General features: G+C 43.1%; 62 protein-coding genes (1 of these 62 running past the window's edge). 14 read left to right on the top strand and 48 right to left on the bottom strand.

The annotated features are described in order from the left end of the window. From LWH95_RS04265 to LWH95_RS04185, 17 genes are all read right to left on the bottom strand, one after another. Positions 1–114, bottom strand: partial view of a small basic family protein gene (locus LWH95_RS04265; protein ID WP_003238683.1) — the beginning only. The gene continues 252 nt to the left of window position 1, outside the view; only the first 114 of its 366 coding nucleotides appear in the window; its start codon is at positions 112–114; its stop codon lies beyond the left edge, outside the window. A gap of 17 nt (positions 115–131) precedes the next feature. Next, entirely contained in the window at positions 132–839 is a 708-nt protein-coding gene (locus LWH95_RS04260; RefSeq protein ID WP_019258340.1) for a DUF881 domain-containing protein, read from the bottom strand. A 22-nt stretch (positions 840–861) separates the two neighbouring features. Beyond that, the gene (locus tag LWH95_RS04255; protein WP_003238685.1) at positions 862–1,557 is read right to left on the bottom strand and encodes a DUF881 domain-containing protein; all 696 of its coding nucleotides are present in this window, start codon (positions 1,555–1,557) and stop codon (positions 862–864) included. Then, the gene (gene divIB, locus LWH95_RS04250; RefSeq protein WP_084992560.1) at positions 1,554–2,345 is read right to left on the bottom strand and encodes a cell division protein DivIB; all 792 of its coding nucleotides are present in this window, start codon (positions 2,343–2,345) and stop codon (positions 1,554–1,556) included. Before divIB ends, LWH95_RS04255 begins: the two co-directional genes overlap by 4 nt. Before the next feature lie 129 nt (positions 2,346–2,474). After that, positions 2,475–3,386 (bottom strand): UDP-N-acetylmuramate dehydrogenase, encoded by a 912-nt coding sequence (murB, locus tag LWH95_RS04245; RefSeq protein ID WP_232919034.1) that lies wholly within the window; start codon positions 3,384–3,386, stop codon positions 2,475–2,477. Positions 3,387–3,417: 31 nt separating this feature from the next. Next, positions 3,418–4,509: an undecaprenyldiphospho-muramoylpentapeptide beta-N-acetylglucosaminyltransferase gene (gene murG, locus LWH95_RS04240; protein WP_232919033.1), complete on the bottom strand. Its 1,092-nt coding sequence runs from the start codon at positions 4,507–4,509 to the stop codon at positions 3,418–3,420. A 121-nt stretch (positions 4,510–4,630) separates the two neighbouring features. Next, positions 4,631–5,731: a stage V sporulation protein E gene (gene spoVE / locus LWH95_RS04235; protein WP_019258336.1), complete on the bottom strand. Its 1,101-nt coding sequence runs from the start codon at positions 5,729–5,731 to the stop codon at positions 4,631–4,633. 60 nt (positions 5,732–5,791) lie between these two features. Then, positions 5,792–7,147 carry a UDP-N-acetylmuramoyl-L-alanine--D-glutamate ligase gene (gene murD, locus LWH95_RS04230; RefSeq protein WP_232919032.1) on the bottom strand — a complete coding sequence of 452 codons (1,356 nt, stop codon included), beginning with the start codon at positions 7,145–7,147 and terminating at the stop codon, positions 5,792–5,794. Then, complete coding sequence (gene mraY / locus LWH95_RS04225) at positions 7,148–8,122, bottom strand: phospho-N-acetylmuramoyl-pentapeptide-transferase (RefSeq protein ID WP_003238695.1); 975 nt, start codon at positions 8,120–8,122, stop codon at positions 7,148–7,150. Positions 8,123–8,232: 110 nt separating this feature from the next. Next, positions 8,233–9,717, bottom strand: coding sequence for a UDP-N-acetylmuramoyl-L-alanyl-D-glutamate--2,6-diaminopimelate ligase (locus LWH95_RS04220; RefSeq protein ID WP_100274745.1), 1,485 nt, complete (start codon positions 9,715–9,717; stop codon positions 8,233–8,235). A gap of 175 nt (positions 9,718–9,892) precedes the next feature. Further along, the gene (locus LWH95_RS04215) at positions 9,893–11,833 is read right to left on the bottom strand and encodes a stage V sporulation protein D (RefSeq protein WP_060398576.1); all 1,941 of its coding nucleotides are present in this window, start codon (positions 11,831–11,833) and stop codon (positions 9,893–9,895) included. A gap of 132 nt (positions 11,834–11,965) precedes the next feature. Next, positions 11,966–14,107, bottom strand: a complete 2,142-nt coding sequence (pbpB, locus tag LWH95_RS04210; RefSeq protein ID WP_442860837.1) for a penicillin-binding protein 2B — start codon at positions 14,105–14,107, stop codon at positions 11,966–11,968. A gap of 5 nt (positions 14,108–14,112) precedes the next feature. Then, positions 14,113–14,466: a cell division protein FtsL gene (ftsL, locus tag LWH95_RS04205; protein ID WP_003238704.1), complete on the bottom strand. Its 354-nt coding sequence runs from the start codon at positions 14,464–14,466 to the stop codon at positions 14,113–14,115. A gap of 39 nt (positions 14,467–14,505) precedes the next feature. After that, the gene (gene rsmH / locus LWH95_RS04200) at positions 14,506–15,441 is read right to left on the bottom strand and encodes a 16S rRNA (cytosine(1402)-N(4))-methyltransferase RsmH (RefSeq protein WP_232919030.1); all 936 of its coding nucleotides are present in this window, start codon (positions 15,439–15,441) and stop codon (positions 14,506–14,508) included. Positions 15,442–15,510: 69 nt separating this feature from the next. Beyond that, positions 15,511–15,942 (bottom strand): division/cell wall cluster transcriptional repressor MraZ, encoded by a 432-nt coding sequence (gene mraZ / locus LWH95_RS04195; protein ID WP_003221402.1) that lies wholly within the window; start codon positions 15,940–15,942, stop codon positions 15,511–15,513. Between the two features lie 125 nt (positions 15,943–16,067). Further along, complete coding sequence (gene bshC / locus LWH95_RS04190) at positions 16,068–17,687, bottom strand: bacillithiol biosynthesis cysteine-adding enzyme BshC (protein WP_232919029.1); 1,620 nt, start codon at positions 17,685–17,687, stop codon at positions 16,068–16,070. Between the two features lie 70 nt (positions 17,688–17,757). Continuing rightward, on the bottom strand, positions 17,758–18,654 hold the full coding sequence (locus LWH95_RS04185; protein ID WP_232919028.1) for a 2-dehydropantoate 2-reductase: 897 nt from the start codon (positions 18,652–18,654) through the stop codon (positions 17,758–17,760). Between the two features lie 159 nt (positions 18,655–18,813). On the opposite strand from LWH95_RS04185, the gene LWH95_RS04180 reads away from it, so the two are divergent. Beyond that, positions 18,814–19,296: an N-acetyltransferase gene (locus tag LWH95_RS04180; RefSeq protein WP_003238714.1), complete on the top strand. Its 483-nt coding sequence runs from the start codon at positions 18,814–18,816 to the stop codon at positions 19,294–19,296. A gap of 55 nt (positions 19,297–19,351) precedes the next feature. Here LWH95_RS04180 and gerR read toward each other — a convergent pair whose 3' ends face one another. From gerR to LWH95_RS04165, 3 genes are all read right to left on the bottom strand, one after another. Then, positions 19,352–19,933 carry a sporulation specific transcriptional regulator GerR gene (gene gerR / locus LWH95_RS04175; RefSeq protein ID WP_003238716.1) on the bottom strand — a complete coding sequence of 194 codons (582 nt, stop codon included), beginning with the start codon at positions 19,931–19,933 and terminating at the stop codon, positions 19,352–19,354. A gap of 146 nt (positions 19,934–20,079) precedes the next feature. Further along, complete coding sequence (rpmF, locus tag LWH95_RS04170; protein WP_003154457.1) at positions 20,080–20,259, bottom strand: 50S ribosomal protein L32; 180 nt, start codon at positions 20,257–20,259, stop codon at positions 20,080–20,082. A gap of 21 nt (positions 20,260–20,280) precedes the next feature. Beyond that, positions 20,281–20,799 (bottom strand): YceD family protein, encoded by a 519-nt coding sequence (locus LWH95_RS04165; RefSeq protein WP_003221388.1) that lies wholly within the window; start codon positions 20,797–20,799, stop codon positions 20,281–20,283. Between the two features lie 27 nt (positions 20,800–20,826). Here LWH95_RS04165 and LWH95_RS04160 point away from each other — a divergent pair, with 27 nt between their 5' ends. Together LWH95_RS04160 and LWH95_RS04155 are read left to right on the top strand one after the other, a co-directional pair. After that, positions 20,827–21,012 (top strand): hypothetical protein, encoded by a 186-nt coding sequence (locus tag LWH95_RS04160; protein ID WP_133487541.1) that lies wholly within the window; start codon positions 20,827–20,829, stop codon positions 21,010–21,012. Then, positions 21,009–22,256 carry a nucleotidyltransferase gene (locus LWH95_RS04155; protein ID WP_232919027.1) on the top strand — a complete coding sequence of 416 codons (1,248 nt, stop codon included), beginning with the start codon at positions 21,009–21,011 and terminating at the stop codon, positions 22,254–22,256. Before LWH95_RS04160 ends, LWH95_RS04155 begins: the two co-directional genes overlap by 4 nt. Positions 22,257–22,272: 16 nt before the next feature. Here LWH95_RS04155 and ddcP read toward each other — a convergent pair whose 3' ends face one another. Beyond that, positions 22,273–23,298 carry a protease DdcP gene (gene ddcP / locus LWH95_RS04150; protein WP_003238722.1) on the bottom strand — a complete coding sequence of 342 codons (1,026 nt, stop codon included), beginning with the start codon at positions 23,296–23,298 and terminating at the stop codon, positions 22,273–22,275. Between the two features lies 1 nt (position 23,299). Next, the gene (locus tag LWH95_RS04145; RefSeq protein WP_003238724.1) at positions 23,300–24,082 is read right to left on the bottom strand and encodes a patatin family protein; all 783 of its coding nucleotides are present in this window, start codon (positions 24,080–24,082) and stop codon (positions 23,300–23,302) included. Positions 24,083–24,262: 180 nt separating this feature from the next. On the opposite strand from LWH95_RS04145, the gene spoVV reads away from it, so the two are divergent. Continuing rightward, positions 24,263–25,489, top strand: a complete 1,227-nt coding sequence (gene spoVV / locus LWH95_RS04140; RefSeq protein WP_148981705.1) for a dipicolinic acid transporter SpoVV — start codon at positions 24,263–24,265, stop codon at positions 25,487–25,489. Positions 25,490–25,499: 10 nt separating this feature from the next. Here spoVV and coaD read toward each other — a convergent pair whose 3' ends face one another. The 8 genes from coaD to LWH95_RS04100 all read right to left on the bottom strand — a co-directional run bounded on the left by coaD (position 25,500) and on the right by LWH95_RS04100 (position 30,207). Further along, positions 25,500–25,985: a pantetheine-phosphate adenylyltransferase gene (gene coaD / locus LWH95_RS04135; protein WP_003238727.1), complete on the bottom strand. Its 486-nt coding sequence runs from the start codon at positions 25,983–25,985 to the stop codon at positions 25,500–25,502. 4 nt (positions 25,986–25,989) lie between these two features. Next, the gene (gene rsmD / locus LWH95_RS04130) at positions 25,990–26,544 is read right to left on the bottom strand and encodes a 16S rRNA (guanine(966)-N(2))-methyltransferase RsmD (RefSeq protein WP_019258325.1); all 555 of its coding nucleotides are present in this window, start codon (positions 26,542–26,544) and stop codon (positions 25,990–25,992) included. Between the two features lie 324 nt (positions 26,545–26,868). Next, positions 26,869–27,141 carry a YlbG family protein gene (locus LWH95_RS04125; RefSeq protein WP_009967171.1) on the bottom strand — a complete coding sequence of 91 codons (273 nt, stop codon included), beginning with the start codon at positions 27,139–27,141 and terminating at the stop codon, positions 26,869–26,871. A gap of 54 nt (positions 27,142–27,195) precedes the next feature. After that, entirely contained in the window at positions 27,196–27,645 is a 450-nt protein-coding gene (ricF, locus tag LWH95_RS04120; RefSeq protein ID WP_003221370.1) for a regulatory iron-sulfur-containing complex subunit RicF, read from the bottom strand. A gap of 104 nt (positions 27,646–27,749) precedes the next feature. After that, complete coding sequence (locus LWH95_RS04115; RefSeq protein ID WP_003238732.1) at positions 27,750–27,989, bottom strand: YlbE-like family protein; 240 nt, start codon at positions 27,987–27,989, stop codon at positions 27,750–27,752. A gap of 15 nt (positions 27,990–28,004) precedes the next feature. After that, positions 28,005–28,403: a YlbD family protein gene (locus LWH95_RS04110; RefSeq protein WP_232919026.1), complete on the bottom strand. Its 399-nt coding sequence runs from the start codon at positions 28,401–28,403 to the stop codon at positions 28,005–28,007. 232 nt (positions 28,404–28,635) lie between these two features. After that, positions 28,636–29,676, bottom strand: a complete 1,041-nt coding sequence (locus LWH95_RS04105) for a CAP domain-containing protein (RefSeq protein WP_232919025.1) — start codon at positions 29,674–29,676, stop codon at positions 28,636–28,638. An 84-nt stretch (positions 29,677–29,760) separates the two neighbouring features. After that, positions 29,761–30,207, bottom strand: coding sequence for a CBS domain-containing protein (locus LWH95_RS04100; RefSeq protein WP_133487555.1), 447 nt, complete (start codon positions 30,205–30,207; stop codon positions 29,761–29,763). A 139-nt stretch (positions 30,208–30,346) separates the two neighbouring features. Between LWH95_RS04100 and LWH95_RS04095 the strand changes: the two genes are divergently transcribed. Further along, entirely contained in the window at positions 30,347–30,709 is a 363-nt protein-coding gene (locus tag LWH95_RS04095) for a YugN family protein (RefSeq protein WP_133487556.1), read from the top strand. 31 nt (positions 30,710–30,740) lie between these two features. On the opposite strand, the gene ctaG is transcribed toward LWH95_RS04095, so the two are convergent. From ctaG to cyoE, 6 genes are all read right to left on the bottom strand, one after another. After that, complete coding sequence (gene ctaG, locus LWH95_RS04090; RefSeq protein WP_232919024.1) at positions 30,741–31,634, bottom strand: cytochrome c oxidase assembly factor CtaG; 894 nt, start codon at positions 31,632–31,634, stop codon at positions 30,741–30,743. A gap of 26 nt (positions 31,635–31,660) precedes the next feature. Next, complete coding sequence (gene ctaF / locus LWH95_RS04085) at positions 31,661–31,993, bottom strand: cytochrome c oxidase subunit IVB (RefSeq protein ID WP_003238744.1); 333 nt, start codon at positions 31,991–31,993, stop codon at positions 31,661–31,663. Positions 31,994–31,995: 2 nt separating this feature from the next. Next, complete coding sequence (gene ctaE, locus LWH95_RS04080; RefSeq protein WP_003221354.1) at positions 31,996–32,619, bottom strand: cytochrome c oxidase subunit III; 624 nt, start codon at positions 32,617–32,619, stop codon at positions 31,996–31,998. After that, positions 32,619–34,487 (bottom strand): cytochrome c oxidase subunit I, encoded by a 1,869-nt coding sequence (gene ctaD, locus LWH95_RS04075; protein WP_232919023.1) that lies wholly within the window; start codon positions 34,485–34,487, stop codon positions 32,619–32,621. Before ctaD ends, ctaE begins: the two co-directional genes overlap by 1 nt. A gap of 32 nt (positions 34,488–34,519) precedes the next feature. Beyond that, on the bottom strand, positions 34,520–35,590 hold the full coding sequence (coxB, locus tag LWH95_RS04070) for a cytochrome c oxidase subunit II (RefSeq protein WP_232919022.1): 1,071 nt from the start codon (positions 35,588–35,590) through the stop codon (positions 34,520–34,522). A gap of 240 nt (positions 35,591–35,830) precedes the next feature. Next, complete coding sequence (gene cyoE, locus LWH95_RS04065; protein ID WP_003238752.1) at positions 35,831–36,748, bottom strand: heme o synthase; 918 nt, start codon at positions 36,746–36,748, stop codon at positions 35,831–35,833. 354 nt (positions 36,749–37,102) lie between these two features. Between cyoE and ctaA the strand changes: the two genes are divergently transcribed. Beyond that, the gene (gene ctaA / locus LWH95_RS04060; protein WP_003238753.1) at positions 37,103–38,023 is read left to right on the top strand and encodes a heme A synthase CtaA; all 921 of its coding nucleotides are present in this window, start codon (positions 37,103–37,105) and stop codon (positions 38,021–38,023) included. Positions 38,024–38,041: 18 nt separating this feature from the next. On the opposite strand, the gene LWH95_RS04055 is transcribed toward ctaA, so the two are convergent. The 5 genes from LWH95_RS04055 to glsA form a co-directional block, all read right to left on the bottom strand. Then, positions 38,042–38,182: a hypothetical protein gene (locus LWH95_RS04055; RefSeq protein WP_232919021.1), complete on the bottom strand. Its 141-nt coding sequence runs from the start codon at positions 38,180–38,182 to the stop codon at positions 38,042–38,044. A gap of 299 nt (positions 38,183–38,481) precedes the next feature. Next, positions 38,482–41,928: a pyruvate carboxylase gene (pyc, locus tag LWH95_RS04050; RefSeq protein ID WP_019258317.1), complete on the bottom strand. Its 3,447-nt coding sequence runs from the start codon at positions 41,926–41,928 to the stop codon at positions 38,482–38,484. A 74-nt stretch (positions 41,929–42,002) separates the two neighbouring features. After that, the gene (gene ftsW / locus LWH95_RS04045) at positions 42,003–43,214 is read right to left on the bottom strand and encodes a cell division protein FtsW (RefSeq protein WP_003238755.1); all 1,212 of its coding nucleotides are present in this window, start codon (positions 43,212–43,214) and stop codon (positions 42,003–42,005) included. Positions 43,215–43,419: 205 nt separating this feature from the next. Continuing rightward, complete coding sequence (locus tag LWH95_RS04040; RefSeq protein ID WP_003221339.1) at positions 43,420–43,701, bottom strand: YlaN family protein; 282 nt, start codon at positions 43,699–43,701, stop codon at positions 43,420–43,422. Positions 43,702–43,798: 97 nt separating this feature from the next. Further along, on the bottom strand, positions 43,799–44,728 hold the full coding sequence (gene glsA, locus LWH95_RS04035; RefSeq protein WP_084992584.1) for a glutaminase A: 930 nt from the start codon (positions 44,726–44,728) through the stop codon (positions 43,799–43,801). Between the two features lie 102 nt (positions 44,729–44,830). On the opposite strand from glsA, the gene LWH95_RS04030 reads away from it, so the two are divergent. Continuing rightward, positions 44,831–45,316, top strand: coding sequence for a peptidyl-prolyl cis-trans isomerase (locus LWH95_RS04030; protein ID WP_232919020.1), 486 nt, complete (start codon positions 44,831–44,833; stop codon positions 45,314–45,316). A 2-nt stretch (positions 45,317–45,318) separates the two neighbouring features. Here the strand turns inward: LWH95_RS04030 and LWH95_RS04025 are convergent, their stop codons facing one another. Continuing rightward, entirely contained in the window at positions 45,319–46,647 is a 1,329-nt protein-coding gene (locus LWH95_RS04025; RefSeq protein ID WP_003238759.1) for a PhoH family protein, read from the bottom strand. Between the two features lie 154 nt (positions 46,648–46,801). Here LWH95_RS04025 and LWH95_RS04020 point away from each other — a divergent pair, with 154 nt between their 5' ends. Next, the gene (locus LWH95_RS04020; protein ID WP_060398559.1) at positions 46,802–47,431 is read left to right on the top strand and encodes a YhcN/YlaJ family sporulation lipoprotein; all 630 of its coding nucleotides are present in this window, start codon (positions 46,802–46,804) and stop codon (positions 47,429–47,431) included. An 82-nt stretch (positions 47,432–47,513) separates the two neighbouring features. Continuing rightward, positions 47,514–47,723 (top strand): YlaI family protein, encoded by a 210-nt coding sequence (locus LWH95_RS04015; RefSeq protein WP_003238763.1) that lies wholly within the window; start codon positions 47,514–47,516, stop codon positions 47,721–47,723. A 55-nt stretch (positions 47,724–47,778) separates the two neighbouring features. Here the strand turns inward: LWH95_RS04015 and LWH95_RS04010 are convergent, their stop codons facing one another. Beyond that, on the bottom strand, positions 47,779–48,096 hold the full coding sequence (locus LWH95_RS04010; RefSeq protein WP_003238765.1) for a YlaH-like family protein: 318 nt from the start codon (positions 48,094–48,096) through the stop codon (positions 47,779–47,781). 56 nt (positions 48,097–48,152) lie between these two features. Next, a complete protein-coding gene (gene typA / locus LWH95_RS04005; RefSeq protein WP_003232278.1) occupies positions 48,153–49,991 on the bottom strand; it encodes a translational GTPase TypA in 1,839 nt (612 codons plus the stop codon). 112 nt (positions 49,992–50,103) lie between these two features. Between typA and LWH95_RS04000 the strand changes: the two genes are divergently transcribed. Both LWH95_RS04000 and LWH95_RS03995 read left to right on the top strand, forming a co-directional pair. Next, complete coding sequence (locus tag LWH95_RS04000) at positions 50,104–50,292, top strand: YlaF family protein (RefSeq protein ID WP_003238768.1); 189 nt, start codon at positions 50,104–50,106, stop codon at positions 50,290–50,292. A gap of 271 nt (positions 50,293–50,563) precedes the next feature. Next, entirely contained in the window at positions 50,564–51,175 is a 612-nt protein-coding gene (locus tag LWH95_RS03995; RefSeq protein WP_019258310.1) for a hypothetical protein, read from the top strand. 41 nt (positions 51,176–51,216) lie between these two features. Here the strand turns inward: LWH95_RS03995 and LWH95_RS03990 are convergent, their stop codons facing one another. From LWH95_RS03990 to LWH95_RS03975, 4 genes are read right to left on the bottom strand one after another with little or no spacing between them, the layout of a single operon-like run. Next, positions 51,217–51,510, bottom strand: coding sequence for an anti-sigma factor family protein (locus tag LWH95_RS03990; protein WP_148981700.1), 294 nt, complete (start codon positions 51,508–51,510; stop codon positions 51,217–51,219). Continuing rightward, positions 51,507–52,028 carry a sigma-70 family RNA polymerase sigma factor gene (locus LWH95_RS03985; RefSeq protein ID WP_225515354.1) on the bottom strand — a complete coding sequence of 174 codons (522 nt, stop codon included), beginning with the start codon at positions 52,026–52,028 and terminating at the stop codon, positions 51,507–51,509. The genes LWH95_RS03990 and LWH95_RS03985 overlap by 4 nt, the downstream gene beginning before the upstream one ends. Beyond that, positions 52,028–52,297 (bottom strand): hypothetical protein, encoded by a 270-nt coding sequence (locus LWH95_RS03980; protein WP_133487574.1) that lies wholly within the window; start codon positions 52,295–52,297, stop codon positions 52,028–52,030. The genes LWH95_RS03985 and LWH95_RS03980 overlap by 1 nt, the downstream gene beginning before the upstream one ends. Next, positions 52,287–54,227: a hypothetical protein gene (locus tag LWH95_RS03975; protein ID WP_232919019.1), complete on the bottom strand. Its 1,941-nt coding sequence runs from the start codon at positions 54,225–54,227 to the stop codon at positions 52,287–52,289. Before LWH95_RS03975 ends, LWH95_RS03980 begins: the two co-directional genes overlap by 11 nt. Positions 54,228–54,517: 290 nt before the next feature. On the opposite strand from LWH95_RS03975, the gene nprE reads away from it, so the two are divergent. From nprE to LWH95_RS03960, 3 genes are all read left to right on the top strand, one after another. Beyond that, the gene (gene nprE, locus LWH95_RS03970) at positions 54,518–56,083 is read left to right on the top strand and encodes a neutral metalloprotease NprE (RefSeq protein ID WP_232919018.1); all 1,566 of its coding nucleotides are present in this window, start codon (positions 54,518–54,520) and stop codon (positions 56,081–56,083) included. A gap of 99 nt (positions 56,084–56,182) precedes the next feature. Beyond that, on the top strand, positions 56,183–56,617 hold the full coding sequence (locus LWH95_RS03965) for an Rrf2 family transcriptional regulator (RefSeq protein ID WP_232919017.1): 435 nt from the start codon (positions 56,183–56,185) through the stop codon (positions 56,615–56,617). A 204-nt stretch (positions 56,618–56,821) separates the two neighbouring features. After that, positions 56,822–57,595 (top strand): prolyl oligopeptidase family serine peptidase, encoded by a 774-nt coding sequence (locus LWH95_RS03960; protein ID WP_232919016.1) that lies wholly within the window; start codon positions 56,822–56,824, stop codon positions 57,593–57,595. Positions 57,596–57,671: the final 76 nt, after the last annotated feature.

The raw sequence follows: 57,671 nt of genomic DNA, 5'->3' as shown, positions 1-57,671 counted from the left end.
AAGTGCGGCGAGCACCGCAAGCGATAAATAGTTTGAATATTCACTCGGTATCGTTAAGTTTGTCATCAGTCCAATCGCTATTCCGAGCACCAGTCCCAGCACAGGCAGCCACATGACAATTCTCCTCCTTTTCAGTCTTTAAGCGGTTTCAGCTGTTGTACGTCCAATGGTCTGTCGTATGCTTTTAATGTCAGCTCGCTTTTAGATTTACCGGCTTTTAATGCTAAATTTTCAGATGCAAAAAGATCCTCAAGGCCCGACCCCTTCACTCTGCTGTACAGCATGTCCGGATCTTCGGCGAGCACTTTTACTGTTAAAGGATAATCGTCAAGGCCGTATCCGTCTATTTTTGTTGTGCCGTTTATATCCCTTATGACTGTATGATTCACAACTCTTCGCTCATTAATCGAGATATGCTCTGCACCGAAGGAGTTGAGTTCATTGATCAGCTTCTTCAGCAAATCCGGAGGCGGATTTTCGATCGGCTCTCCTGTTAAGCTTTCAGAAAAAAGTGGGGAAATGGTGATGACAATTCCGCTACCTGTTATATCGGTCATGCCGGCTGTTTTTTTTAAGGTTTGCAAGGTATTATTGAGCGCGGTTTCTTTTGTCATTTCTTTACTTTGCGAATAGCTATTCAGCAGTTTATCATATTTGTTTATTTCAGCCAGCAGCTTTTCCTGCTTCTTCTGCTCTGATGTCAGCTCTTCTCTTATATCCCACATGTCTCTCGTATCTCGGACTTTAGGATGCTTTAACGAGTTAAACTGAACAGATATCATGAGGCCGAAGATGACCATAAGCACACTGATGCTTATGAAGGAACGCTTTATTTTCAATCTGTTTCACCCGCTTTTTCAGTCATTCCTTCGTTTTCAGAATCGGTTTCATTTGTACGTTTTTCTCTTTTTCTGCGGTAACAGAAATATGATCCATTGACAGCTGATCGATCAGGCCTCCTGCTATATTTAACGAAGGCAGCAGAACATCAGGATCTCCAATAGCGGATATCGTAAACGGAGCCGGATGCTGCACCCCGTCTACCGTTACAACAGGACCGTTGCACTTGATATAGGAATCATGTGTCAAACGCTGGCCATTAACGGCGACGGCCGCCGCCCCCGAAATATACAGTTCGTTTACCACTTGAAAGATATGGCTTTCGTGAACGATGTAACTGTTCACATTCTCCCCTTCCGGTATGTACGACGCATCTTCCAAGGTCACCTCAACGCCCTCTCCCTGCACACCGACTTCCCCAATATACATTCGGTACTTTTCTGTATCTTCGAGGACGTTATAGTATTCCGTCTTTTCTTTCTTCAGCTTATTTTCCGCCTGACGGACTTTGTTTTGCTTTTGATACAATTCTTTTTCAAGATTCTTATTTTCTTTCTCCTGTTTCAGGAGTTCATCTCTCAGCGCATATTCTTTTTTCCACTCTTCCGTCTCAGCCGCGCTTTTGTTGTTTTCTTTTGTCATTTGAAAAGAAAATGAGATCAAAAAGCCTGCGATAAGCATAATCAAAGAAAGAAGGACTGCTGATTTGCCCCTCAATTTTCATCTTCCTTTTTAGCAGCTTTATTGTTTTTTCCAAACTCTTCAAAATAGGTGGCAACTTCTAAATGAATAATGCCTTTCTTATTGCTGCTAAGCTGTGAAATGATAGAAGGATACGTTTTCATTCGGTCTGCAAAGGTTTTAATAGACGCAGTGACAACATAACCGTCGTTCATATACAATTTAATACGGTTTTCATCCATTTTTACAGGCGTGTAATAAATTTCTGAAATTGACTGTTTTAAAGAATTTGACAAAGCATCGAGCTGCTTGGCCATTTGAGACCGCTTTTTCGCGTTTGTCCAATTGACCAAAATCGGTCCGGCATCCTCCGGCGTTACTTCGTTTGGCAGAACTGATCCGTTTTCAAGCACTTCATAGTACACATTGTCTTTTTCTAAATAAGCAATCGCTTTATACTCTTCGATCGCAATGTTGATTTTATTAGGAAGCGATTTGCTGATCTCCGCTTTTTTTACTAATTTATTTTGCTGAATCTTCTTTTCTGTTTTTTTCTTGTCCAAACTCCAAAACTCAGTATCTCCGCTGTTAATATCGGAAAGCTCGATAATTTCCTTTTTGGATACATTTTCATTCCCTGTAACAGAGATGGTTGATACTTTACTGATTGGCGTCTGCAGGTACACGATGATCAGCACCATAATAAAAAAGAGCATAATAAATGAAATGAGACGGCGGTTTGCCTTCTGTTTCCTCTGCTCTTTAATTTTTGGAATCCGTTCTTCAATGTTTACGATTTTTTCTCGGTCATGACCCGGGTTCATTGCCTGTTCACCTCATTCAAATGAAACAGCTGTTAAAAGTCTGTCTATTCCAAAACAAACGGCATACTACGATGCCGTTTGTCGTTTGCTTACAGTATATCATATGAACAGCTTCAGTCAGAACTTGAATCAGCGATTTTCGCCGATGATTTCAACCTCTGTGTGCATATCAATCTCGTATTTTTCACGGATTGTCTTTTTCACATGGTCAATGAGATCAAGCACATCTTTTGCTGATGCTCCGCCCGCATTGACGATGAAGTTTCCGTGCATCTCCGATATCTTTGCACCGCCGATTTGATATCCTTTCAAGCCTGCTTTTTCTACAAGGTTTCCGGCATGATTCGGAAGCGGATTTCTGAATATGCTTCCCGCACAAGGGCTTGAATACGGCTGTGTATTTTTTCTGTAATCTTTATTGCTTTGCATTTGCTGAACGATTGATTCCTTATCCTTCTGCTCCAGCTGCAGAACAGCTTCAAGGCAAACGCCCGGGCGCTTCTTTTGCAATACAGATGTTCTGTAGCTGAAATCCATCTGCTCATTTGTCAGCCACTCAATCGTGCCGTCTTCAAATAAAATATGTGCTCTGACGAGGATTTCGCTCATATCAGAACCGTGGGCGCCGGCATTCATATAAACCGCTCCGCCGACTGATCCTGGAATACCAGCAGCAAATTCCAGTCCGGACAGGCCTTTTTTACTCAATGATGTTGCAAGACGGACCACGGAATAACCGCCTCCGACTGTTACTTGTTCCCCGTCAAGCTCCAAATGGTCAAGGCCTGCGCCCAGCTTAATCACTACGCCTCTGATTCCCTCATCTAAAACAAGAAGATTTGATCCGCGGCCGATGACTGTCCACTTCACATCATATTTTTTAATAACGTCCATAATATCTTTGACAGCATCTACACTGCTTGGAATGACCAATACATCCGCAGGTCCGCCGATTTTCATCGTTGTATGATTCGCGAGCGGTTCATTTGCAAGAACCTTGCCGACTTCGCGTTCTTTTAATTCCTGTATCACTTTCTCCATCGTAAACCTCCGCATTCCATTTGCTTTTCTATTATTTTTTCAATTCTTCGAGTACGCTGTATAAACGGGCAGCCGCGTCAGGAACACCGAGTGACTTTGTCCGTTCGCTCATTTCCTTTAACGTTTTCTCATTCAGTACGATCCGGTCAAGCGCTTCAATCAGTTTTTCCCCGCTGAGCTCTGTTTCTTTCAGAACAATCGCCGCATCATGCTGGCCGAGAGATCTCGCATTGACCTCTTGGTGGTTCGCTGTTACATATGGGCTTGGAATCAGTACACTTGGAATTCCGAGAGCAGTAATTTCAGCAATCGTCGTCGCACCAGCTCTGGCCACAATGACATCAATGGCCTTCAAATACTCTGGCATTTGATGAAGAAACGGCTTTGTGACCATATTATCAGCTGCACCCTTGCTTTTCAGCTCATTCATCACTTTTTCATAGTGAACTTCACCGGTAATATACAGCACTTGGTAGTCTCTTGTTTTCAGCGCATCCTGCATGTCAATGACAGCACGGTTAATTGGTGCGGCGCCTCTGCTTCCGCCGAAGATTAAGACCGTTTTTTTCTCTTCAGAAAGCCCAAATTCAGCCATTGATCGGCCCGTCTCTATTGAGACGACTTCAGAGGCTCTCGGGTTTCCCGTAAATACAACTTTCTCGCTAGGAAAATGCGATTTTGCTTCTTCAAAACAAATTGCTACTTTATTAACATATTTTGAAAGAAACTTATTCGTGATGCCCGGCAGGCTGTTTTGTTCATGGACGATAGTCGGAATTCCCATCTTGGCAGCGGCATAGACAACTGGTCCGCATACGTAGCCGCCCGTTCCAATTACGGCATCAGGCTTAAATTCCGCTAAATACGATTTGCTCTTTTTTACGCCCTTCAGAAAACGCATCACAGTCTTGACGTTTTCAAATGACAGCTTTCTTTTAAACCCTGTAATTTCAATTGAACGAAACGGTATATTCTCCCGTTCCACAATTTTTTTCTCCAGCCCGTTTTCTGTTCCGATATATAAAAATTCCACATTAGGATGACGGCGCTGCACTTCTTTAATAAAGGCAAGAGCGGGATAAATGTGTCCCCCTGTACCGCCTCCGCTTATTGCAATTCGCATATCTCTTCCCCCAGTCTAAGTTTCTCTATAACATAGCGATAACCCTGTTTTGTTGGACAGGGTTATCACATCAATTGTTTCCCAGCTTCCTGTTTCACAGGGAGCTTTAGGCAAACATTCATTAATACCTCGAGTATCGGCTCACGTTCAGCAGCACACCGACGGCCATCAGCATCAGGGTCAATGAAGAACCTCCGTAGCTCAGAAACGGGAGCGTGATCCCTGTTACCGGAATAAGGCCCGTTACTACGCCGATATTAATCATGACTTGAATGGCAATCATTGAAATAATGCCGACTGCGACAAAGCTTCCGTACAGATCAGGTGCACCGAGTGCAATTCTGATTCCTCTCCACAGCAGGACGCTGAAGAGGAGCAAAATAAGTGTTCCCCCGATAAACCCAAGTTCCTCTGACAAGATGGCAAAAATAAAGTCTGTTTGCGGCTCAGGCAGATAAAAGAACTTCTGTCTGCTTTGTCCAAGTCCCATTCCGAACAATCCGCCGGGCCCCACTGCATAAAGCGATTGAATGATTTGAAAACCGCTGCCGAGCGGATCTTCCCACGGATTTAAATATGAAGTAATCCGCTTAATCCGATATGGAGCCGATAGTACGAGCCCAACAAATCCGCTGAGGCCGATCAGTCCGAGAAAGACGAAATGGGCGATTCGCGCGCCAGCTACAAAAATCATGACAATACAAGTTCCGACCATTACTGTCCCCGTTCCGAGGTCAGGCTGGCACATAATAATCAAAAATGCTGAAAATACAATGCCAAGTGCCGGGATGAATCCCCGTCTGAACGATGTTATGTTTTTTTGTTTTTCAGAGAGAAATTTAGCAAGGAATGCAATCATCGCAAGCTTCATAAACTCTGAAGGCTGTATGCTGAATGCCCCGACTCCGATCCAGCTTCTTGAGCCGTTCCGCACCATGCCGACGCCCGGTATCAAAACAAGAATCAAAAGAAAAAAACAGATAACCATCAGCAATTTGGACCATGTCCGCCATGTCCAATAATCAACATTCATGATAAAAAACATGGCTATGACGCCTATTCCCGCAAACAGCAGCTGCCGTTTCGCGAAAAAGAATGAGTCATCAAATTTATAATCCGCCCATACCGCACTCGCACTGTACACCATAATTAATCCGATTGTTAATAATAATAACGTAATGATGACCAATAACAAATCAGGCGATGTTTTTTTAGTAGTCAAAGCAATCGACACCCCAAGCTTAAAGTCATTAGGGCTGCCGATTTACTTCAAGACAAGCCCTTACTTAAGCATATGCACGGCATCTATAAACATGTCACCGCGTTCTTCAAATGTTTTGAATTGATCCCAGCTCGCACACGCAGGTGACAGCAAGATGACATCTCCTTCATTTGAGAGCGCAAACGCCGCAGATACTGCTTGTTCAACATTATCGACACGTTTGACATGTTGTATTCCCATCTCATTACCGAGCTTCTCGAGTTTCGGAGCAGTCTGGCCAAATGTCAGCACTGCTTTGACATGCTTCATATACGGTTTTAAGTCGTCAAAACCATTTCCGCGATCCAGTCCGCCCGCAAGCAGAATGACCGGTTTGTCAAAAGCTGAAAGCGCCTTGCTTGTCGCCAAAATGTTTGTTGCTTTACTGTCATTATAAAATTTGCGGTTTTTCACTGTTGTGACATATTGGAGACGGTGCTTCACGCCAGTAAAGCTTGTCAGCACCTTTTTGACTGCTTCGTTGGACGCTCCTGCCGTTTTCACAACTGCAATAGCAGCTAAAATGTTCTCCAGGTTATGAGCGCCGGGTAGCACAACCTCTTCCAGAGGAAGAATGACTTCGCCGTTGAACATAATCATACCGTCTTTTACATAAGCGCCCTGATCAAGCGTTTTGCTGACTGAAAATGGAACGATACCGGCTTTACCGGCTTCAGCCAGACGCATGACGGTTTCATCATCCTGGTTGACAATGGCTTTATCTGAAGCAGTCTGATGAAGATACACTTTCTGTTTCGCTTTTTCATAGTTTTCTCGCGTATGGTGATAATCCAAATGAGCGTCAAATATGTTTAAAACCAAGCTGATTTCCGGTCTGAAAGCGTGTGTTCCCATCAGCTGAAACGAAGACAATTCAGTAACGATCCACTCATCCCCATCAGCATGATAGGCAACTTCACTTGCGACTGTGCCGATATTTCCGGCAATCAGAGCTTTTTGCGAGTCAGCTTTGAGCATTTCATAAATCAGCGTTGTCGTGGTCGTTTTTCCGTTCGATCCGGTAATCCCGATAAACTTGGCGTTTGTCAGGTAATAAGCGAGCTCAATTTCCGTCCAAACCGGGATGCCTCTTTTTTCCGCTTCCTGAACCATAATATTTTCGTATGGAATTCCCGGGTTTTTGATCAGGACCGTGATTTGATGCTGATCAAACAGAGAAACTGGATGCTCTCCGCAAACAACCTCGAGTCCTTTTTTAGAAAGCTTTTGCGCTGGTTCGTTTTCTTCAAAAGGCTTTTGGTCGTTGACTGCAACATAAATGCCTTTTTCATGAAGAATGGATGCCGCCGCATACCCGCTTTTCGCGAGCCCAAGGATTAAAAAATGCTGATTCTGTAAAAATTGATCGTTTTCCACTTATAACCACACCTCGATGTAAATTCCTAAAACGGCAAGCAAAAGTCCCGCAGCCCAAAACGTCACGACTACTCTCCATTCAGACCAGCCGACAAGCTCATAATGGTGATGAAGCGGACTCATTTTAAAGATACGTTTACCTGTCGTTTTAAAGCTGATAACCTGCAGTATAACGGATAATGTCTCGATAACGAATACACCGCCGATGATAACCAGCAGGATCTCTAATTTCGTTAAAATGGCAATGGTAACGATGGCTCCTCCCAATGCAAGTGATCCGGTATCTCCCATAAAGACTTTGGCCGGATGAGCATTAAATACGAGGAAGCCCAGCACCGCACCCACAACGGCAACTGAGAAAATCGCTACGTCATATTGAGACTGATTCCATGCCAGGATGGCAAAAGCACCAAAAGCAATCGCCGCAGTACCGGATAATAAGCCGTCAAGACCGTCAGTTAGGTTAACCGCATTTGAACCGCCGACAAGCATAAAGAGCACCAGGATAAAGTAAGCCCAGCCAAGATCAAATGATAAGTCAGTTCCAGGCACGCGAATATCTGTCGCGAAATTGTAGTAATGGTACACGGCATAAAATACAACCGCAATGATAATTTGTCCGATCAGCTTTTGCTTTGACGTCAATCCCAGATTGCGCTTCATGACGACCTTGATGTAATCATCTAAAAAGCCAAGCAAACCGTAGCCGAGCGTAACAAACAGAAGCAGCACCATTTCCGGGCTTATTTCTGAAAATTTCTGTGTCATAACAATTGTTGTCACAATGATAGAAAGTATGATCATGACCCCGCCCATTGTCGGCGTCCCTGATTTTTTCTGATGTGATTTCGGTCCTTCTTCTCTAATACTCTGGCCGAATTTTAATCTTCTTAAAAACGGAATAAGAATCGGAGAGAGCAGAACACTAATTAAAAACCCCATTAAAATTGTAAACAGAATGACTTGCTCAAGCATTGTCCTTTTCTCCTCCTGTTTCTTTCAAACGACATACGTAGTTATCATATTCATGATTTTTTCTCATATGAAAATTCTTTTCAAGCTCCATATTCAATAACATCTCTTTCCTATGAATTCGTCTTATTCTTATTGAGTTCGACAATGGCTCTCGCCGCCACTTCAGCATCGTCAAAATCGAAGGTTTCGCTTCCGATCTGCTGATAGGTTTCATGCCCTTTTCCGGCAATGAGAACTACATCTCCTTTTTTGGCATTGGCAATCGCGAAAAAGATTGCCTGCTCGCGGTTTGCAATGCTGTGGTAGTATTCGTTCTCTACTCCGGCTTCCATATCTCTTAAAATCGCGCGAGGATCTTCGCTTCGCGGGTTATCTGAAGTGAAAATCGGCTCATCAGCCAGCTCTACAGCGATTTTAGCCATTTTTGGGCGTTTCGTCTTATCTCTGTCTCCCCCGCAGCCGACAACGACAAAGAGCTTTCCTACCGTCATGTCTCTGCATGTCTTCAGCACATTTTCAAGGCTGTCCGGTGTGTGCGCGTAATCTACAATAACCGGAAACTCCTGCTGCTGATTGACCAATTCAAAGCGGCCTCTTACGCCATGCAATTCTTCAACAGCTTCAGTGATGGTTTCAAACGGTATGCCTGCTGCAATACATGTTGCAACAGCTGCCAGCACATTATACACGTTAAATTGTCCGACGAGCGACATCGTGATATGTTTAGTGCCTTTGTTTGTCACAAGATCAAAGCTTGTGCCCTGTGCAGTGATCGTGATGTTCTTCGCCATCACATCAGCGTTGTTTTTAATTCCGTATGTAGAGATATGCGCTGCGGTCACCTTTTCAAAATAAGCGCTCGCCTCATCATCAGCGTTCAGTACGGCACGCTTTGGATGTTCATGGTTGAAAGCCCCGCCAAGCTGAGAAAAGAGCAGGCTTTTTGCCTGTCTGTACTCATCCATCGTTTTATGATAGTCCAGATGGTCCTGCGTTAAATTCGTAAACACGGCAATATCATAATCACAGCCATGAACACGCCCTAAAGATAAAGCGTGAGAAGAAACCTCCATGATAGCAGTGTCAACTTGCTTGTCATTCATTTTCTTAAACGTTTTCTGCAGCGTGACACTTTCCGGAGTCGTGTTTTTAACGGGAAGTGTTTCATCGCCGATTTTCATGTACATTGTGCCGATCAAGCCTGTACGTTTTCCCGCTTTTTTCAGAATCTCATCGACCATGTGGGTCGTTGATGTTTTGCCGTTTGTGCCTGTTATCCCGATCAGCTGAAGCTTCTTTGTCGGCTGTCCGTAAAACGCATCAGACAAAACGCTGAGCGCACGCAGTGACTGCCGGACAATAATGACGGGCACATCCACATCGAGCTCTCTTTCAGCCACAATAGCCGCTGCGCCGTTCTCTACTGCTTTTTGCGCAAAATCATGGCCATCTACCGTATACCCTTTTACACATACAAAAAGACTCCCTTTCTTTACTTCCCTGGAGTCCATCTCAATTGAAGTTATTTCAGGGTCTTGTGAGTCGTTTACAGAAGGTTCGGTTGTTAAGTATGTAAGCAGCTTTGTAAGTTTCATCGTATCAAACCTCTCAACATTCTAATTCGTTCTTTTTATCATTTGAAGTCACGTCAAATGATGTGATAATGATTTTAAGCATACAGTTCATATTTTAGCGTAAATAAAAGGATACATCCAGCTAATCTTGAAGATATGAGCATTTTTTCTGCAATAAAATAATAGGCAGCCCGAATTAATCGGCTGCCTCTTTTTCATCTTCTTCAGTCAAATAAACGCGTATCTTTGAGCCCTCTTTTACTTTCGTTCCGGCAGCTGGCGATTGTTTAACGATTTTGCTTCCTTTCCCGGAAGCATCCACATTGAGATTCACCAAAAGTGACTCAAGATCTGAGACAGACATCCCTACAACATTCGGAACTTCTATTGTTTTTGTGTCGTTCCATTGGTACTTTTTCTCGATTTGATTTTTCCTAGGCTTCACACCAATCTCCGGCAGGCTGTCTCTCATAATATTCCCGACAATAGGCGCTGCAACCGTTCCGCCAAACTGAATCGTGCCTTTCGGGTTATCCACCGCGACATAGACGACAAGACTCGGATCGTCAGCCGGCGCGAAACCGATAAATGATACAATATGGTTGTTTTCGAGGTATTTTCCATCCTTTACCTTTTGTGCGGTTCCCGTTTTTCCGCCGACACGATATCCTTCAACAAATGCGTTACGGCCGGTGCCTTCTGCGACGACGCTTTCTAAAGCATAGCGGATTTGTTTGGATGTCTCCTCAGAAATGACTTGTTTCTTTGCGATTGGTGATTGTTTTTTAACCGTTTTTTTCGTTACAGGGTCGATCCATTCCTTTGCAATATAAGGTGTGTAGAGCGTTCCTCCATTTACAGCGGCAGATACGGCTGCAACCTGCTGAATCGGCGTGACAGATACCCCCTGTCCAAAAGCCGTAGTCGCTTGCTCGACCGGACCTACTCTATCAAGCGGGAATAAGATCCCTGTCCCCTCGCCCTGCAGATCAATTCCCGTTTTTTGGCCGAAACCAAAGTCTTTAATATATTTGAAAAGCTTATTCTTCCCTAAGCGCTCGCCTAATTCAACAAATCCCGGGTTGCAGGAGTTTTGTACAACCTCTAGATACGTCTGCAGCCCGTGTCCGCCTCTTTTCCAGCACCGCAGTCTCGCCCCGTCCACTTCCGCATGCCCTTTATCATAAAATTGATCACGTTTCAAATTTACTTTTTGTTCTTCAAGAGCTGCTGCAAGTGTAATAATTTTAAAGGTGGATCCCGGCTCATACGTGCTCCATACCGGCAGATTCCGATTGTAGACGGACGGATCGACTGATTGATAATCAGCCGGGTCAAAGTCAGGCCTGCTAGCCATCCCCAATATTTCTCCGTTTTTCGGATTCATCGCTACAGCAATCATACCGTCAGGATGATATTTGGCCTCAGCGTTATCAAGCTCCCTCTCCATTATCGTCTGAACCTTCGAATCAACTGTCAGCTTCATATCAAGCCCGTCCTTAGGCGGTGTGTAGTCGTCCGCTTCATCAGGCATTTTCTTCCCTTTTGCATCTGTATAAAACTTAACAGAGCCCTTTTCCCCTTTCAGATCATCGTCGTAATAGGCTTCAAGTCCAAGGAGCCCTTGGTTGTCAATGCCGGCAAATCCAAGCACATGAGATAAAAAGCTGCCGAAAGGGTAATGGCGGATACTGTCCTCCGCAACATACACACCCTTTAAATCAAGCGCTTTGATTTCTTTCGCCTTTTCATTCGAAATCTTTCTCCCTTCAGGAGTTATCTTTTCGATTGACGCTTTTTTTGTTACATGCTTATATACTTTTTCTTCTGACATGTTTAAAACCGCCGCAAGCTGCTTGCTCGTTTTCATCGGATTATGAACTTGGCGCGGGACGACGAATACGGTCGGCGCACTTTTGTTTGTTGCCAGCTTCACGCCGTTCCGATCCAGAATCTCTCCTCTCTCCGGCTCAAACGGCAAGTTCCGGCTCCAGGAATCTTTCGCCAGCGAAGTCAGTTTCTCGCCCATCACAAACTGAACATACCCCAGCCTTGTATCAATGATCAGAAACACGATCACGCCAAAAAGCAAAACAAATAATAAACGTTTTCTAACCGTTACATTCGAGACGCGCAAGAGACCGTCCACTCCTTATTTAGGCTTGTTTCATTTTATGCCTGAAATTGGACGGGTAGAACGATGCTCCTCTGAAGGTATAAAAAAAGAAAGCCTGCATAATGGGGAAAATCCCCAGCAGGCTTTCTTTTTTTAATCTGGATTTTTAAACGTTACCTTGATGACGGTTTTGTCTTTTATTTCTTTGTCCTTCTTGACGCTTTGGCTGACAGCATAGCCTTGTCCGCTTACTTCAATATGAATACCCGCCAGCTCGCCGTATTGAAGAACCTCTCTTCTCGACCAGCCTGTCATATCAGGCATTTTGATTTTGCCGCCCGTTTTCAGGAAGACCTTCTGATTGGTCAGAACTTCCTCATCCGCTTTCGGATACTGTTCTTTTACAGCGATATCACTGCCGATGACAATCGGTGTGAGATTCTCTTCTTTCGCTTTCTTTTGAGCAGCAGTTACCGTTTGATCTGTTAAATCAGGCATCGTCTGCGCTTTTGTGTCTTCCTTATCTGAGTCAGACTTTTCAGTTGGCTCTATGTTTAGGTAGTGCAGGCTATTTTTCATTGTTGGGTTGAAGATTTCAGATACTGGATTTGAACCCGTTTCATCATTCTCTAATTGCGGCTGCTGTACTGCAACATAGATCAGCAACTCGGGATCATCTTTAGGCGCCATTCCCATTACAGAAAATACGTAATTATCGCGTCCAGATAAATAACCGTTTTGCCCGGCAATTTGTGCTGTCCCGGTTTTAACAGCTACATCAAAACCTTCAATTTTATAAGGCCGTCCAGTACCGATATCAGATGTAACGACATCACCTAAAATATTACGAACCTCTTTAGCGGTGTCAGCAGAGATTGGCGTACCGGCTGACTGAGGTTTATTTTGATAAATGGTTTTCTTCGTATCAGGATCAACAATATGGTCTATGACGTAGGGTTGCATCATTTTACCGTCATTTGCTATTGCAGTCGCAGCCTGCAGCTGTTGAATTGGTGTAACAGCAGAAGCTTGACCATATGCAGTCGATGCTTTATCAAATTCATATTTAAAGTTCATTTTACTTGATACTTCATTCGGCAAGTCAATACCTGTTTTTTGATAGAAATTGAATTTATGAAGATATTCATCAAGACGGGTATAGCCCAGCTTTTCATTAGCCAATTTGGCAAAAGCCACATTAGAAGACCTTACTACACCGTCATGGTATGTTGTTGCCCCCCAGCCTACTCCGTCATTATGGTCTTTTACTATTCCTCCGCCTACTTTATATGTTCCGGACTTGTACTTTTCATTGCCGTTATACACATTCTCCTGTATGGCAGCAGCAAGTGTAAAAATCTTCATCGTTGACCCGGGTTCATACGCATATGAAATCAAATCATTATAGTAGTTTGTCACATCACGCGTGTTCGGGTCAAAGCTTGGGCGCTGTCCCATCGCAAGGACTTTGCCCGTTTTCGGATCGACGACTGCGCCCATGATTTTTTTCGGATTATACTTTTTCGCCACTTTTGTCATGCTGTCTTCCAAAAAGGTTTGAATTTTTTGGTCAATGGTTAAATATACATTGTCACCATTTTTTGGCGCTGTAATTTTATTTTTGCTGTTCGGGAGCTCCCAGCCGGATTTGTCACTTTCATAAGTCACATATCCGTCCCGCTCCTTCAAATACTTATCCAGCACTTTTTCTAATCCCATCGCGCCGGAAATTTCATTTGTGTCTTGATCAACCTCGGCATAGCCGATTAAATTGGATGCAAAAACGCCGTTTGGATAGTAGCGTTTTGTATCCCGTAAAAATGAAATGCCCGGGAGTTTCAGCTTTTCGATCTTTTGCTTTTGTGAATACGTAATATCCCGGCCCGCTGAGCCGAACTCTACTTGTTTTGCATCCTTATTTAAGATATCAAGGATATCAGCCTTGTCTATGTTTATTACTTTAGACAGCGCTTCCGCCGTTTTTTCTTTGTCTTGGACATGCTGAGGGTGCTTTTTATCAGTGGTCATTTTTTCATCGAGAATGGCGATCAGCTTATACGTCGCTGTGTCCTCTGCAATCACTTTTCCGGTTCGGTCTAATATCGAGCCGCGGCTTGCTTCGATGGTCCGTTTCTTTTCATGCTGCTCTGTCGCTTTTGTCGCAAGCACTTCACCGTTCGCTTTTCCGGTTATTTGAATATATGCCATTCTCCCCAGGATGACAAAGAAAAAGAGAGCGAAACAAATACTTAGAATCGCTGCTCCTCTATTCATAAATTTATTCTTTTTTGGCATTTGAATCATTCCTGTATGTTTTTCACTTTTTTATCTTTTAAATTCAAGCCGTTCTTTTTCGCAATGTCCATAATGCGCTGCGGTTTGCTTAAATCAGCAACGCTTTTTTCGAGGTCACCAATTTGCTTATTTTCGGATGAAATTTGCTCCTCAAGCTTTTGTACCTCAATATTGGTTTGATATGCTGCATACGCCTTCGATACGATCAAAAGCGATACGCTGAGCACCACCGCAGCAAAGAGGACAAGAAGCACTTTTTCTCCGAGAGTAATGGAAGCCCTTTTCTTGACAATCACTTTTTTCTCAGGACTGATCGCATGCCGCTGCTGTTTCTCTGGTTGGTAAGCTAAATTGCTCATAGGCTGATGACCTCCTTTTAATTTTGCGTTCGTGTTTCGTTATTTTCTTTTTTCGGCAATCCGAAGCTTCGCAGAACGAGCCCGGTTGTTTTCTTCAAGCTCTTCATGAGATGCCGTAATCGGTTTTCGTGTGATGAGCTTCAGCTCCGGTTCAAACTCTTCCGGTATGACAGGAAGACCCGGTGGAAGCTCCGGAAGCGACGACTTTTCTTTAAAAGTGCTTTTGCAAATTCTGTCTTCAAGCGAGTGGAAGGTAATGACTGATACCCTTCCCCCTGGCTTAAGAACCTCAATTGCCTGCTCCAAAGCCTCTTCAAAAACCTTAAGTTCATCGTTCACGGCAATTCTGATTGCCTGAAACACGCGTTTAGCGGGATGTCCCCCGCTCCTTCTCGCTGGAGCGGGAATCGCGTCTTTTATTAGATCGACCAGTTGGCCCGTAGTTTGAATAGGAGATTTGATTCTTGCCTCCTCAATTTTTCTGGCGATCTGTTTGCTGAACTTCTCTTCGCCGTATTTAAAGAAAATACGTACGAGATCCTCGTAGCGCCACTCATTTACGACTTCTTTCGCCGTAAGCGTGGCCGACTGGTCCATCCTCATGTCCAACGGAGCGTCATGATGGTAACTGAATCCGCGTTCCGGTGTATCCAGCTGCGGGGAGGACACCCCTAAATCAAATAAAATACCGTCTACTTCTGTAATGCCTTGTTCATTCAAACATTCTTTTAAATACCTGAAATTGCTTTTAATCAGAATGAGCTGCCCTTTATAATCGGACAACGCTTCTTTCGCATGCTGTAATGCCGTATCATCTTGGTCAAAAGCGATTAAACGCCCCTTCTCGGATAACTGCTGCAATAAGTATGTACTGTGCCCAGCTCCGCCGAGTGTGCAGTCTACATATGTACCGTCCGGTTTAATATTGAGCCCGTCTACGGTTTCACGAAGAAGTACTGTCTTGTGTTGAAACATATTGTGTTGGTCCCACCTTTTATCAGGATGAATTGAAATTGTTTTTAGAGTGTTATACACGAAGAATCATTATATATCAAACCCAATCATGTTTTCAGCAATTTCAGCAAATGAATCTTCTTGCTCTTCTGTGTATTGTTCCCAAATTACTTTACTCCACAATTCAATTCGATTAGAAACCCCGATAACAACACATTCTTTTTCCAGTTTGGCGTAATTCAATAGAGATGATGCAATATTTACCCTGCCTTGCTTGTCCAGTTCGCATTCGGTTGCCCCTGAAAAGAAGAAACGGGTAAACGCGCGGGCATCTTTCTTAGTGAGAGGAAGAGCTTTTAGTTTTTCTTCAATTTGTTTCCATTCGTGCATAGGGTAGCCGAAGAGACATTGGTCAAGCCCTCTTGTCAGCACAAACTGCTCACCGAGGCCTTCTCTGAATTTAGCGGGTACGATCATGCGGCCCTTCGCATCGATGGTATGCTGATATTCACCCATAAACATGATCTCTTGCCCCACTTTCTCTCCTTAACTCACCACTATCCACCACTTCTCTCCACAACTTCATTTTACACTGTTTACCCATAAAAAAAAACCCTGAACTATTCAGGGTTCTTTAAAACTTTATTTCAAAGTTTGACAACTTGATGTTGATTTTGAAAAGAAAATGGCAGATTCTTGAATGTTGTGAAGAATTTTGGACCGTACCTGTTCAAATAATACATAATATTCCAAATTCGTTCTTGCGGCGCAAGCATCGGCTTAATGCTATTTTGGATTCTCTCATAATCCCTCAGAACGTAGCCTTCTTTCTCTTCAATTCGTTTCGTCACCGTACGCTCTAAAAACTGAAGCTGATCCTGGATAAAAGCGGCATTTTTCATGAGTAAAGGTTCCATGCTTTGATCAACCTTTAACGCCTCCTGCCGGACCGTTTTGTGAATCGCTTCAATTTGGCTCTTCGCCTGATCCATCACTGCGGTAAACTCTTCCGGAATCTGGCGCTCAAAGTATGTCTCTCTTTGATTCTCCGTTCCGCGTTCAATCGCGTCTTGTAACGAGATATTCCGTTCAAGCAGTTTTTTCTCAATATGCCGTTCAAGTATTGTAATGTTCAGCCTCGGCATAACAGGAGGCATTTTAAAGCCCATCACCGCAAAGGCCTGTTTGAGCTCACCCCAATAGTTGATTTCTCCAGGGCCTGCAATAAATGCTAAAGTCGGAATGAGGTATTCCTGCATTAACGGTCTCGTCACAACATTGTTGCTGAAGCGCTCAGGATGTTCTTCCATATGGGTATAAAGCTCATCCATCGTCCATCCGAGATCAAGCTCATTGATGACAAAACGGCCGTTATCTTTTTCAATTAAAAAACGTTCTTCTTCATATTCATAAAACAGATTCGCCTGCTCTTTTCCGGACTCGATAATCGGTTTGTAGCCTGCTTCACGCATGAAGGCCTGCTGATCTGAAACAGCGCGGGCGAGTTCATCATTTTCCCGAAGAATCTTTTGGAACATGGCCGTTTCCAGCTTTTTAATCCCCGGATCTCCAGAATTTAATAATACTAAGCCCTCCTCTTGGAACAGATCCGCAATCAGCAGTTCAAAGAAGTCAGTAAACGTAACAGATTCCCTTAAACATCGTTTTACATTGTCGAGAAGTGCATTCGTATGGTCTGTTTCTTCAAACGCGGCAAATACATCATCTATCCAGGCGGCACATTTTTCCTGATCAAGCGATGTGCTTGCTGCCGAAGACTTCTTCCAGTAAGACTGAGGCAGCTTTTTTTTCACAGGCCCATTCTCTTCTGACGTATGGACAAAATTAATCTCATCCAAATCATGGTCTTCTCCGGCCACCCAGAAGATCGGTATAACAGGCACTTGCAGTTGCTTTTCTTGTTCCTTTGCTAACACAATGATTGAAATGATTTTATGTATAGTGTAAAGCGGTCCTGTTAAAAGTCCGGCCTGCTGTCCGCCGACAACAGCGGCACTTGACGGGTCCTTCAGCTTCTCAATGGCAGACTGCATGGCACTTGATCCGAATTTATGATGGTAAGAGGATAAGTACGCCGCCAATTCCTCTCTTGCGAAAAACCGGGAGGATAAATCTTTCAGTCTTTCGCGCCACATGTCCTTATGATGAATGCTGTAATCAAAAAAAGAAGACATTTCTTCTTTGCCATCTATATAGTGCTGTACAAACACATTCTGATTTTTGATGGAAAGTTCAGTTAGCTGCATCTTCTAGAACTTCCTTTCTCCAATAAATAGTTAGTTATCCGAAATGAGTATAGCATGTTACCGAAAAAGCTCAAAAGACTTTGTTTGTATTTCGCTCCAAAGCTTTAATGCTGCCGTATAAAAACTCCAGGTGGACGGCATCAAGGCCCTGAAGGCTTGCTTCCTTCAATAAATATCCGATAATGGCGTCAGCTTCTGTCTGCCGGCCTTCGATGACGTCAACCAGCATAGAAGAGCGATTTTCTTTCGTTTGCCCGCAAACGGACCGAACCCGTTCCCAAGCCTCTTCTTCGTTTTCAAGCCTTAAAATACGGCACGCCTCCTGAAAAACCAGCTTCATAAAAGCCAGATAAGCTGGCGTTGTCAGCAGTTCTCCGTTCTTCACCTGCAATAACGCGGTCAACGGATTGATACAAGCATTTACAATCAGCTTACCCGTCAGCAGGCGATACCAATCCGTCTCATAACGAATCGGAAAATCCGAATGGTTATGCGAAAGCAAGACATTCAGCCGATCTGATTCAGCACCGTCGAACGCGCTCCATTTTATCGCACCTAAGCCTGTATGTTCAACAGCAGTATCTGATTTCCTTACAGCTCCGTGCTCAGCAATTCCAACATAAATGGAATGGCCAGCGCGCCAGTCTTTGAGATCATGGATATGCCCCATACCGTTTTGCAAAAATAAAATATTCGTTTTCCCGATCCGTTCAAGCGATGGAAAAACAGACTGAAGCTGATGCTGCTTCACTGTCACGACAAGAAGATCAAAATGCGAATTGATACTCATGTCCGCACTGCAATCAGCTCTGAATTCTTCTCCGCCTTTATAAAGCCGGATCCCTTCAGACTGAATGGCCGCAGCCTGTTCTTCCCGCCTCGTCACAACAGTCACCTCGTGATGAAGTGACAAATAATAGGCGCATAAAAGGCCGACGGAACCTCCGCCGATAATTCCAATTTTCATGATGTCACACCCAATTTAGCATTTACGTATTATCATAGCAGAAGTGCAAAGAAATTACTTCTCAAAGATCCCGTGTGCTTAAAATTAAAGTTTAAATATTTGGATTTTTTAAATAAAGCGTTTACAATATATGTAGAAACAACAAAGGGGGAGATTTGTTTGGTAAAGGTAGAACGTCTGCTTATCAACTATAAAACGCTTGATGAATTCAAGAAATTCAAAGAATACGGTATCCAGGAGCTTTCAATGCTTGAAGATCTTCAGGATAATATTATTGAAAATGACAGCACTTCGCCTTTTTACGGGATTTATTTTGGGGATAAACTTGTAGCGCGAATGAGTCTATATCAAGTTAACGGCAAATCGAATCCTTATTTCGACAATCGCCAGGATTATTTGGAGCTGTGGAAGCTTGAGGTTCTTCCGGGCTACCAGAACAGGGGTTACGGGACAGCATTGGTTGAATTCGCTAAATCATTCAAAATGCCGATCCGGACAAATCCACGAATGAAATCAGCGGAATTTTGGAATAAAATGAACTTTGAAACTGTTAAGTATGATATGGCGCGGGACAAAGGGGAAAACCCGCTCATCTGGCATCCTGACATGGATCACGAAATGACACCGGGAGAGTCTGCATAGAAATAAAAACAACCGGCCTATTCTAAATATAGGGCCGGTTCATTTCAGACGTTCATTACGTTTCTTGAGCTGCTTTTTTCATTCTTCCGTCTTCCTTTGAAACAACCATTTTTCTGGCCCGATCCATGATATCGATCAGCGCCTTGTAATCCTCTTCTGTCATCTCTAGCTGGTTCCTCAGTGTTTGATTTTCACTCCGTAAATCCTCAAGCTCTTTTTGCAGCGATTGGATTTGCTCCTTCAATTTTTCCCTTTCAAGCTGAAATTCTTGCGAAGACGGCGTTTCTTTGAATTGTTCAAGAAATTGAATCACATCCTGAATGGACAAATCTCGTTTTCCTTCTGGCGCTGCCGCGGCAGTCTGCTTCACGGAATTCGGCATATTGACTGAATGAACGCCGATTTGCTTTCTCAATTCTTTCCTCTGCTTTTTCGCAAGCTCTATGCCTGACTGGTATTGTTTTCTCACATACGAGTTCCACCTGAAACCACAGGCTGCCGCAGTTCTGGTCAGCGCCCTTCCAACCTCCTCAAAGGCGGAAAGCTGTGTTCCTCCCTCTCGAATATGACGAAGCACCACTTCCGCCAGCAGCAAATCCTCATCCTGAGTCCAAGCATCTTGTCTTGTAATGGTCAAATTTAATCTCCCTCCATGTCAGCTTATTTATCTCATACATATGCCGGTAATAGATTAGATAGACTATTTGCACTCACAAATTTTCCGCAAGCTGACAGGAAGAGAAAAAGAAAAAGCGCAGGGTTTTCACCCTGCGCTTTTCTTACTTAGTTACTTTTTACATTTATGTCTTTGCCGTTGTATGATCCGCATGCTTTGCATACACGGTGAGACAATTTCATCTCTCCGCATGACGGACATTCTGTCATACCAGGTACATTAAGTTTGAAATGTGTACGGCGCAATCTTTTCTTCATTTTAGAAGTTCTTCTAAAAGGTACAGCCATTATTCCCACCTCCTTAAAGAGTTAAGATTCATCATCTTGTTTTAAGAGCTTTTCGAGGGCTGCAAGTCTCGGATCAACTTGATTCTTCTTGTCTTCCTCCGAAATGACTTGCCAGTCCTTTCCTTCTTGAGGAGCAGCCCCTTTTTCTTGTTCAGATTCACAAAAGATTTGCATAGGGATTTCTAAAAGAATTTCTTCTTTCACGATCGGAGTTAAGTCGATAGTATCGTCCTCAACAATGTGAACGTCATCATCTTCTATATCATCCGTCTGATGAAATATAAACAGTTCTTTTGTTGAAATTTCAAATGGATACGGAACATCAACGAGTGTTCTAGAGCATGGCAAAATCATTTCGCCTGAAATTGTAAAATCAAACGAAACCTGTTTGGATTTGATATCCGCTCTGCCCTTCACCCGGACGGGAGAAATGCGGCGAATGTCAGAATTCAGTTTTGTCAGCTCATTTAACTCAACTGTTTCATCAAACTCAAAACTTTGTTTTGGCATTTGATGCAGCTGATAAATCGTCCATTTCATTTGTATCACCTCAGGAAAGCAACAAACATGATTATAGCTTTTAAGATTGTTTTTGTCAATATTTTTTCTTTACAGCATAATGCTGCCATTCAAGTATCGTTGACAGTGGAATGTGCTATGCATACACTTAAAACAAAAATAAGACATAAGAGTTTTCATTTGCAAATGTACCATACGTTTTTAAACATAGCAAGAAAGGCGGAAAAAATATGAAAGCTGTCGGATTGGTGGTTGAATATAATCCCTTTCATAACGGGCACCTTTATCATGCCCAAACAGCAAAGCGGCAAACCGGATGCGACGCGGCTGTCGCGGTAATGAGCGGGCATTTTTTACAGCGCGGAGAACCAGCTGTTGTGTCAAAATGGGCACGAACAAAAATGGCGCTGCAAAGCGGCGTCGATCTTGTGATCGAGCTGCCTTATCTGTATGCGGTGCAAAAAGCGGAGATTTTTGCACGCGGCAGTGTATCCAGCCTGAACAAACTCGGATGCGAGGCGCTGTTTTTCGGGAGCGAAAATGGTGATATTGAGCCGTTTTTAAAAACTGCAAAGCTTATTGATGATCATAAACATACATTTGATCAGCGTATTAAAGAAGAAATTAAAAAGGGTGCCAGTTACCCAGCAGCGGCAGCTATCGCCTTCAGCTCCATTTTACATACCGAAAATACACTTGATTTGTCAAAACCAAACAACATTCTGGGATACCATTATGTGACTTCCATTCTTTCCGGCGGATATCCGATGAAACCTTATACCACAGCTCGAATTTCCTCGGACTATCATGATGCCGACCTTCCTGAAGGCGAACAGCATATCGCAAGCGCCACAAGCATCAGAAAAGCGATGATTGAACAGAATCTTGAAACCTGCCTTCGTTTTCTTCCTGCTGCATCTTCATGTGAATTGGCAGATTACCGCAAATCTTTCGGACTGTGGCATACACCTGAAAGCTATTTTTCTTACTTAAAATACAGCCTTTCAACTGTAACAGTACAGGAATTACAGCAAATATACGAGGTGGAGGAAGGTTTAGAGCACAGAATTCTTCGTTCGATCAGAAAAGCCAGCTCCTATCAGGAATTAATGGAGTTGCTGAAAACAAAACGTTATACGTGGACAAGGCTTCAGCGGATGAACACGCACATTTTAACCAGAACGAAAAAACAGGATATACACAAGCTGCTTGACGACAAAGAAGTGCCTTATATCAGGCTTCTCGGCATGACGAAAAAAGGACAGGCTTATTTATCGGAAAAGAAAAAAGCGCTGTCCGTTCCGCTTGTCAGCAAACTGTCTTCTTTCTCCCATCCCGCTCTAGATCTGGACATTAAAGCGAGCAGAATCTACAGCCTCCCGATAGAAGAGCCGCTGAGAACTGAGTTTGACCTGCAAGAATACGGACATGCGCCGATTCGATATGACGAGGATGAACAACGTTTTTTAAACAGATAGAAAAAGCACCTGTGTATCAGGTGCTTTTCGCTTTCAGCTTATTCAAATAATCAATCGCATCCTGCATCGTATCAACAGGCACAATCTTCATGTCTGAATCAATATCTTTTGCTGTTTTTACTGCGTTTTTATAATCAGAATTGCTGGCACCGTTTTGATTTGGCGCAAAGAAAATGTCTTTTCCGGCTTTGTCTGCTGCGACGACTTTTTGATCAATGCCGCCGATCGGGCCTACTTTTCCGTCAACATCAATTGTACCGGTTCCCGCAATATCATAGCCTTTTGTTTCGTCTGTTTTTGTCAGCTGATTATAGATTTCAAGAGACATCATTAACCCTGCTGACGGTCCGCCGATATTTTCGATTTCAAAATCAATATCAGGTTCCACTTTCACGTTTCTGTCCGTATAGAGCGATACTCCGATTCCTGCCCGTTCCGGCTCATCAGGAAATTGTTTTAACGAAAGGGTGACACTCTTTTCTTTTTCTTCTCTTTCGATTTTTAACGTGACTTTATCTCCCGCTTTTTTGCTGCTGATATAATCAATCAGCTTTTCAGCAGACTGATAGTTTTTGCCGTCTGCGCTGATGATTTTATCACCGACTTCTATTTTCCCTTTTGCAGGCATGTTTTCTACAACTGAGCTTGCGTATATGCCGTTAAAGGAATAGCTGACTTTTTTTCCTGCCTTTTGATAGGCAGCTATGACGGCGTTTTCTTGCGAGCTTTCCATCATTTGGATCTGCCTTTTCATATACTCCTTATCTGATTCGCCTTCTTCCTTGATGCTTTCATCAGGAACAATCTCATAATAAGGGTGCATCTTTGCCCACACATATGTAAATGGATTAGCCGGTCCCACTTTGACAGTCATTAAGGACAGACTCCCTTTTTCCGGGTAGCCTCCCTCCACTTTTATCAGTGAAGCAAGCTCTGTCGCTTCTCCCGGTTTTGTAATATAAAATGGAAGTTTTATAAATGATAAAACGGCAATCAAAATGAGGATGACAAGCATCCAGCTAAAATGTTTTTTACGTAGCAAATTATAAGCCCTCCCAATTCTCTATTTCTTTTTTTATCTGGCTGATCATTCGGTTTGTCGCCTCCTCGCCTGCCGATATCATTGCTTCAATATTGGCAAACGAGCTGGAGCTGTATGTTTCAAGAGAAGGGCGAATCATGATATCCGCGGCGATCGTTTGATGTCGCACCAATTCATTTTGCAGTATATCCATACTTTGCATAATTACATCAAAAATATGCGACGCCGTTTCGGTTTTTCGAACCCTGGAGACATCAGAGGCGATGATGATATCAGCGCCCATGTCTTTTACAACAGAAACCGGAATTCGGTCTACGACCGCGCCATCTACAAGAAGCCGTCCGTCCAGCTTCTGCGGAATAAAGATACCCGGTATGCTTATGCTGGCCCGCACCGCATCTGACACTGATCCTTTGCGGAACACAATCTTTTCTCCCGTCTGTAAATCACATGCAACAATGCCCAGCGGGATTTGAAGCTCTTCGATCGGTTTTCCGAATGTATAAGCATGCACAAGCTGCCTGACGCGGTCACCTTTTAAAAAACCGAGTCTGGGCACCGTATAATCAGCATAAAACCGCCGTTTAAAGGCTTTGGCGACTTTTTTCATCGTTGCCACGTCATGGCCGGCGGCATAGAAACTGCCCACCAAAGCGCCCATGCTGCTCCCCGCAATCATATCCACTTCAATTTGGTGCTTATGTAAACTGGAAAGCACACCGAGATGAGCGAGCCCTCTGGCCCCTCCCGATCCTAACGCTAACCCGATTTTAGGTTTGGCCAACGCGTTAACCTCCTGCCTGAATTCCCTGTATACCGAATTCTATGGTCTAAACTGAACCCCTATGCTCGTATATTAGTACAAAGAATCAAGAGGACAGGTACTGCTTGGCCGTTTCGTGTCATACATTATTTTATCATGATATACATGTCATTGGGCATTTTTAGCATCGGGGAGGTAAGAATGAACTTGTCGAAGATTAATACACTTTTGATTGCTTCGTTTTTTCTTTTTTTAACAGCGACTGTCATCTCACATCCGCAGGCTTCATTCGAAGCCTCTAAAACCGGGCTTTCTATGTGGTGGGAGGTTGTGTTTCCGTCATTGCTGCCATTTTTTATTCTGTCTGAACTCTTAATCGGTTTTGGCATTGTGCGGTTTGTCGGTGTTTTGCTTGAGCCTTTTATGCGGCCGATCTTTCGTGTGCCGGGTGTCGGCGGCTTCGTACTTGCTATGGGAATGGCATCAGGAAACCCAGCGGGAGCAAAACTCACTGCCCGTCTGCGGCAGGAAAAACAGATTTCAAGAGTAGAAGCAGAACGGCTTGCGTCGTTTACCAATTCTTCAAACCCGCTCTTTATTTTCGGCGCTGTTGCCGTCGGTTTCTTTCAAAACGCGTCATTGGGCATTTTATTGGCTTCTGCACACTATTTGGGGAATCTGGCTGTCGGTTTAACGATGCGTTCCTACGGACGCAAGGAAGAGCAGCATCTCAGAAGGAGGAAAACGATACCTTTTCCTTCGATCAAAGATGCTTTACACGCTCTTCATACTGCCAGACTTGCGGAAAAACGGCCTCTGGGCAAAATTTTAGGCGACGCTGTGACGTCTTCAGTTCAAACGCTTCTTATGGTAGGCGGCTTTATTATTTTATTTTCTGTCTTTAACAGGCTGTTGTCTGTCATTCAGCTGACTGATATTCTATCTGTTTTCACAAAAGGCGCGCTGACCTTGTTTCAGCTTCCGGCTCAATTGGACATTCCCCTTTTATCAGGGATGTTTGAAATCACGTTAGGAAGCAAGCTTGTCAGCGAGACAGATGTTTCTCTTCTGCAAAAAGCCATTATCGTCAGCTTTATTCTCGGGTTTAGCGGCTTTTCCGTTCAAGCTCAGGTGGCAGGTATTTTATCGGAAACCGATATCAGATTTAAACCATTCTTTATCGCACGTTTGCTGCAGGGCGTTTATGCCGCCGTGTTCGTCATGCTTTTATGGAAACCTCTTTACATAGCATGGCATGATCCGTATCAGTATGTATTCAAACCTCTTAATAGCGGCGAAATGCCAACTGCATTTATAAATGGCTGGAATCTGCTTGTGCAGATTGGGCCAGCTGTCACATTATGCGCACTGTTTACGTACATTATCATTTTTTCTTACAGACTGACAAACGGAACAAAAAAAGGATGAGTCAAAACCCTCATCCTTGTCTGAATTTTTGCTGAAGCGCCAGCTCTACTTCCGGCGGAACAAACTCTGATACCGAGCCATTGTATCTTGCCACTTCTTTTACGATGCTTGAACTTAAAAACGAATATTGATTGTTTGTCATCATAAAAAACGTCTCAATGGATTCATCCAGCACACGGTTTACAGATGTCCCCTGCATCTCATATTCAAAATCAGATACCGCTCTCAAGCCTCTTAAAATCGCTTTCGCATTTTTTCTTTTTGCATAATCAATTAACAGCCCTTGCGACGTTTCAACTGTTATGTTTGGAATGTCTTTTGTCACTTCTCTCAGAAGCTCACACCGTTCTTCCACACTGAACAAGGGCTTTTTTGAAGAATTATTCAGCACACATACATACACTTGTTCAAAAATATGCGCCCCGCGTCTGATGATGTCCAAATGCCCGTAGGTCACCGGATCAAAACTGCCGGGACAGACAGCTATACTCGCCACATCACTACCCCCTCTTTTTATAAATCGCCACCCCTGTAAGCCCATAGGTTTCTTTTCTTGTCATCACAAGATCTCCTACGGTTTCGGGAAGCTCGACCTCTCTGTCATGCTCAGCAACGATAAAGCCGTCTTCTTCCAGCATTTGATATTCGTCAATCATCGTTAAGAGTGCTTTCAGCTTTTGTTCCTTATACGGCGGATCAAGAAAAATTCCGCGAAAGCCTGTTTCTCTTTTGGCAGCAGCATGCAAAGCCCGTTCCGCATCATTGCGGTATACCTGTGCATGTTTTGTAAGCTCCAGCGTTTTCAAATTTGATTTTACCGTTTGAATTGCTTTAAAATCACGGTCAACAAATATACAATGCTCAAATCCGCGTGAAAGTGCTTCGATTCCTAGGCCTCCACTCCCCGCGAATAAGTCAAGTCCCCTGCCCCCATCAAAATAAGGGCCGATCATATTGAAAATGGATTCCTTCACTTTATCGGTTGTCGGTCTTGTTGATGTTCCCGGCACAGCCTTTAATGAACGGCCTTTTTTTGATCCAGAAATTACTCTCATGTTCCACACCACTTTTTCTAAAAGCTATTTTGTTTCTTTGTTCGGCCGGACGCCGCTATGTACATAGAAAAAAATCATCCCTATCTTAACATAAAGCATTCTTTCAAACAATGAACGCTAATCTTGATAAACAGGTGTATAGGCAGAATGATCCTTGTCCATACTATAAGCAACAGCATCTAGAGGATGTTGTTGCCAACCGCGGAGAAGACTTACGTTTCCCCATAAGTTCTTCCTCCGGTTTCTCCTCTCCCTTTGCCTTCTCCTTAACATGTTAAGGAATAGAAGGACCCCGCAGAAGCCTGCGGGGATTTTTTTATACAGCTATATTCCGATTTTATAATCGTATTCTTTTGCTTTATCAAGCTTTGACTCGAATTCCAATTTTAAAAACGGTTTATAAGAAGGCTCTACTTTTTTTACAAACGAGTACGATGCGATCTTGTCCATTGTTTTTTCAATTTGGTCCATATCGCAATACAGCACGACATATTTTAAGCGTTTTGATACATAGTGCACATTTCCGAACTTCCTCAGCATTTTGCTTTGCTTAAGGGAATGCAGATACACAACCATGCCCTGGCGCCTATTCTCCAATACAATCACCTGCCTGATTTCTCTTTTATGTAAAAGACGAGACGGCCAGTCTCGTCAGGATACTTTGCATCCGCAGCTTCCGCCTGAACCGCAGCCGCCTCCGCATGAAGACAAACCGTCAAAATAAGGGTTCCCAGTCGGAACTTTAACATGCTCTGAAACAGCAGTCCCAATCTCGACGCTAACCTCGTCAAGAATAGACTGGAGCTCATTTTCAGCTCTCTTGAAGTCAGCCACCTTATCGTTCAGGTCCAGCTCCCGCTTGATCTCCCTCATTTTCCGGGATATTTCTCTATAGTCAGGATGATATTTGCCAAAACGCTGTACATCCTCATACTGCTCTTTTATTTTGATAAAAGAACGAATAATCCGCCCTGCCTCTTCATCTTCCTGGAGACGCTTGTAACAATTGCGGTAGTTCTCAGCCGTCTCCGACTGCAGAATCATCTCGGCAAGCTGCTGAGCTTCACTTTGAAGCCGCACGGATTCCATCGTCGCATACATAACATGCACCTCCAGTTGTTAGTTTACCATGAAACCAGCCAATTGGAAAATGCTTAACCGCAGCCCAAAAACAATCTCACGAAAAAGACCCTCTTTCGGGCCTTTTAATCTTTTGTCCGCATCGCTTGAAACATTTGCATCATCATTTGCGCCATTTGAACCCCGTTCGAAAATTGGTTCACCCGGTGCGGTATGGTTTTTTCATAAAAGTTCATCATCTCAAGCTGAAAGGAGGACAGATCATCCGGTTTTCTCGAAAGCCTGCGGTACCATATCGGCTGTTCTCTGATGAATCGTTTCCGTTCTTCGTTTGCTAAAATAAATTCCTGAACCTCTTTGCGCATATGAGCTCCCCTTTTTTAATCCTTTCGAAAAGAAAAAGGATGCTGTCCAGAGCCTGGCTGAGATTGCTTCTGGCCGTTTCCGGAAAATGTATGAAGAAGACTTTGCAACGATGAGATCGACTGGCTCATTTTATTGATTTGTTCGTTCATTTGATTGACATCCATCTTTTTCACCGCTGTCACCATCTTAGAGACAAAATCATTTTTTTGCGGTGTTTCAGGCACATCTTCCGAAGCTTCTCCCGGTTCCCGATATGGATCCCAAATCGGGTCGCTCTCCCCAAAGAGAACCCAATTTTCATATACGTCCTGCCAGCTTCTTTGTTCTTTATGCACTTCTTTTATCAGCTTGGGATGCTTTTTGACGAATTGTTTAAAGTCATTGATTGAATGATTGCCATGTTGATTCGCCACAATCCTCACCCCCTCCGAAAATCGATACCTACTACAATGTATCGTTTTGTGAGGCATTGTGTTCGCCTATATTTTCAGGAATGAATTTTTAACCTTGCCTCCATACACAAAAAAGCCGTAGTTTTAGAAGGAATGGGAATCTGTCTCCTCTGTTACCATCAGCACTTGCACTCGAGCCATCAGCTTTTGTGGAATAGGAAAAGCCGCGGAACCATTTGTCCGCGGCTTTTCATTACCATCGTTTAATAAAATTTTGAGTGTAATATTTTCGGTCTACTCCGACACCAAGATGCGTATAATCTGAATTCAGAAGCGCCTTTCGATGGCCTTCACTATTCAGCCAGCCTTCTACAGCGGCCGGACCGTCTACATAATTGTATGCGATATTTTCTCCCGCTTGCTGAAAGTCAACATCCCCTTCTTCTAAGCGGTCTTTCAGCGAGCCGTATTTTTTAGAGACATGGGAGAAATAGTTATTGTCCTTCATATCCTCGCTATGTCCAAAAGCCACTTCCGCCGTCGGCTGATCCCACTCAAGCTTCGCAAGCCCATGTTTGACGCGTATGACATTCGTCAAATCAAGTATTTGCTTTTCGCTCGTCGTTTGGATCTTTTTCCACTTATCATCTGAAACAGCTTTCGGTTCAATCAATTCACCACGGTACACAACCTCATAAGGTCTTTGCTTAACAAAGGTTTGCGCATCAAATGCCCTGATGCTGGATAGCTTCCCCTCAAATTTGTCCATATACAGCTGGACATACATCTTTCCTACTTTTACAGTCGGTCTTGTATTGATATCCTCCTCAGAAAACTCAAATCGATAGGAATTTCCTTTATACTCTACATTCACAAATGGTGCCACTTGGGTCGTCTTGAATACGTCTCCGGTCGATTCACCAATTTTGAAAGGCTTTGCGTTAATATCATTCCCAGCCGCAAATAATGTGACCACTTTATTGTTTAATACCCCGATTTGGATATATTGGTCTTTTCCTTGATTGTATACCCACCAATCATAATCATAAGCTGAAGGGTCAATGCGTTCAGGTTCCCCCAGTTTTTTCGTTACATCATCGGCGGACTTGCCCATAAAGGACAATAACCCTGAAGTCGGCATATGTATTCGTTTGCCGCTTTGCGCTTCCTCATTAGACACTTGAGGCTCGCTGTCATTTGATTTTTTTTCAGGAACAGATCCATATTGAATAAACAGAACATAAGTTCCGCAGATAATCAAGAGGATAACCAGTGCTCTCAATATATTTTTCAATCTATCACCCCCGTGGCGAATCACAATGTCTTGCCTTACATCTCATTACAATACAGCCTATTTAACATGTCAAAGATTTATGTGTTAATGAAAAAAGCCTTCTTCTCTATTATCACCCTCGGAAATATCCGATAAGGCACTGCCGGCACGTTCATTAGTTTGTTCAGATAAAGAAAGATCACCAAGCGTGACAATTCCAGTCAGCTTTTTGTTTTTTGTAACAGGTATCCTTCTGAGCTGATGGGATGCCATCAAATGAAGAACCTCATCGACTGAAGCATCTTCCTCCACACTGACAGGTTTTGCGGTCATCGCGTCAGTGATTTTTTGCGAGTTTGGTTTTTTTATGGCGATTCCTCTTAACACGAGATCACGGTCGGTTACGATGCCTACCAGTGTTTCTCCATCCTCATCAACTATCGGAATCGCACCTACATTCGCGTCTTTCATCTTTACCGCAGCTTCATATACATTATCTAATACCGTGCAATATTGCAAGTCGGCTGTCATCAGATCTTTTATTTTTGTCATCCGTATAACCTCCTTTAGTCTAGTGCTATTGTCGTCAAAATTTAATTTTTGCATACTTTCAAAAGAAGAAGATTCATTGAAAGTTTAACGCTTTCATACTATGATTGTCAGGAAAGGTAATTTTTATAAGGAGGGGTCAGTGTTGAAGTTTACTGAAAGCGGACTTGAAGGGGTAAGGGCTGAGCTAAGCTGGCTGGACGACTTGATGGAAAGCAAAGGCCTCGTCAGAGCGGGTCAATGGGATTACGAAAGAGTCACCTATGACAAGAAGTTTTCGACGATTGAGGGTACGTTTTATCTGCGGATACAAGGCATTGCGGCAGAGGGCGATGTTGGAAGCGGCCGCGCCGTGATTCAATTAATGTCCCCTCTCTTAGGCAAGCATTACTACCCGCATGGAGTAGAATATGGAGAAACGGAAGAGTTTCCCGTACAGGTTGTGACAAAAAGCAAGGCACTGATTCAGGACATCTCCGACTTGTTAAAAACAGTTCAAATGTAATGAAAAGGTACAGCATGTTTTGCTGTACCTTTTATGATATCGTTTGCTGAATATACGGCGGCTCCTCTTGCCCGTCCTTTTCCCTTTCTTTCTTCACCCATTGGAAAAAAATAATCGCCAAAAAAGTACCGTACACAATTTCCTGAATGATTTTCATCATAACCGCTCCGAGCTGCTGATCCTCTAACAATGGCAGTGTATTGAATATCTCCGGTCCTGTTAATGGGACCTGCCCCATCATATCTGCAGGCACACAAAGCTTCATTGCCTCAGCCCACGCAGACGGATCTGTATAGGTGGCGTATAACGGCGCACCGCTGAACATGATCAGTGCGCAAGCAGGCGTGAGCAGTATACCGTCCGCCATAATATATCCCAGCTTCATCAAGCCGCTGAGCTGCCGGAGACGCTCTACCTTATGAACAAGCGGCCACCACATCAAAAACGCAAGTACAAAGATAAGCCAAGTCATTAACGTATGGTAAAACGGATCCGTTTTGACAGCATCAAATATAAACGGAACGTGATATAAAGAAAAAATGCCGTTAAATAAAAGCAAAGCAATTAAAGGCGTCGAGAAAAATAAAAAAACCGGTTTAATGGCAGGCTTGAAAATGATTTTTCCCCAGAGCCATGCAGGAATTCCCGCGATCAATAACGGCGGGACGACCAAGTACAGCACAGCCATCTGCACCATATGCGCGCTGAACATAATATGTCCGAGCAGATCAACCGGGCTTCCCTCGGCTGCATATAAAAACAGCATCGCCGACAGAAAGCACATCATCTCTTTACCTGTTATCCGTTCAGGCTTTGAAGACATTCGCCTGTAAAAAAAGAGATAAAGCACCGTAATGCCCAACAGGATACAAAAAAGATAAGGGCTCCACATCGCGCGAAACCCAAATACCTCTAACTGATTCATTTCTTCACCTCCGGCGGCTGTTCAAATTACCACCATATAATTGTGACAAACGCAAGCACAGTGATGAACGCGACAAACACCCCTGAATACAAAAACAGTGCCGGCGCCTCATGCCCTTTTTGATTCATATGCATGAAATAATACAGCTGGAAGATGACTTGAACTGCAGCAAGCAGAATAATGAAAGGAATCGTAAACCAGCTGCCGACACCGTCCGTTGCCACAGTCAGAAATGCAACAATCGTAAGACCGATCATTAAGCCAAAAGACAGAACCTGATATTTCATCTCCTGAGCATGCTTCTTTTTCTTAAATTCAAGGTCGCTGTTGATATGCCCTCTGCTTTTTTTACCGACCATGTTTATCCCACCATCCCCATTAAATATACAACGGTAAAGATGAAGACCCACACGACATCAATAAAGTGCCAATAAAGACTGGCAACATAAAACTTAGGCGCCGTATACAGGTTCAGCCCCCTCTTGGCATTACGGATCATCAGCGTGCTGATCCACATAAGCCCAAATGCCACGTGGGCGCCGTGTGTACCGACAAGCGTGTAAAACGCGGAACCGAGCGCAGAGCTTGTGATGGTAAAGCCAAACTCATGGGTATAATGCTTAAACTCATAGATTTCCAGTCCTAAAAAGCCAGCCCCTAATAAGATCGTAATTCCCAGCCAAAGCTGCATTTTGCCGAAGGAAAAGTTCTTCATATGGTACATCGCGTACACACTCGTTAAACTGCTCGTTAACAATAGCATTGTGGCGATAAAAACAAGTGTTACATCGAACATTTCCGTCGTAGGCGGATCACCGGCGTTTGAATTCCTGAGTGCAAGAAACGTTGCGAAGAGAGACGCGAACAAAACTGTCTCTCCCCCAAGAAAAAGCCAAAAACCTAAAAATTTATTTTTCCCTTCCAGTGTTACTTTTTCGGGAGAAGCTGGAAAGGTTTCTGCGGTGAATTTTTCTTCAATTTGCATTATGCCTTCACCCCTTTATCATCGTTCGGCAGTTCCTCTTTATGAATATGATAGCCGTGATCATCAATTACTGAGCGAAGCAGCATCGTAATAAATGTGATGCCGAGCCCGATAAAGATCACCGGCAGCCCCCAAGCGTGATCGGTTCTGTACAGCAGACCAAACGCTGCGACAAAGAGGCCGAAGGAAATGATGAACGGCAGGATTGAGCCGTTCGGCATATGAATATCATCAACCGGTTCAGCCGGTGTCATTGATTTGTGTCCTGCCTGCTTCTCAATCCAAAACGGATCAAGCCCTCTGACAAAAGGAAGCTGTTTAAAGTTATACTCCGGCGGCGGTGAAGAAACGGTCCATTCAAGCGTACGTCCGTCCTGCCAAGGATCGGCTCCGACATATTCACCTTTTACTGATGTCCAAATGACATTGACCAGCAGAAGAATAACAGCTGCCGCCATAAAGAACGCCCCGATCGTACTGATCAAGTTGCCGGTTTCAAGACCCTGGCCTGGCAAAAACGTATAAACCCGGCGCGGCATCCCCATCAAACCGACAAAATGCTGAATAAAAAACGTGAGATGAAAGCCGATAAAAAACAATACAAATGAAATTTTCCCCATCGTTTCATGCAGAATCTTACCGAACATTTTCGGCCACCAGAAATGAACACCGGCTAAAAGGCCGAATACCACGCCGCCAATAATGACGTAGTGGAAGTGCGCTACCACAAAATACGTATCATGGAACTGATAATCAGCAGCAGCCGCTGCCAGCATGACCCCCGTCACACCGCCGAGGACGAAGGACGGAATGAAGGAGACGGCATACAGCATAGCAGTTGTATACTTTACATTTCCTCCCCAGATGGTCAAAAGCCAGTTAAAAATCTTAATCCCGGTCGGAATCGCGATAGCCATTGTCGCAACTGCAAAAATCGCATTTGCAATCGGCCCGAGACCTGTCGTAAACATGTGGTGCACCCAAACCATAAAGCCCAGGAAACCAATGAGCACGATGGCAAAAACCATTGAAGAATACCCAAACAAACGCTTTCTGGCAAACACAGGAATGACCTCTGAAAAAATACCGAATGCAGGCAAAATCAAGATATACACTTCCGGATGGCCAAAGATCCAAAACAAATGCTCCCAAATGACCGTATTCCCGCCAAGCTCCGGATTAAAGAAATTGGTGCCGAACAGCCGATCCAGCATCATCAGAGCCAATCCGACGGTAAGCGGCGGAAATGCAAACAAAATCAATGCCGAGGCCACAAATGTCGTCCATGTAAACAAAGGCAGCCTCATGTACGTCATGCCCGGAGCCCTCATGTTGATGATCGTGGCCAAAAAGTTAATCCCGGCTATCAGCGTCCCGAGCCCTGATATTTGCAGCCCGAGGACGAAGAAGTCTATACCGTGCCCTGCAGAATGAAGCGAAAGTGAGGCATATGATGTCCAGCCCGCGTCTGGTGCTCCGCCCAAAAACCAGCTTAGATTTAAGAAAATGCCCCCGAAAAAGAAGAGCCAAAAACCGAGCGAGTTTAAAAATGGAAACGAAACGTCGCGAGCCCCAATCTGCAAAGGCACGACCGCATTCATCAAGGCAAATAAAAGCGGCATCGCAGCCAGAAAGATCATTGTCGTCCCGTGCATTGTCATTACTTCATTGTACGCTTGGGCACTGAGAAAAGCATTTTCAGGTTTTGCAAGCTGAATTCTGATAAACATCGCTTCAATTCCCCCGACAAGAAAGAAGAATCCCCCGGCGATTAAGTAAAGAATCGCGATTTTTTTATGGTCCACCGTCGTCAAATAATCCCAAAGCATAGATCCGCGCGTCCGCTTTTCTGTAAGCGCATTCAACATATGTGACCTCCCCCAATATCTCCCTTTCTTCCCTACTTGCTTTCCGCTTTTAACCCTTTTAAGTATTCATAAAGCGCATCTGTTTCACTGTCTGACAGCTTCGGATATGTTCCTGTCATTTTGTTACCCGGTTTTATGCTCTCAGGATCCTTCAGCCAAGCCTTCACATTTTCTTCGTTGGCGTCTTTCACCCCTGCCACTTTTGCCCTTTCACCGAAGGTCGCTAAGTTAGGTGCCGTTCTTGCTGCTTCTGCACGTTTATCATTCGGCTCTACCGCATGGCAGCTCAGACAGTTCTTCTCTTTAAACAGTTCTTCGCCCTGCTTAGCCAAATCACTCTCTGTTGTAGACTTATAGTTTTTCATTTCTTTTGTCCAGCCCTGGAATTCTTTTGCAGACATCGTCTTTACCTTAAAATCCATCAACGCGTGTGAAGGGCCGCAAAGCTCTGCACACTTCCCAAAAAACATATCTCCTGCCTCTTTGCTTCGTTTTGAATCAAATGTCAGGAAAAACTTATTTTCATTATCCGTATTCGTATCAAGTTTTCCTCCAACCGAGGGAATCCAAAAGGAATGTTTTACATCTGAAGCTTTTAAATTAAAATATACCCGCTGGTCTGTCGGCACAATCAGCTCCTGGCTTGTGATAATGCCGTAATCAGGATATTCAAACTCCCACCAATATAGATTTGCCCGGACATTGACTACGAGAGCATCCTCGGCTTTGCGGCCTTTCTTATCCATTGGTGATGTATCTGCTAGCTCAAGCGTATATAATACGACAGGGATCACAAGAATGATGAGCAGCAAAATCGGGATCACGGTCCATGTGATTTCTAAAAATTTGTTCCCCTCTACCTGTTTCGGTATTGTGTTCTCACCAACCCGTGATCTTCTGAATCTCACAATCACATAAAAGAAGATAACAGATACTACTGCAACAACAACCACCATAATCAATGTGCTGAGCACTGTCAGGTCATACTGTTTATCAGCCACCTCGCCAGCAGGCTTGAGCGTGGATAAAAAAGGTTTTCCACATCCGCTTAATAGAAGCGGCACTAAGGCTAATAATAAAATAAGACGCCAATGCTTTACCATTTCACCCAACCCCTTTTCTGGTCAATACAAAGGCGGAAAGCAGATTCGAAATCCATCGCAATCCAGCCTATCACCAATAAAGCACTTACATTTCCTCTTCTCTTAAATTATGAGTGTTTTTACTCAAAATGCCATCTATGTATAAAAGTAAAGCCGCCTGATTAAACAAGAGGTCAAGGCGGCATTTACTAGTTGTCATCGTTTATTTTGAAGCAATAAAACAAGCAACGTATCTATTTTTTAGAAAAGAGTCAAGACAACCATGGCAACGAAATAGATTGTCATGTAATTGAGCGAGTAAACGAACATCTGTGTTGCCCACTTCATGATATTCTTGGAGCGGAAGCCCATCAAGCCGAGAATCAGCCAGCCGATATTTAACAGCAAGCCGAGGATGACAATCGGAAGGCCAAGGCTTCCAAGGAAAAACGGAAGCGGCATCAGGCACGCAACCCACACAATAATTTGTCTTTTTGTCACTTCAAACCCGTATACAACAGGAAGCATCGGAATATTTGCAGCTCTGTAATCCTCCGTTTTCTTAATAGCCAATGCTAAGAAATGAGGAATCTGCCAAATAAATAAAATCATGAATAATACCCATGCTACGACACCGATATTGCCTTCCACTGCCGTCCATCCAATAAGCGGCGGCACTGCACCGGAAACACTTCCTACTACTGTGTTAATCGTATAACGGCGTTTCGTCCACATTGTGTACAATACAACATACGTAAAGACTCCGATAAAACCGATAACGGCAGCCATGACAGTTGTCATCAGCAGCATGATCAATCCTAAAGCAACCAGCAAAATTCCAGACCATAACGCCTGATTTGGCTGAATTTTACCCGTAACCGTCGGTCTTACTTTCGTGCGTTCCATAAGATGATCGATATCCCGATCATACCAGTTATTGATCGCGCATGAGCCCGCAATAATCAAAGAAGATCCGATTAACGTAAGAAGAACGGTGTTTATATTGCCTAAAAAACTCAAACCGGAAATATGCAGAGCAAGCCACATTCCAGTAAAAGTCGTGATGAGATTAGAATTGACGATCCCTATTTTAATAAGGGACAGAAAATCTTTCCATGCCGTTGTTTCTTCAATTTGTCCGTCTATAGCTGTATCATTTAAGATTCTGGAGTTAGCCATAACGTAAACCTCCCTTACAAACCTAACGCAGGAGAATAAAAAAACCTGCAACTCTATCATACAAGATAACATCTTGTAAAAAAACATCCTATTAAATATTAAACGACAAACAGGAATTTATTTGTGAACTTTTTATGAATTTTACCAAAGATGAAGGCAATCACCAAATCGGCAGTGCGTTTACCTTATTTCTATCAGACCCGGCATGAATAATCAAGTGTACATTTTCCGGAAGCCGTCATTCTATTATATTTTTGTGAACAAAAGGCTCTAAGAATTGCCACAAAACACATATTCGCTTACACTTGGAACGTATATAAAATTGCAGCAGTATGTTGAGAAGGTGAATATTGTATGAATAAAGCATTAAAAGCTCTCGGTGTTCTGACAACATTTGTCATGCTTATTGTTTTAATCGGGGGTGCCCTCGTTACAAAAACAGGTTCCGGCCAAGGATGCGGCAGACAGTGGCCGCTGTGTCACGGCCGTTTTTTCCCTGAACTGAATCCGGCTTCAATTATTGAATGGAGCCACAGATTCGCAAGCGGGATTTCTATTATCCTTGTGTTAAGCCTTGCGTTTTGGTCTTGGAGAAAAATCACGCCTATTTTCCGTGAAACAACGTTTCTCGCGATCATGTCTATTATCTTTTTATTTCTACAGGCACTGCTTGGCGCATTGGCTGTCGTATTCGGTTCAAACGCGCTGATTATGGCGCTTCACTTTGGCATCTCATTGATTTCTTTCGCTTCAGTGCTCATTTTGACATTGCTCATATTTGAAGCTGATAAATCAGTTAGAAAACTGGTTAAGCCACTTCAAATCGGCAAAACAATGCAATTTCACATGATAGGGATTTTAATATATTCCTATATCGTTGTGTATACTGGTGCATATGTAAGACATACCGAGTCAAGCTTGGCATGTCCTGATGTACCGCTGTGCAGTCCGCTGAACAATGGACTTCCGACTCAATTCCATGAATGGGTGCAAATGGGCCACAGAGCAGCAGCCTTGCTGTTGTTTGTATGGATTATTGTTGCCGCTGTTCATGCTATTACTTCCTATAAAGATCAAAAACAGATCTTTTGGGGCTGGATCTCATGTCTTATTTTTATCACATTACAGGCGCTGTCCGGTATTATGATCGTATACACTGAACTCGCTCTGGGTTTTGCACTTGCCCACTCGTTCTTTATAGCCTGCCTGTTTGGCGTTCTATGCTATTTCTTATTATTAATTGCACGTTTCCGTTATGAATCCAGACAATCATAACGACTCTAGACCAAAGCCCTACGCTTTGGTCTTTTTTTTTGCCGCTTCATACGCTTCCATCGCTAGTCGCTGAACTTGATGATCAATGAGCGGATCGGTGCGCTCCGTAACCTGCATCATCCTGATTATAGAAAACTCATCAATTTCATATGAGTCCATCTGTATCGCTTCATGATAAAAAATGTGCAGGTAAAGCCTTTTGCCGCGCCTCATTTAAAAAAAAACAGATTGAGTCTTAAAGAGATATTCATAGCTTATATCATACTTCAAGTTTATAAAGTACTGATCTACCTGAAAGATCGGCAGCAGATAAGTTCTGTTTTTTGTTTTGAATAGAAAATGACTTGTGACAGTGCTGAATTGTCTTCAAGCCTTAAAACCATACACACACTTTCAACGGTTTCACTCCGCTTTAAAAAAAACAAGAGTGTATATCCAATGATATACACTCCAGTTTATTATGCTTTTTCAATTTCAAGAAGAAGATCTCCCGTTTGGATCGGCTCGCCATTTTTGACATGAACCTGCTTGATTGTTCCTGAGAAAGGCGCCTGAACCGTTGTTTCCATCTTCATCGCTTCATTGATCATCAAATGATCACCTTTATTGACTTTTGTACCTGCTTCAGTCAATACCTTAATAACTGTTCCAGGCATAGAAGCTGCGATGTGACTTGGGTTTGTCCGGTCCGCTTTCAGCCTTTCCTGAACGGAAGACTTGATGCTTTCGTCTTTAATGACAACCTCGCGCGGCTGTCCGTTCAGTTCGAAATAAACGACGCGAGTGGCATCAGGCTGAGGCTCACCGATTGAAATCAGCTTGACAATCAATGTTTTTCCGCGCTCAATTTCCACTTCTATTTCTTCACCTAAGGTCATGCCATAGAAGAATGTCGGCGTATCTAATACCGAAATGTCTCCATAGCTTTCTGCCGTTTTCACATAATCAGAGAAGACTTTAGGATAAAGGGCATACGCCACAGCATCTTGATCTGAAATCTCCAAGTTATGCTGCTCTTTAAAATCCTGTTTGATTGCTTCAAAGGATACCGGCTCTAACAGCTCTCCCGGTCTGACCGTAATCGGCTCCTGGCCTTTTAAGATCAGCTTTTGGAGTTTTTCCGGGAATCCGCCATGTGGTTGGCCAATATTTCCTTTGAAAAGCTCCACTACAGAATCAGGGAAATCTAATGATTCGCCTTTTTCGTAAACGTCCTTTTCAGTGAGATTATTTTGCACCATGTAGAGCGCCATATCTCCGACTACTTTAGAGGAAGGCGTTACCTTCACGATGTCACCGAACATATCGTTGACGCGTCTGTACATTTCCTTAACTTCATTCCAGCGGTCGCCAAGGCCTACTCCTTTCGCCTGCTGTTGCAGGTTGCTGTATTGGCCTCCAGGCATTTCGTGCTCATAAATTTCAGTATGCGGAGACTTCATTCCGCTTTCAAATTCACTATAATATTTACGCACTGACTCCCAATACTGGGACAGCAATTCAACGTCTTGAACATTCATTTCCGGACGGCGGGCGTTGCCTTCCATCGCATGATAAAATCCGCTCGCGCTAGGCTGAGACGTTAATCCCGCCATTGAGCTGACCGCCACGTCTATAATATCAACGCCGGCTTCAACAGCTTTCGCATACATAAAAATACCGTTACCGCTCGTATCATGCGTATGAAGGTGAACCGGAATGTCGATCGTCTCTTTCAATGCAGAAACGAGTTCATATGCAGCCTGCGGTTTTAACAGTCCCGCCATATCTTTAATTCCGAGAATATGGGCTCCGGCAGCCTCAAGCTCCTTCGCCATCGACGTATAATAAGCAAGATCATATTTCGTGCGGTTCTTGTCAAGAATATCTCCCGTGTAACAAATCGCTGCTTCTGCCACTTTGCCGGTATCCCGAACAGCATCAATGGCTAACGTCATCCCTTTTACCCAGTTTAAGCTGTCGAAAATACGGAACACATCAATACCGGCTTGAGCCGATTGCTTGACAAATTCTTTAATTACATTGTCCGGATAATTCGTATAGCCGACCGCATTTGATGAACGAAGCAGCATCTGGAATAAGGTGTTCGGCACTTCCTTGCGAAGGTCCTCCAAACGCTTCCACGGATCTTCTTTCAGGAATCGGTAAGCTACATCGAAGGTCGCGCCTCCCCACATTTCCATGCTGAATAGCTCAGGCCATAAAGCAGCCGTCGGATTCGCGATTTTTTTCAAATCATGAGATCTGAATCTCGTCGCCAATAACGATTGGTGGGCATCCCTGAATGTCGTATCAGTTAAAAGGACAGATTTCTGCTCCTTAACCCATTTCGCAAGCCCTTCAGCACCTTTTTCATCGAGAATTTGCTTTGTCCCTCTGGCAGGCTGCTGATCAACGTCTACTTTTACGTTTAACGGCTTGTCAAACGCCGGTTTTTCTTTTTTACCGATTCCAGGGAACCCGTTCACTGTCACATTGCCGATGTAAGTGAGCATTTTCGTTCCGCGGTCTTTCTGTTTAGGGAAAATAAATAATTCAGGTGTTGTATCAATGAAAGATGTATCATATTGCCCTGTCAGGAACTTCTCATGCTTTGCAACGTTCTCAAGAAACGGAATGTTTGTTTTAATGCCTCTGATTCTAAACTCCTGAAGGTTTCGGACCATTTTGGCCGCCGCCTGTTCAAACGTTAAAGCCCAAGTGGATAGCTTAACGAGAAGTGAATCATAATACGGCGTAATTACGGCTCCTTGGAAGCTGTTTCCGGTATCAAGACGGACACCAAAACCGCCGCCTGAGCGGTAAGCCATGATTTTTCCTGTATCAGGCATGAAATCATTTTGCGGATCCTCAGTCGTAACCCGTGACTGAATGGCATAGCCGTTTGTAGAAATGTCCTTTTGCTCAGGAATATTTACTTTTTTGCTGTGAAGGCTGTGCCCTTGGGCAACAAGGATCTGTGTTTGAACAATGTCGACACCTGTAATCATTTCTGTAATCGTATGTTCAACTTGTACGCGAGGGTTTACTTCAATAAAGTAGAACTCGTTGTTTGCAACAAGGAATTCAACCGTACCTGCGTTTATATAGTTTACATTTTTCGCAAGCGCAACTGCCGCTTCACAAATCTGATCTCTCAATTCAGGTGACAGCGAGACACTCGGTGCCACTTCAATGACTTTTTGGTGGCGTCTTTGAACAGAACAGTCCCTCTCAAAAAGGTGGACGACATTGCCCTGCTTGTCTCCAATCACCTGAACCTCAATATGTTTCGGATTTTCAATCAATTTTTCTACATAAACTTCATCATTGCCAAAGGCTGCTTTTGCTTCTGATTTTGCACGCTCATATGCTTCTTTGACTTCACTTTCAGATCTGACAATCCGCATACCGCGGCCGCCGCCGCCAAGCGAAGCTTTAATGATAATCGGATAACCGTTAGTTTGTCCAAATTGTTCGACTGCTTCAAGCGTTTCTGCAGGACCGTCGCTTCCGGGAATCACAGGGATTCCGGCTTTTTCTGCCTGCTCACGCGCTTTTACCTTGTCACCAAACATATCTAGATGCCCGGATTTTGGACCAATGAATACGATGCCTTCTTCTTCACATCGTTTCGCGAAATGGATATTTTCAGATAAGAAACCGTATCCCGGATGAATCGCATCGACTTTGTTTCTTTTCGCAATATCAATGATACCCTCAATATCCAGGTAAGCATCAATCGGTTTTTTCCCTTCACCGACCAGGTATGCTTCATCCGCTTTGTACCGATGGTAGGAACCGGAATCTTCTTTTGAATAGACCGCAACAGTACGAATATTTAATTCGGTACAAGCCCGGAATATTCGGATTGCAATTTCTCCCCTGTTTGCTACTAATACTTTTTGTATCGTTTGCTGAGACAAACTTTTCTCCCCCTTACCCGAATGGAATATAATCTATCATAGCGAAATATCCTTCCCATGTACACACTTGTTTTTTACAGATAAACAGTTTTTTTGAGCTGTTTCTTTTTCATTCCCTTCGGCGCCAAGGGCTCTCTCTTTTTCTTATTCTCTGAATATTTCACAAACATGCTGATATTCGCTAATATCCCCATACTCGCCAGCAGCAGCACTAAAGAAGAGCCCCCGTAACTGATAAATGGCAACGTAACCCCCGTAATCGGAATTAATCCGCTGACACCGCCAAGGTTAATAAACGATTGTATGGCGATCATGCTCGAAATGCCGATCGCTAGAAGACTTCCAAACGGGTCCTCGCATTTCCTGGCAATATAAAAGCCTTTTATTACGATAAAACCCAATAGGAAAATCACAAACAATACCCCAAAAATACCTAGTTCTTCAGCAATCACGGCCATGATAAAGTCAGTATGTGATTCAGGCAGATATCCGTATTTTTGAATACTTTCACCGAGTCCCAGACCGAAAATACCGCCTGAGCCGATCGCATAATATGAATTGATCACTTGTAATCCTGATGAATCCGCATATTTAAACGGGTCTTCAAGGCTCTCAAAACGATCTAAACGCTTTTCTGTTAGGATCTTGTCCTTATTTAAATAAATAATCGGGCTGACCAGTATTAAAACAATCCCGCCCAACAAAATAAGCTTTACCAACGTTTTTCCGCTGAAACCTGAGCACAAAATCATGCATGTTGCAATTAAAGCGATAATCGACGCTGTACCGATGTCAGGCTGCATAGCAATCAATCCGCAAAGAATGATTGTCATCACCACTGGAGGCGCCACTCCCGTTAACAGATGATCAATATAGCTTTGTTTTTTGGCGTATACGGCTGCAAGATATAATATGACCACCAGCTTGACAAATTCGCCCGGCTGCAAACTCAATCCGCCAATTTTAAACCAGCTTTGTGCGTTTCCGGCAACATGCCCGAATACGAACAGCGAGATAAGCGCCAGAACAGAAACAAGCAGCATCCCCTTCTGAAACTTCTGGTGAGCCAGTGCTTTGTAAGGAAACAAAGCCATGAGAATAAAAAGAGCGCCACCCGCAATTAAAGCAAACAGCTGCCGCATGAAGAAAAAATTACTGCTTACTCCATACCGAGAAACAGCCGTAATCATGCTTGAGCTGTATACCATCACTAAACCGAATCCGCATAATAAAACAATTGCGAATATCAGTGAGTAATCATAAGATTTTAGCATTTTTTTTAACATAACATCCTCTTCCCTGCTTCTAACTTCCATTATCTATGGTTTTTATGTATTTCTTTTTTTTATTTTACTACAATTTATCAAACGAGACGAAGAATCTCTATACGATTCGGAAGGAATGTGTAAAAAAAGACCGTCTTTAAGGAGATGAGAGAAAATTAGCGGTTATAAAAAAACCCAAACTGTTAATAAGTTTGAGTTTTATCATTTATTTACCTGTAAACGCGTCATGTAAAGCAGACAATTCGCGCTCCAATGTGTATAAAAGGTCTTTACCGTCTTTTTCATCAACCAATCCCAGGCGGACAGCAAAATCGATTTCCCTCGAAAGCCCGAACATTTGAGTATCTAAAACCTCTTCATATAGAGGACATTGAGGCATCGTTAAGTTATCCATTTGTACTCGGATCAGCTTCAAAATCTTCTCAGCGTCAACTTTTAAGAGCTCAAAAGCTTTTTGCCGATGGTCAACTATCATCTCTGAAGCCAAAAGTATCCCTCCGTTCCCCAGGCGAGTACCTAATTCTTCTATTTATCATAAAGGGTATGAGCAGAAAATGCAAGAGGATTTAAGCAGATGCCATAAATTAAAAAATACTCAGCCTGTACATGTCAGACATTATTTTCAAAAGCTTTACACCCGCAATGCTGTTCCCTTTTTCGTCCAATGCCGGGCCGAAAATGCCGATCCCGAAATCGTAAGGCGAAATGCCCATAATCCCTCCGGATACGCCGCTTTTTGCAGGAATTCCGACCTTAATTGCAAATTCCCCGCTTGCATTGTACATTCCGCACGTCACCATAAACGTTTTGCAAATTCTCGCAACATCTTTTGAGATGACTTGCTCCCCAGTCTCAGGGTGTCTGCCGTTCAGCGCGAATACAGATCCGATTTTCGCCAAGTCCAGGCTGTTCATCTCAATCGCACATTGCTTCGTGTATAAATCCATTACAGCTTCTACATCATCTTCAAAAATGCCGTACTGCTTCATATAATAACACATTGCCCGATTAATCATTGACGTGCTGTATTCGGATTCAGCCACTTCCCGGCAGTATGTAATCTCTCGGTTGTTTGTCAGCCTTCTGATAAAAGAAAGCAAATAATCAAGTCTCTCTTTCACCGTCTTCCCTTTAATCAAGCTTGTCACGACCAATGCCCCGGCATTGATCATAGGGTTTAACGGCTTGCTCGGATTCACTGTTTCCAGCTTGATAATTGAATTAAACGGATCACCGGTCGGCTCCTGTCCGACATAACTGAAGACCTTATCTTTGCCGTATTCCATTAACACCAATGCAAGTGAGAGGACTTTCGATATACTTTGAAGCGTAAATGTTTTTTCTACGTCACCCGCTGACAGACAAGCATTATTGGAATAATAAATCGCCACTGACAGATCGTGTTTATCAGCTTTTGCCAAGGCGGGAATATAGCTGGCTACTTCCCCCTTGTCTGTCACCTTTTTTGCCTCTTTTACTAAGGCTTCAAGCTCGTCATTATGCCGGCATACCATGCAACCACCCTCGCTCCCTGAGCATTTCAATACACATAATTTGTACACAAAGTGACAATTCATGCGAAAACTTTTATAATTTTGAGAGAAGGGGGTTATATCATGAGTGTTATACAAGTAAAAGGCAATGTTACATATCCGATCACCATTGATCCGAGTGTATGGATTTTTGATGATCGCAAATTTTCGTTTGACCGCAAAGGGGACGGTCAAGACATACATTTACAATCAGCCGGGGATGAATCGGATCTTGATCCTGAACGCGTGATCAGAGAAGGCCGGATTGCGCCGCCAACATTAAAGACGGAAAAACAATTCGAGAAGCAAAAACTGATGAACGGCAGTTTCGCAATGAAACTTGGAACTGTTCTGAAAAATGCCGAGCCGCTCAGCTCCGCGACACAATGCGTATTCGTCACAAGTTCGGGAAAGGCCGCCGTTCCTCTTGAAACCGCTCTGAACAGTATTGTCCATTTCAGTGAAGCAGGCGAGCCGATTCAAGAAGGTGGCCCCGTACATATTTACTTTGAAGATCCAGTTGATCACGAACAGCCGATCACCCATATAAAAGAAATTGAAATCGTTTAGTATTACAGCAAGTCAGCGGCCAGCTGAGCGAGACCTGATCTCTCACCTTTTAACAGCTTCACGCTGCCTGAGATGGGTTGTCCTTTAAATCGCTCAACCACATAGGCCAAACCATTGTTCAAACTGTCTAAATATGGGTGATCAATTTGTTCAGGATCGCCCATTAAGACAATTTTACTGCCCTCACCGACTCTCGTCAGCAGCGTTTTCACTTCATGCCTGGTCAAATTTTGTGCTTCATCAATAATAATAAATTGATCTGGAATACTTCTCCCCCTGATATAAGTCAGCGCCTCAACCTGAATTGAGCCAATACCCGACAGAATGGCCTCAAGCTCCCCCGGTTTTTTCGCATTAAACAGAAACTCTAAGTTGTCAAAAATCGGCTGCATCCAAGGCTTTAGCTTTTCCTCTTTTTCGCCGGGCAAGTATCCGATGTCTTTGCCAACAGGAACAATCGGTCTTGCGACGACCAGCTTTTTATATATTCCTAAGTCTTCTGTCTGCAATAGCCCCGCCGCCAATGCTAAAAGCGTTTTGCCGGTTCCTGCTTTTCCGATCAGGGTGACGAGCGGAATATCTTCACGCAGCAAAAGCTCTAATGCCATTGTCTGCTGTACATTTTTCGGCCTGATTCCCCATACATGTTCATCATCAAATACAAGCCTTTTTAAGACCTTTCCTGTTTTATCTGCAATTCCGACAGCTGAGGATGATCCTCCCAGCTCATCCTTCATTAATGCGAATTGATTCGGATAAAATGCGTGCTGTTTTAAATCATTTACTGAAATTTGATTTTTCCCATAAAAAGAGCTGAGCAGTTGCTGGCTGATATATAAATCCTTATAGCCGCTGTACATTTCATCATTATCCACAACCCGGTCATTTAAGAAATCTTCAGCATGCAGCCCGATTGCGTCTGCTTTAACTCTGACCAATACATCCTTGCTGACAAGGATAACCGCCCTGCCATCTTCCTTCGTTTCTTCCTCAAGGCTTAAGTTTTTCGCAACAGCTAATATACGATTATCGTTCGTTTTTTCAATAAAGATCTCTTGCAGCTGGTGAAACGAACGATGATTCAGTTCAATTCTCAGTGTGCCCCCAGTGTGGAGCGGGACCTGCTCATGCAGCCTGCCCTTTTGCCTTAGCGCATCGATCAGCTTAGATACGTGCCTTGCATTCCTCCCAACTTCGTCCATATACCGTTTTTTTGAATCAACCTCTTCTAATACAACAGCAGGGATGACAACCTCATTTTCTTCAAAAGAAAATATCGCGTTAGGATCCTGTAATAACACATTCGTATCTAACACATAAATTTTACTCAAGTCTCAGCCTCCTGATATAAGGGTCAAAGTTCTTCCTGCTTCTCTTACGATGAAAAAGGTGAATGCCTGCTAAAATATATGTTTTTGTGCATAAAGATAGAAGGTTAATTCAACAATAAAATTAATGAATGTATCTCAAGGAGGGAACCCGCAAGTGCGAATTCTTTTCATTATCATACAGCTGACGCTTATCCTGTCCGCATGTGCCTACCAGCAAGGAAGACAGGATCAAAATGTTGAAGAAGAATCAACAAGACAGCAGGAAACCAAACCGATTCACGTAAAGGACACAACTCAGGAGACAAAAGACAATGGAACAAGAACGGATATTGCCAAGCATCTTGTCAGCGTTGCTGAAAAAATCCCTGATGTCAAGGATGCAACAGCCGTTGTGCTCGGAGGATATGCCGTTGTGGGGATTGACGTCGATGATACTTTGGACAGAAGCAAAGTGGAAACCATTAAATATTCTGTAGCCCAAGCTCTAAAAAATGATCGATACGGCGCCAACGCGGTTGTCATTGCTGACCCAGATACGGTCAGCCGCCTGAATGAAATGAGCAGAGAGATCAGTGAAGGCCGTCCAGTGACAGGCATATTAGATGAATTGGCTGCGATTGTCGGCCGAGTGCTTCCGGAAGTGCCTAACGATGTGATTGATAATGAAGACGAGCCGCAAACAAAGCAGCAAAATGATCAATTAAACAGAAAGCAACAGCAGGAAATGGATCAGGAGCAAAACGATCAATCTGATCATCATATGAAAAAGAATACCAATGATTAAGCTATAGCCTCGCGCTTTAGCTTTTTCTTATTTTGGACAGCTTCTGATCCGTGCTATAATACATGTTAGTGAAAGAGGTGATATGATGAGGGTCCAATGTTCTATTTGCGATAAAATTGAAACTATTGATGATGATACCCTGATCGCGAAACGGCTTCGAAACCGCCCAATCCATACATATATGTGTCAGGAATGCCACGACCGGATTACCAAAAAAACAGAAGAACGGCTGAAAACGGGAAAATTCACTTTTCATCCGGGACAGCAGAAGAAAGAAAAAGTCAAAAAATAAAGCAACCGCTTTACCATACAGAACAAAAAAGACTCAGCTTCTCAGCTGAGTCTTTTTATGATTTTGCAGACTGTCCTTTTTTTGACTGATACAGCCGAATTTTGTAAATGATTAAAATCAGCGCAGCGACGACCAATCCCTCTGCCACGGGCAAAAACACTCCTAAAAAGGTCAAAACAGTGCAGCCCAAAGCCAGAAATACATACACCACTGCTGATTTTAATACCGGAAGCCGTTTAGCAAAACCAAGCTTAAACACAATAACGGCCAACACAAAAATCGTGCCGTACAGCAGCCACATGCCTGCCGCAGGCTGCCGGTCTACTTGATATAGAGCGGCGAAGAACGACAGGCGTTCATTTACGTCATTCAAAAAGATTCCCTCCCCTGCAAACGTGCGGGTTCTATCTTTTCAAATTCTGCAAGAGATTAAGACAATCCTGCTGTTTTTTTCTTTTTAGCTGCTTTTTCACGTTCGTTTTTATTGAGGATTTTTTTTCTTAAACGGATGGATTCAGGTGTTACTTCACAGTATTCATCTTCGTTTAAGTACTCTAGAGACTCCTCAAGAGACATGATGCGCGCTTTTTTGATTGTAGTTGTCTGATCTTTTGTCGCAGAGCGGACGTTCGTCTGCTGTTTCATTTTGCTGACGTTAACAACAAGATCGTTGTCACGGTTATGCTCTCCAACGATCATTCCTTCGTATACTTCAGTACCCGGCTCAACGAAGATGACACCGCGATCTTCAATTCCTTGAATACCATAAGATGTCGCTTTTCCGTTTTCCATTGACACAAGCACACCTTGACGGCGTCCGCCGACTTGGCCCGCCTGCATCGGCTGGTAGCTGTCAAACGTATGGTTCAGAATACCGAATCCGCGTGTTAATGACAGGAACTCTGTAGAGTAACCGATTAATCCGCGGGAAGGAACTGTAAAGATGAGACGGACTTGGCCGTTACCGTTATTGATCATATCAACCATCTCGCCTTTGCGGGCACCCATTGATTCCATGACAGAACCTGTATGCTCTTCAGGAACATCGATTTGTACACGCTCAACAGGCTCACAGCGTACACCGTCGATTTCTTTGATGATAACTTCAGGTTTTGACACCTGAAGCTCATAGCCTTCACGGCGCATATTTTCAATTAAAATTGACAAGTGCAGCTCACCGCGTCCGGAAACAACCCAAGCATCAGGAGAAGCTGTAGGCTCGACACGCAAGCTCACATCCGTCTGAAGCTGTGACTGAAGGCGCTCTTCGATTTTACGGGCCGTTACATATTTGCCTTCACGGCCTGCAAACGGACTGTTATTTACGACAAATGTCATTTGAAGTGTCGGCTCATCAATACGAAGCACCGGAAGCGGATCTTGATGGTCTACAGGACAGACCGTTTCACCAACGTTGATATCTTCCATACCGGAAACCGCAACGAGGTCTCCCGCTTTTGCTTCTTCAATTTCCACACGCTTTAAGCCTTGGAAACCGAAAATTTTTGTTACACGGAATGATTTAGCCGTTCCGTCAAGCTTCATAAGAGAAACCTGCTGGCCGACTTTCATCGTGCCGCGGAAAACGCGTCCGATACCGATACGGCCTACATAGTCGTTGTAGTCAAGAAGGGCAACTTGGAATTGAAGCGGCTCCTCTGCATTATCAACAGGTGCCGGAACATGCTTAATAATCGTTTCATATAAAGCTTCCATGTTTTCATCCTGCTGTTTTGGATCAAGACTCGCTGTTCCATTAATCGCGGAAGCGTATACTACTGGGAACTCGAGCTGCTCTTCATTAGCATCAAGCTCAATGAACAGATCAAGAACCTCATCGATAACTTCCTCAGGACGAGCAAAGTCACGGTCAATTTTGTTTACAACAACAACCGGGTTCAGGTTTTGCTCAAGAGCTTTTTTCAAAACGAAACGAGTTTGAGGCATACAGCCTTCATATGCGTCAACGACAAGCACTACGCCGTCAACCATTTTCATAATTCGTTCTACTTCTCCCCCAAAGTCTGCGTGTCCAGGGGTATCCAAAATATTGATGCGTGTATCTTTATAGTTAATCGCAGTATTTTTCGCCAAAATTGTAATGCCGCGTTCGCGTTCAAGATCATTAGAGTCCATTGCGCGTTCAGCAACCTGTTCGTTGGCACGGAACGTACCAGCCTGATGTAAAAGCTGATCGACTAGAGTCGTTTTCCCATGGTCAACGTGGGCAATAATCGCGATGTTGCGAAGATCATTTCGAAGTTTCACTTTTTCATCTCCTAATAAAATTAGATAACTTTCATATTATACCACACATCCTCTTTAAAAGCGTCACGTTTTTCTGTAAACTTATTATAAGACGTAAAAGGGGATGGAAAATATGAAAAAAATGAATTGGCTTTTACTATTATTTGCATTTGCAGCGGTTTTCAGCATTATGCTGATCGGCGTCTTTATCGCTGAAAAAAGCGCAATAGGCATTGCAGCCAGCATTGTACTTGTTTGCGCCGTTATGGGCGGCGGATTTACATTAAAAAAGAAAATGCGCGAGCAGGGCTTGCTTGATTAAAAGCATTGCCCCGCTGGAGACATTGTAATCAAAAAACACCGCAAAGAAAGCGGTGTTTTTTATTTCATTAAGTCTTATCTCCCCTGTTTCTTAGTCGGGAAGATGCAAAACAGGATCCATACATAGACAATCGTTCTAACGATTACACATGTGACGGCCAAAAGTAGTTCGGCAACGACATACATAAAATACCATAGAGCCTATTTTTCTCATACTAATCTCTCCCTATAATGGAATTTGTAACACAATTCATAAAAGGGAGAGAAGAAACATGAAGAAAACATTTGTAAAAAAAGCTATGCTAACGACTGCCGCAATGACCTCAGCTGCTCTATTAACGTTCGGCCCTGATGCAGCCAGCGCAAAAACATTGGCTGATAACACTGCTGTTCATGTTCAACATCAGACAATCACAAACGAAGATCTCAATACATTCATTGATATATTAAATCAATGTATATACGAACAAGACGGTGTGTATTATTTTGACAGTGAAAAAGCTGTCGAGCTAGGAATGACAAAAGAAGAGGCTCAAGTAATCGCAACATTATGGGAGTCGACATCAGAATTTTTCAATGTTGTTTCACAATGTGTGTATGTCGAAGATGGAAATTACAAATTTGATACAGAAAAAGCAATTGAACTTGGCTTCACAGAAAAAGAAGCACTCGCACTTGAACAATTTTTCTCTGCTGTTTCCCTAAAGATCCACATTCTTCAAGCAGCAATTGTATTACAGGACGGTGTATACAGCTATGATAAAGATGCAGCGGTACAAGCAGGCGCGACACCTCTGCAAGCTGACGTTTACGAAAAACTCTTCGGTGCTCTGTCACAAGAACAGCTTGCCGCAATCTACGAAATGATTCATCCCCAAGCTTAATCTAAAAAAGCGCTTGTCCGTTTTCCGGCAAGCGCTTTTCCTTATATCAGCAGTTTGATGATCAGCATCACGGCAACCGCCGCTCCAAACCAGCAGGCAGCTTTAACGATCAGCAAACCGTAGTACCTCTGTTTAAACCGTATTTCCTCTTCCGGCAGAAAATTCTCCTCAACGGCCTGTTCACCTTCCAATTCAAAAGGCTCAGCCATCATGTCAAACATTTCTCTGCAGCTGCTGCAGTTTTTTAAATGCTCTTCAATGACGTGTTCCGTTTCTCTTTTACAATCACCTTCAAGATACAGAGGAAGCAGGTCTCTTACTAGAAAGCAGGTCATATCCCCTCCTCCTCTCTTCTTTTCGCCATGTTTTTCTTAAGCTCTAATCTGGCCCGGTGAAGTGTGGTTTTCACCTTTGAAAGACTCCATCCTAATATCTCCGCGATTTCTTCATAAGAAAGCTCTTGGAATTCTCTTAAAATCAAAACGGATTGATGCTGATCCTTTAACTGCAGGAGCTCCTGCCGAAGTGTTTCGTTTTTTACCATCCGTGACAGATACTGTTCAGGCTGTTCATAAGTTGTCTGCGTTAACCCTTCATTTTTGCTGATATCAGTAAATTGGTATTTGACATCCCTGCGGTACCAATTAACAAAGGTGTGATGTGCAATTGTATAAAGCCACGTTCTGATGGAAGAATGCCCCCTAAACGAAGACAAACCGTTTAGAGCTTTCATAAACGTGTCCTGCGCTAAGTCCTTGGCTGTTTCAAGGTGATGAGTCCTTCTGAATAAATAATTCAAAATTTCTTGGTAATACTGTCGATACAAGTCCTCAATAGAATCCCTATGCTTCATTAAAAGTAAAACCACACCGTCATCCAGATGGCCAATAAAATGAAACAGATATACATGGAAGACAGGTATACTTTCATATGTCTAATTTGGTTCTCTTCTTCAGCACCCGGGCTTCTCTTGAAACAAGATTCACTCTTTAAGCCGTCCGCGCTCTTTTGATATAAGGGCTCATGCTGTTTCATCCATTCCATTGATTCATCCTCTAGCTCACCCTCTTTATATAGGTCGTATAAATCTAAAAAAACAGACTCTTTTTCTTTATGATTCATAAAGACTTTTCACCTCTTGTGTTTCTCCATCCACCACGTAAGCATCATGGCGGTTTGACCCGAACGGCTGAATAATGATCAGCCATGCATAATGGCGTTCATTTCCTCTTTGAATGATAATCGGACGCATGCGCTTTTTATAAATGACATCCCGATATGCAGCAGCTACTTTTTCATAAGCCAATTTTCCATCACGATACGTATAAGGAAATGATTTATCGCGTGTATCGCTGTAAACATAAACGTTAAGCAGCCCTTGATCTTCAAAAAGCTCGTACGTTTTAGAAGAGTCATGATACACCACCGTATCACTCTGCCTGCTTTTTTTCTTCATTTCTGATACATCAGCACCGAAGACCAATAATATTTGCTGTTGCAGCCGACTGTTTGTCAATGAGATATTCTTTTTCGTTGGAAGCGAAAGACTTTGTAAACTGCCGGATTCGCTTTCAAAGTCCAAAACAATTCCGTCTTTTGTTTCAACTTGCACTAAACTTCCAAGCAGGCTGTTGCTTTCAATATCTGTGATCTGATAAGGCTGTTTCGGTATGTTTAAAACTGCAAACATTTCCTTCACTTTGTCGTGTATGTCTCGTTCTGTGATATGAACATGCTGAAGAGTATTAAGCTGATAAATAGAAGGATCTTCACCAAAGCCCATTAAGGTTTCCTTTTCCCAATAAAATACTGTGCCTTCATCATCGTTATCTTTTTTATGAAATTGATTTTTCAAGAATATATGTACGACTGTCTGGCCATCTTCTTTGGATACCGCTGTTTCGACATGATCCTTGTTTAACACACGGCCATGCCGTTCAAGGAAAGCAACGGATTTCCGGACGTACTCTTGATCAGTCAGCGTTTTTCCCCGCGGCTTTTTCAAGTACTGATAATTAAGAATCAGCTGTGACACCTCATCCACTTCAGCCTCATAGCTCATGCTTTCAAATGAGTAGAAATAATGCACATCCATCTTTGTATCATGCAAATACAATGTCTCATCCGTAGGAAAAAATGACTTTAGTATCTGTTCCGCTTTTTCTGATGAAATGTGCTCTCCTACAAAATTGAATGAATCGTGGACATTTGCTGGCTTTGATACAGCGAAAGCAGCCGTTCCTACGTTATATATCGGATTTAAGAGCAAGATAAAAAACACAATGACAGCCATCGTCAGCCACTTATTCACACGCACATAAACCTTTCCTGACTTTTGGAACAGATGATAGCTCATCAAAAATCCCTCCATTGTCAAATAAATCGTATATGGCATCACTGCACCATAGTCAATCGAGATATGCTCAGGATATGGCGCAAGCAGCAGGACAAGCAGTCCGATAATCAGCGTATAAAATAAACCCAGTAAAATCTTATTTGTTCTCCAATACAATTTGAAAAACAGTACATTCAACAAAATAGGTAGAATGATGATTAAAAACAGGAACACGAAATCAATCGGCTCGATCCCATCAGGGAATTCCTTCAAAAACGAAAAGAAACTGAATATCATTTGTACAATCGGCAAACTGACAACGGCAAGATCAAACGTATAAAACATGCCTTTTCCGCCATGATCACGAAGCACAAGCATATAGTGAAAAGCCGTCAGCAGCACGTATCCGTATAACAAAAAATGCAACAGCGGCAGCAGTTCATTTCCATCATCCCTCAAGTAAGCGCTAGAAAAGTTTGTTACTTGTACCTGATGAATGAGTTCAACAGATACCCCGGCCAGCAAAACAATCCGCAATAAGACACCTGCCAAGAACATTGTGCGGTACCGGTTTATTTTAGGATGATGCACCAATAGATATAAGCCCGCAAGAACAACAATGGACCATTGAATCAGCAAGGTGCTTTGTCTGCTTAATATAAAATAACGTTCGAAATGCAATACATAATGACTGAATAACTCCAACAAGAACAACAATCCTTTACTTCTTATTAAGGCCTCAGTCGGTTAGACAGCCGGCTTGTCAAAAAGTTTCAATAAGAAACAAAAAAATCTCTCATCTTCTCCTTGATATGTAAAAAGACATAACACTTGCAATGCACTATCACATGACCCATGACTCATCTTGATATTATTCAGCAAAAATAAACACAGGACAATTCTATCAATTTTGTCTAGTTATGTTAGTTTTTGTTGAGTATTCCAGAATGCTAGTTTAATATAACGATATAAAGATTTTTCAGTATTTTCAAAAAGGGGGATTTATTGTGGGTTTAGGTAAGAAATTGTCTGTTGCTGTCGCTGCTTCGTTTATGAGTTTGTCAATCAGCCTTCCTGGTGTTCAGGCTGCTGAAAGTCATCAGCTTAAAGAAAATCAAACAAATTTCCTCTCCAAAAACGCAATTGCGCAATCAGAACTATCTGCACCAAATGACAAGGCTGTCAAACAGTTTTTGAAGAAGAACAGCAACATTTTTAAAGGTGATCCTACCAAAAGGCTGAAGCTTGTCGAAAGCACGACTGATGCCCTTGGGTACAAGCACTTTCGATATGCGCCTGTGGTTAACGGAGTGCCTATTAAAGATTCACAAGTGATCGTTCACGTCGATAAATCCGATAATGTCTATGCGATCAATGGCGAATTACACAATCAATCTGCTGGCAAAACAGAAAACAGCCAAAAAGTCTCTTCTGAAAAAGCGCTGGCACTCGCTTTCAAAGCCATCGGCAAATCACCTGACGCTGTTTCTAACGGAACGGCCAAAAACAGTGATAAAGCCGAGTTAAAAGCGGTAGAAACAAAGGACGGCAGCTATCGTCTTGCTTACGATGTGACGATTCGCTATATCGAGCCTGAACCTGCAAACTGGGAAGTCTTAGTTGATGCCGAAACAGGCAGCATATTAAAACAGCAAAATAAAGTAGAACACGCTGCCGCCACTGGAAGCGGAACAACTCTAAAGGGCGCAACCGTTCCTTTGAACATCTCTTATGAGAGCGGAAAATACGTTCTAAGAGATCTTTCAAAACCAACAGGCACTCAAATCATCACATATGACTTGCAAAACAGACAAAGCCGCCTTCCGGGAACGCTTGTCTCAAGCACAACTAATACATTTACAACTTCATCTCAGCGGGCAGCCGTTGACGCCCACTATAACCTTGGTAAAGTGTACGATTATTTTTATTCAACATTTAAACGGAACAGCTATGATAACAAAGGCAGTAAAATCGTTTCTTCCGTTCACTATGGCACTCGGTATAACAATGCTGCATGGACAGGCGATCAAATGATTTACGGTGACGGCGACGGATCATTCTTCTCTCCGCTTTCCGGCTCATTAGATGTGACAGCACATGAAATGACACATGGCGTCACTCAAGAAACGGCCAACTTGATTTATGAAAATCAGCCGGGGGCATTAAACGAATCATTCTCTGACGTATTCGGTTATTTTACAGATACAGAAGACTGGGACATTGGTGAAGACATTACAGTCAGCCAGCCTGCTCTCCGCAGCCTGTCCAATCCGACAAAATATGATCAGCCTGACAATTACGCCAATTATCAAAACCTTCCAAACACAGATGAAGGCGATTATGGCGGCGTACACATAAACAGCGGAATTCCAAACAAAGCCGCATACAATACCATTACAAAGCTTGGTGTATCTAAATCACAGCAAATCTATTACCGTGCGTTAACAACGTACCTCACGCCTTCTTCCACGTTCAAAGATGCAAAGGCAGCTCTTATTCAGTCTGCCCGTGATCTGTACGGCTCAACTGATGCCGCTAAAGTTGAAGCTGCCTGGAATGCTGTTGGATTGTAATATTAGAAAAAGCCTGAGATCTCTCAGGCTTTTTTTCGTTACATGTATTGATTTTCTTTTCTGTTGTAATTATAATCATTACAACGAAAGGATGATACCATGAGAATCAGCACCCGCTTCACGATAGCCGTACATATGTTGTCTCTATTAAATGTGCGGACGGATCACCTCACCTCAGAACAAATGGCTGACAGCGTAAATACCAATCCAGTCATTATCCGCCAAATCAGCCGCTTATTAAAAAAAGCAGGTCTAATCGATGTGAAAAGGGGTTCGGGTGGGGCTTATTTATTAAAAGATGCAGACGTCATCACTTTATACGACATCTATAAGGCCACTGAAGTTGTTGAAGAAGGCGCGCTTTTTCACTCCCATGAAAATCCCAACCCAAACTGCTTGGTCGGAGCAAATATTCATCGTGTTCTCGAGCTCATTTTATTAAAAGCCCAAGACGCCATGGAGAATATATTGAAGGAAACAAGCGTAAAAGAACTGACTGAATTAATCGTTCAAAAAAGGAATGCTTCACAGTAAGCATACTTTTTTTATAACCGTTGTAATGAAGTTTATTACAACAGATAAACCCTATTTCATACTGGAGTTGATGAGATGAAAGAAATAAAAGAACTTCATTGGGAGCAAAATGTTAATTCATATGTACAACTTATTCCTGATATTTAATTTTCAACCGTAGAAAATACTACTCTTACATTAAATTTGTTGGTGCGCCGCGATCCAATGGATGCGTTGTTTGACAAAAAAGGCAACCAAGAAACCTACCCTTTAATAATTTATTTACAAGGATGCGGCTGGGACTGGACAAAACAGGATACATACGCCTTTTTGCCTCAGCTTGCTGAATTTGCAAAAGAGGGGTACACCGTCGCAAGTGTGCAGTACAGAGGAAGCGGCGATGCAGTCTTCCCCGCTCAGCTGCAGGATGTAAAAACAGCAGTACGTTTTTTAAAAGCCAACGCTTCAGCATACAATATTGATCCGCAAAACATTGGGGTTTGGGGAGATTCTTCCGGCGGGCACTTGGCTCTACTGCTGGGATTAACTGAAGGATTAAAAGAATTCGATGGAAACCGGGAATATGCACATGTATCGAGTCGAGTGCATGCCATTGCAGATTGGTTTGGGCCGACCGATTTACTGACAATGAGCCGATATCCGTCTATTTTTGACCATGACTCCCCTCATTCTCCTGAATCAAAGCTTATTGGCGGGGCAATTCAGGAACATAAGGAAAAAGCCAGAAAAGCCAGCCCTATTGAATATGTACATCGCAAGACGCCGCCAATTCTTATTATGCATGGTGATCAGGATGACGTCGTTCCGTATGAGCAAAGCGCTGAATTTTATCACGGACTAAAAAAAGCAGGCCACGATGCCATTATGTATAAAATAAAAGAGGCCGGACATATCGGTTTTACCCAGCATCATACTCTTAACATTGTAAAAGATTTTTTTAACTGCTATCTAAAGAATGAACGTAAGCATATGAAATAAAGGAAGTTCATACGACTGAAGAAAGAGCAAAAACATTGACAAAAAATTTTATTTATGCTATAATTTACTATTAATA

It is taken from the genome of Bacillus sp. G16, from assembly GCF_021282335.1.
Taxonomy (GTDB): Bacteria; Bacillota; Bacilli; order Bacillales; family Bacillaceae; genus Bacillus; species Bacillus inaquosorum.
This window is presented reverse-complemented; position numbering and strand designations above follow the sequence as displayed.

Bases quoted from the DNA above. Each gene is read 5' to 3' on its own strand.
- ctaE (WP_003221354.1), bottom strand. From the start codon at position 32,619: ATGCAAATTGAAGAAAAATTCACCGCAGAAACCTTTCCAGCTTCTCCC.
- LWH95_RS03980 (WP_133487574.1), bottom strand. From the start codon at position 52,297: ATGAATCATAAAGAAAAAGAGTCTGTTTTTTTAGATTTATACGACCTA.
- LWH95_RS04155 (WP_232919027.1), top strand. From the start codon at position 21,009: ATGAAAGCTGTCGGATTGGTGGTTGAATATAATCCCTTTCATAACGGG.
- LWH95_RS04100 (WP_133487555.1), bottom strand. From the start codon at position 30,207: ATGACAAAAATAAAAGATCTGATGACAGCCGACTTGCAATATTGCACG.
- spoVV (WP_148981705.1), top strand. From the start codon at position 24,263: ATGAACTTGTCGAAGATTAATACACTTTTGATTGCTTCGTTTTTTCTT.
- coxB (WP_232919022.1), bottom strand. From the start codon at position 35,590: ATGGTAAAGCATTGGCGTCTTATTTTATTATTAGCCTTAGTGCCGCTT.
- pbpB (WP_442860837.1), bottom strand. From the start codon at position 14,107: ATGCCAAAAAAGAATAAATTTATGAATAGAGGAGCAGCGATTCTAAGT.
- LWH95_RS03960 (WP_232919016.1), top strand. From the start codon at position 56,822: ATGGATGCGTTGTTTGACAAAAAAGGCAACCAAGAAACCTACCCTTTA.
- murB (WP_232919034.1), bottom strand. From the start codon at position 3,386: ATGGAGAAAGTGATACAGGAATTAAAAGAACGCGAAGTCGGCAAGGTT.
- ftsL (WP_003238704.1), bottom strand. From the start codon at position 14,466: ATGAGCAATTTAGCTTACCAACCAGAGAAACAGCAGCGGCATGCGATC.
- LWH95_RS04165 (WP_003221388.1), bottom strand. From the start codon at position 20,799: ATGAAATGGACGATTTATCAGCTGCATCAAATGCCAAAACAAAGTTTT.
- rsmD (WP_019258325.1), bottom strand. From the start codon at position 26,544: ATGAGAGTAATTTCTGGATCAAAAAAAGGCCGTTCATTAAAGGCTGTG.
- LWH95_RS04030 (WP_232919020.1), top strand. From the start codon at position 44,831: ATGAGTGTTATACAAGTAAAAGGCAATGTTACATATCCGATCACCATT.
- LWH95_RS03965 (WP_232919017.1), top strand. From the start codon at position 56,183: ATGAGAATCAGCACCCGCTTCACGATAGCCGTACATATGTTGTCTCTA.
- ctaA (WP_003238753.1), top strand. From the start codon at position 37,103: ATGAATAAAGCATTAAAAGCTCTCGGTGTTCTGACAACATTTGTCATG.
- ctaD (WP_232919023.1), bottom strand. From the start codon at position 34,487: ATGTTGAATGCGCTTACAGAAAAGCGGACGCGCGGATCTATGCTTTGG.
- LWH95_RS03990 (WP_148981700.1), bottom strand. From the start codon at position 51,510: ATGACCTGCTTTCTAGTAAGAGACCTGCTTCCTCTGTATCTTGAAGGT.
- LWH95_RS04055 (WP_232919021.1), bottom strand. From the start codon at position 38,182: ATGGACTCATATGAAATTGATGAGTTTTCTATAATCAGGATGATGCAG.
- LWH95_RS04220 (WP_100274745.1), bottom strand. From the start codon at position 9,717: ATGAAACTTACAAAGCTGCTTACATACTTAACAACCGAACCTTCTGTA.
- murG (WP_232919033.1), bottom strand. From the start codon at position 4,509: ATGCGAATTGCAATAAGCGGAGGCGGTACAGGGGGACACATTTATCCC.
- LWH95_RS04115 (WP_003238732.1), bottom strand. From the start codon at position 27,989: ATGCGCAAAGAGGTTCAGGAATTTATTTTAGCAAACGAAGAACGGAAA.
- bshC (WP_232919029.1), bottom strand. From the start codon at position 17,687: ATGCAGCTAACTGAACTTTCCATCAAAAATCAGAATGTGTTTGTACAG.
- mraZ (WP_003221402.1), bottom strand. From the start codon at position 15,942: ATGTTTATGGGTGAATATCAGCATACCATCGATGCGAAGGGCCGCATG.
- mraY (WP_003238695.1), bottom strand. From the start codon at position 8,122: ATGCTTGAGCAAGTCATTCTGTTTACAATTTTAATGGGGTTTTTAATT.
- LWH95_RS04160 (WP_133487541.1), top strand. From the start codon at position 20,827: ATGATTATAGCTTTTAAGATTGTTTTTGTCAATATTTTTTCTTTACAG.
- ftsW (WP_003238755.1), bottom strand. From the start codon at position 43,214: ATGTTAAAAAAAATGCTAAAATCTTATGATTACTCACTGATATTCGCA.
- LWH95_RS03995 (WP_019258310.1), top strand. From the start codon at position 50,564: ATGAAGAAAACATTTGTAAAAAAAGCTATGCTAACGACTGCCGCAATG.
- cyoE (WP_003238752.1), bottom strand. From the start codon at position 36,748: ATGGCTAACTCCAGAATCTTAAATGATACAGCTATAGACGGACAAATT.
- divIB (WP_084992560.1), bottom strand. From the start codon at position 2,345: ATGAACCCGGGTCATGACCGAGAAAAAATCGTAAACATTGAAGAACGG.
- LWH95_RS04000 (WP_003238768.1), top strand. From the start codon at position 50,104: ATGAAAAAAATGAATTGGCTTTTACTATTATTTGCATTTGCAGCGGTT.
- ctaF (WP_003238744.1), bottom strand. From the start codon at position 31,993: ATGGTCGGTAAAAAAAGCAGAGGGCATATCAACAGCGACCTTGAATTT.
- LWH95_RS03985 (WP_225515354.1), bottom strand. From the start codon at position 52,028: ATGAAGCATAGGGATTCTATTGAGGACTTGTATCGACAGTATTACCAA.
- ctaG (WP_232919024.1), bottom strand. From the start codon at position 31,634: ATGAATCAGTTAGAGGTATTTGGGTTTCGCGCGATGTGGAGCCCTTAT.
- rpmF (WP_003154457.1), bottom strand. From the start codon at position 20,259: ATGGCTGTACCTTTTAGAAGAACTTCTAAAATGAAGAAAAGATTGCGC.
- LWH95_RS04185 (WP_232919028.1), bottom strand. From the start codon at position 18,654: ATGAAAATTGGAATTATCGGCGGAGGTTCCGTCGGCCTTTTATGCGCC.
- glsA (WP_084992584.1), bottom strand. From the start codon at position 44,728: ATGGTATGCCGGCATAATGACGAGCTTGAAGCCTTAGTAAAAGAGGCA.
- ricF (WP_003221370.1), bottom strand. From the start codon at position 27,645: ATGTATGCGACGATGGAATCCGTGCGGCTTCAAAGTGAAGCTCAGCAG.
- rsmH (WP_232919030.1), bottom strand. From the start codon at position 15,441: ATGTTTCAACACAAGACAGTACTTCTTCGTGAAACCGTAGACGGGCTC.
- LWH95_RS04015 (WP_003238763.1), top strand. From the start codon at position 47,514: ATGATGAGGGTCCAATGTTCTATTTGCGATAAAATTGAAACTATTGAT.